This window comes from Antarctobacter sp. (assembly GCF_048262615.1).
Classification (GTDB): Bacteria; Pseudomonadota; Alphaproteobacteria; order Rhodobacterales; family Rhodobacteraceae; genus Antarctobacter.
Genome location: NZ_JBLXFB010000003.1, coordinates 109,636 through 164,760, shown reverse-complemented (window position 1 = coordinate 164,760; position 55,125 = coordinate 109,636). Strand labels below are relative to the sequence as shown.

The window sequence follows — 55,125 nt, the reverse complement described above, 5'->3', positions numbered from 1 at the left end:
GATCATGCCCGTCCAGCGGCCCGAGATAGGAAAACCCCAGTTCCTCGAACAGCGTCCCGCCCACGGTCATGCCTTTCAGCATCTCCTTGGCGCGGCGCGCGCCTTCGCGGAACGGTTCCGGCAGGAAGGACACCGCGCCCTTGGCGGCGGCCTTGAGATCCTGAAACGGCGCTTCGGCGTACAGACGGCTGAGGTAGGAGGACAGCGCCCCGGTGGGCGGCGCGATGCTCATCTCATTGTCGTTGAGGATCACGATCAACCGCTTGCCCAGATGGCCCGCGTTGTTCATCGCCTCGAATGCCATGCCCGCGCTCATCGCACCGTCGCCGATCACCGCGATGGCATCGCCGTGCCCGGTGTCACACAGACCCCCCAGATCGCGCGCCACGGCAAACCCAAGGGCGGCGCTGATCGAGGTGCTGGAATGCGCAGCCCCAAAGGGATCGTAAGGCGACTCAGACCGCTTGGTGAACCCCGACAGCCCGTCCTTCTGGCGCAAGGTGCGGATCCGGTCGCGCCGCCCGGTCAGGATCTTGTGCGGGTAACACTGATGACTGACGTCCCAGACGATCTTGTCGCGCGGGCTGTCAAAGATCGCATGCAGCGCCACCGTCAGTTCGATCACCCCAAGGCCCGCGCCAAGGTGGCCGCCGGTTTCGGATACGGCGGAAATTGTCTCTGCCCGCAGCTCTTCGGCAAGCTGCTCCAGCTCGGCATCGGAGAACTGTTTGAGGTCCGCCGGGGATGTCACCCGGTCGAGCAAGGGGGTCTGGGGCCGGTCGGTCATAGGGCAGCCTCCGTCTGATCAGGTCCGCCGCGCAATAACGAAGCGCGCCGCCTGCTGCAAGCCTGTCGCCTCTGCGCCATATACAGATAGGCAGTCGCACGCCTCTGTCACGAGGCTCTGTGCGCGGCGTTTCGCCCCGTCCAGACCCAGCAGGCTGACAAAGGTCGCCTTGCCCCGGTCCGCGTCCTTGCCCACCGCCTTGCCCATCTGCGCGGCGTCGCCCTCGACGTCCAGAATGTCATCGGCGATCTGAAAGGCAAGGCCAAGGCGCTGCGCATACCCCGTGAGCGGTGTCAGATCGGCGCGCGCCATCCGCGCACCCGCCTCCGCCGACCAGCAGATCAGCGCGCCTGTCTTGCCCGCTTGCAGGGCGGTGATCTGGTCCAGCGTCAGTGGCGCGTCCGCCTGTTCCGCCGCCATGTCCAGCGCCTGCCCCAATACCATGCCCCGCGCGCCAGAGGCCCGCGCAAGGCTGAGCGCCAGATCCGCCCGCACCAAAGCATCGTCATGACACTCGGCCCGCGCCACCAGTTCGAACCCAAGGGTTTGCAGCGCGTCCCCCGCCAATACGGCGGTCGCCTCATCCCACTTGCGATGCACCGTGGGCAAGCCACGCCGCAAATCGTCATCGTCCATGCACGGCAGATCGTCATGGACAAGGCTATAGGCATGGATCGCCTCGATGGCACAGGCGGGCCAGATCGCGCGGTCCAGGCCCACGCCATGCAAACGCGCGCCTTCCAGCACCAGATAGCCGCGCAGGCGCTTGCCACCCGCAACCGCATAACACATCGCCTGCGTCACCGGCAGATCTGGATAGCTGGCCAGCACCGTATCCAGATGCGCGGAAATCGCAGAGGCCGCCGCCGCCAGCCCGTCGTCAAACGGCATCAGAGCCCCTCGACAGGCTTCGTCCCCACAGGATTGCCGTCGCCGTCCAGCGTGATGGCGGCGACCTTTTCCTCGGCCTCTTTCAGCTTTTGCTCGCAGCGCTTTTTCAACTGCGCGCCGCGCTCATACAGGTCAATCGACTCTTCAAGCGCCACATCGCCACGCTCCAGCATGCCGACGACCTTTTCCAGTTCGCTCATGGCCTGCTCAAAACTCATCTCTTCGACCGGGGTCTCGCTCATTGGCCCGCCTCCATCAGGATTTCCACATGCGCCTTGCCGCTCGCGCTGAGCGCGCCAAGGTCATACCCCCCTTCGAGGCAGGACACCACGCGCCCGCCGCAGGTCTCTGCCGCCACATCGCACAAGGCGCGGGTGATCCAGCGGAAATCGTCCACGTTCCACGCCAGTTGCGCCAGCGGATCGTCCTGATGCGCGTCGAACCCGGCAGAGATGATCAGCAATTCGGGCTGAAAGGCACGGATGCGCGACAGCGCGGGCGTCCAGACGCTGCGCATCTCGGCGCCACCCGATCCGGGCGGCAGCGGCAGGTTGAGCACATTGTCATGCGCGCCACGGTCCTCGGCGCCCCCGGTGCCGGGCCAAAGCGGCATCTGGTGCGAGCCGATGAACAATGTGCGCGCCTCGTCCCACAGCAAGTCCTGCGTGCCATTGCCGTGATGCACGTCGAAATCGACCACCGCCACACGGCGCAGCCCATGCGCCTCCAGCGCGTGTTTCGCGGCAATGGCGACGTTGCCGAACAGGCAAAACCCCATCGGCGTTTCCGTTTCGGCATGGTGGCCCGGCGGGCGCATGGCGCAAAAGGCGTTGGCCACCCGTCCCGCCATCACCGCATCCACCGCCGCAACAGCCGCGCCAGCCCCGCGCACGGCGGCCCGAAAGGACCCCGACGACAGCCATGTATCCGCATCCAGCTGAACCTGGCCACTGTCGGGAATGGCCGCGCTGATCCGGTCAATATAACGCTGCGGGTGACACAGCCGCAGATGCGCCTCTGTGGCCTCCGGCGCGGTTTCCCGCACAAGGTCCAGCCCGGCCAATGCATGCAACAGATGTTCGACCCGCGCCACCCGTTCCGGATGGCCCTCGGGCGTCACGTGATCCAGCGCATCCGCATGGGTAAAGAGTGCCGTTGCCATCGTGCCCCCAGTTTCTTCTCTGTAAAAATACCCGAAAAGCGCCCGATCCCGCAGCGCCACCGTCCGACAAAAACGCGAAACGGCCCGCGCCGCAACCCGTCAATCCGGCCGTCAGTCGGGGGCCAGCATATATCCCGCACCGCGCACCGTTTGCAGGTAACGAGGCTGCTTCGGATCGGCCTCCATCTTGCGCCGCAGCCGGGTGATCTGCACGTCCACCGCGCGTTCCTGCGCCTGTCCCTTGTCGCGGCCCAGTTCCTCGACCAGGTTCGCCCGGCTCAGCGGTTCACCGGGGCGCGCGGAAAAGATCCGCATCAGCTGGCTCTCGGTTGCGGTCAAGCGGACCAGATCCTCGCCATGCCACATCTCGCCGCGTTCGATGTCATAGCGAATCTCACCCAATGTCAGCAGCTTGGGCACGCTGGATTCGGCGGTTGTCTCGGGCATCCGGCGCAGGATGGCGTTGATCCGCAGCAACAGTTCCTTGGGCTCGAAGGGTTTGGCAAGGTAGTCGTCCGCCCCCGCCTCCAGCCCCTTGATGCGGTCCTCTGTCTCGGACCGGGCGGTCAGCAACAGCACCGGCGTCTGCGAGGTCTCGCGAATGCCCTTGGTCAGGCTGACCCCGTCCTCTCCCGGCATCATCACATCCAGCACGATCATGTCGAAATCCAGGCCAGACAACAGCCGCCGCGCATGGGCGGCATCCCGCGCCGCGCTGACAAGGAATCCGTTCCGGATCAGGAACTTTTGCAGCAGCCCCCGAATCCGTTCATCGTCATCGACGATCAACAGATGGGCGTCATTCTCGCTCATCCCCGGCCCTCCCTCAGCCTGTGGTACTGCCTGCGCATCTCCGGGTCCATCATCGCCTCCAGCACGCGGCGAAAGCCCGCCACGGCCTCTGGTCCCGCATCCCGGTACGCGGCGCGCATCCGCATGCGTTGCGCATCCGACAGTTGCCGCTCCAGCACGTCACCCGCTTCGGTCAGGTACAGGTGCCGCTCGCGCTTGTCGACACGGCCCACGCGGCTCTCGACCAGACCGTCCTCGATCAATGTGCGCAGCACCCGGTTGAGAGACTGCTTCGTGACCCCGAGAATGTTCAGCAAATTGTTCACCGTCGTGCCCGGAGCGGTGTGGATGAAATGCAGCGCGCGGTGATGCGCCCGACCATAGCACAGCCCGTCCAGAATCCGGTCGGGATCAGCGGTAAAGCCCCGGTAGGCAAAGAACATTGCCTCTGCGCCCTGCCGCAACTGCTCATCGGTGAGGTAAAGCAGGGTCTCGCCCTGCGGTGTACGCCCCTCTGACATGTAACATTCACCCTCGTCTGGCCCGGAGGCACTTTAAGTCAGCCTTGTTGACATTCCAAGAGCGAACTGGTAGCGAGTCGCAGATTTGGCGCAACTTTATGTCCGTTTCGGACGCAAGCCGCGCAACAATCGCAAAAATCGACCCGCTGCACGTTAGGAGAAACAAGATGGCAGATGGAGCATATGACGATCGCGACGGCAAGATCTGGCTGGATGGCCAGATGGTGGACTGGCGGGCGGCCAATGTGCACGTACTGACCCACGGGCTGCACTATGCCAGCTCTGTCTTCGAAGGTGAGCGCTGCTACAATGGCAAGATTTTCCTGTCCCGCAAGCACTCTGAGCGACTGCATTTCTCGGCCCGCCAACTGGACTTTGAGATCCCCTATACCGTCGATGAGATCGAGGCTGCCAAAGTGGCCGTTCTGGCCGCCAACGGGCTGACCGATGCCTATGTGCGCGCGGTGGCGTGGCGTGGTGCCGGACCGGACATGGGGGTCGCCTCGGCCCGCAATCCGGTGCGTTTGGCCATCGCGACCTGGGCCTGGGGCAACTACTACGGCGACGCCAAGATGAAGGGGGCCAAGCTCGACATCTCCAAGTGGAAGCGCCCCTCGCCCGAGACGATTCCCGTGCATGCCAAGGCCGCCGGTCTGTACATGATCTGCACCACGTCCAAACACGCGGCAGAAGCCAAGGGTTGTTCCGACGCGTTGTTCATGGACTACCGCGGCTACGTGGCCGAGGCGACCGGGGCCAACATCTTTTTCGTCAAGGACGGCGAGGTCCATACGCCCAAGCCGGACTGCTTCCTCAACGGGCTGACCCGCCAGACGGTGATCGGGATGCTGGAGGACAAGCAGATCAAGGTGCATGAGCGTCACATCATGCCCGAAGAGATGGAGGGTTTTGAACAGTGCTGGCTGACCGGCACCGCCGCCGAGGTCACACCCGTGGGCCAGATCGGCGACTTCAACTTTGAGGTCGGCGCCCTGACGCGCAGCATCTCCGAAGACTATGAAAAGCTGGTCCGCAGCTGATTGATGTCTTGCATCCCGGCGGCAGGGTCCTGTGCCCTGCCGCTTTGCGCTGACATCGCCGGACCATCGGATCGCCGGGACCGGCACCCCACCTTGCTGAGATAAAGACCCGGTCCCTGCCCCGTGTCACAACATCCGAATGGGGCCGCGCCTTGTGCGCCCGGACCGGATTGCCAGGGCGCTTTGGTCAGGGATGATAAAGCATCGACCGCAACATGGCCGTGTTTGTCTGGATCACCGAATTCAGGTCGATCATGCGGGCAAGGCGTTGTTCGATTTCCTTCTGGCAGTCGTCGAGATGTTCGACAATTCCGGTCAACGCGGTGCCAGACCCCGACAGGCTGGCGCTTTCTATCTTGCACATCATCCGGGTCGAGCTAAGCCCGGTCACATAGCGTTTCATGTCCAATACGCTGCGGGCGAAACGCTTGGCCTCTGACTCGACCTTGTCGAGCGCGGTCACCGTCTCGTCCAGAAACCTTTTCCGGTGTTTTTCGACCTCGGCGACTTCGCCCGCGATGTCGATCCGGTCGGGATAATCGGCCCCGTTGCGCCCAAACCCCTCGATCATTTCCCGTTCGAGCTGGGTTGCAAAACTCAGGAACTGCCCGCGCAGGATGGCGTCCCGTATCCGGGCATAAACACAGGCCTCACCATCAGCAAAGGTGCGCACCCATGTCGACATTTCCTCAAGCATCTGGCTGTAGTTGACGGAAATCGCGCTGATTGGCCCGCCGGCGCTTTCCAGCCTTGAGGCGATGAGGCGCATATTCATGGGAACGGTGCGGATCGCGGTGAAGGATTCCGTCATTTCGGCGGTCTCGACGGCGACTTGTGTGACCGCCCGCGACATGTCCAGAAAACGGCGTTGCAGCGGGTCCATCGCCTGCCCCATGCCGCGCACCCGCGACTCGAACTCGGAGGCGAGGGCATGGCTTTGAAAGGAATCGTAGCCGGAGTATCCCTGCGCCTGCACCGCCTCTTCCAGGAGCCGGGCGCTGTCGCGCGGGCTGATGCTGTCTTTCTTTTCGCGCTCCAGCAGATTGGCATAGACCGTTGAAATCTGGCCAAAGAGATCGGATGTCGGTTTCAACCGGGTCGAAATATATCCCCCGTCCGCTGGCGAAACCAGCGCAAACACCCAGTAATAGCGCCCGGACTTGCAGCGGTTCTTGACGTAGGCACCGGTTGGCCTTCCCGCCTTGATCCGGTCCCAGAGCAGTTCAAAGACGCCTTTGGGCATGTCCGGATGGCGAACGATCTTGTGCGGCGCGCCGATCAACCCGTCCCATGGATACTCTGACACACGCTGAAAGGCGCCGTTCGCCGACTTGATCACGCCCCGTGCATCGGTGCGCGAATAGAACAGGTCCGCAAGCGGGTACTGTACCTCGGATGCGGCATAGGCGGTGTCTGCCGTGAAGGCGGGCATTTGCTCTGTCATAGGCCGCGTCCGCCGCAAGCCCGGAAGGCCGGAGCGGCCTGTCCCACATAGGCTGAACGCGGGTGTGTCACCCGCCGCGCCCTGCCGCTCATAACATCGACCGCAACATCGAGGTGTTGTTCTGGATCACCGCGTTCAGGTCCATCACCCGCGCCAGTCTTTCCTCGATTTCTTCCTGACAACTGTCCAGTTGCTCGACGATTCCGGTCAGGGCGGTTCCGGATTCGGACAGGCTCGCGCTTTCGATCTTGCACATCATGCGCGTCGAGCTGAGCCCGGTGACATAGCGTTTCATGTCCAGCACACTATGCGCGAACCGTCGCGCCTCCCGTTCGACGGCTGACAGGTTGTCGACCGTTTGCTGCGCGAACCGCCGTTCATGGTCGGTCAGTTGGGCAATTTCCTGTACGGCGTCCACCGCCTCCGGGTAAACATCGTCCGGGGCCTCAAAATTCAAGATCATCTCGCGTTCGGTTGCCGCGGCGAAGGCAAGGAACTGCCCCATCAGGACCGCACGCCGGATATGGGCAAAGACGCAGTCATCACCATCGACAAAGGTTTTCACCCATGTCGACATCTCTTCAAGCATCTGGCTGTAGTTGACCGAAATCGCGCTGATCGGCCCGCCGGCATTTTCCAGCCGCGAGGCAATGATGCGCATGTTCATCGGGACGGTGCGGATCGCCTTGAACGCCTCGGTCATGCGGTCGGCCTCATCCCAGACGTCGGAAATTGCGCGCGTCATGTCGACAAATCGCTTCAGCTTGGGATCGAGCGTGCGCCCCAACTGCCGCGAACGCGCTTCGAACTCGGTCGCCAGAGCGTGACTCTGAAAGGCGTCGTAGCTGACAAAGCTCTTGGATTCGATCCAGGCGCGCAGATCCTCGGCGGTTTCGGCAGGGCTGGCGCCCGCCGCTTCACGCCTGGACATGTCGGCATACATTTCCTCGACTTCGGACCGCAGCGGCGAGGTCGGTTTGATCCGGGTCGAGATAAAGCCATCCTCGGTCGGTGCGAACAGCGCAAAGACCCAATAGAATCTTCCGCAGGACCGGCGGTTCTTGACATAGGCGGCGGTCGGCTGTCCCGCCTTCAACCGTTCCCAAAGCAGATGGAACACGCCGCGCGGCATGTCAGGGTGGCGGATCAGCTTGTGCGGCGCGCCGATCAGCTTTTCCCAGTCGTGCCCGGCCACCCGTTGGAATACGTTATTCCCGGCCTGGATCACCCCGCGTTTGTCAGTGCGTGAATAAAACGCCTCTGCCAGTTGGAACTTGGCCTCAGAGTTTGACACCCCGGATGGAAATGCGGGATCGAGTTCGGACATGCGACGCCTCCTGTTTGGGGGCGACACTAGACCCAATTCCCTTTGCGAAGTCTAAACGCGAAAGGCGCGACACCGGGGTGCCGCGCCTGAATCTGCGGATAATGCTAATTTTAGCCGGGACTCAGCCCACGCATCTTTTCGGACCGCCGCCGCAACAGTTCAACCGTGGTCAAGAGCGCGATGGAGATGATCACCAGAATCGTCGCCACCGCCAGAATCGTCGGGCTGATCTGTTCGCGCAGGCCGGTGAACATCTGCCACGGCAGCGTTTGTTGCCGGGCCGAACCGACAAAGATCACCACCACCACCTCGTCGAAGGAGGTGATAAAGGCGAACAGCCCGCCCGAGATCACCCCCGGCAGGATCAGCGGCATCTGCACCCGAAAGAAGGTGGTGACCGGATCGGCCCCCATGTTCGCCGCCGCCCGAGTCAGCGACCGGTCAAAGCCGACCAGCGTCGCCGTCACGGTGATGATCACAAAGGGAATGCCAAGGGCGGCATGGGCCAGAACGACGCCCAGCAGCGTGCCTTGCAGACCGATCCGCGAGTAGAAGAAATACATCCCCGCCGCCGAGATGATCAGCGGCACGATCATCGGCGAAATCAGGATCGCCATGATCGCGCGGCGGAAGGGGACATGCTCTCCGGACAGGCCAATGGCCGCCAACGTCCCGAAGCTGACCGAAAGGATCGTCGCCAGCGGTGCGATGATCAGCGAGTTGCGCAGCGCCTGCTGCCATTCGCTAGAGGTAAAGAAATCGCGGTAATGCTTGAGGCTATAGCCCGCCGGGTCAAACCGCAGCATCTCTGGCGTGAAGGTAAAGAAGTCCTGCGCGTTGAAGGACAGCGGCATCACCACAAGGATCGGCGTGATCAGGAAGACAAAGATCGCCCCGCAAATCACCCGAAAGCCGTAGTGCCACATCACCTGCCCGGAGGTCAGGTAGGGCGGAAGCGGCACCCGGTAACGCCCCATGCCTACCCAATAGATGAACCAGCCGAAAAACCAGCCGAACAGCCCCCCGACCACCAACCCCGGCAAACCACCCAGCAGGAACCCGGCCACCGCCATGGCCGCGATCAGCGCCCATTTGGCGATTTTCTCAAGTCCGGGGTCCAGCACCTCGAGCAGGACAAAGGCAATCGCGGCAAGCAGCACGAAGCCGATGAGCACGCCAAGCAGGACAGACCCGTTGGCCGCGCCGACGAATACCCCTGCAAAGGCGCCAGCGGCCCCCGCAACCGGGGCCGCGAACTGGATCGGTCGTTTGACGGCTTGTGTCTCGACAGCCATGGTTCAGCTCCCCTGCTTCATCTGCGCCGCGTGCGCGCGTTCTGTGTCGGCGGTCGGGCGCGTCGCACGCCGCCGGTCGTTGGTCAGATACTGCGTTGCCGTAAAGACCATCCTCAGCCCCCCAGCTTGACGTTGTCGATGCCCACAATCCGGTCATAGGCCCAGTAGAGGATCAGGACCGCCGCCAGCAGGATCGACCCCAATGCCGCCGCGAGTCCCCAGTTGAGGCTGGACGAGATGTGATAGGCGATCCGGTTCGAGATGAACGTACCCGTCGTGCCGCCGACGATTTCGGGGGTGATGTAATAGCCGATGGCAAGGATGAAGACGAGGATCGACCCGGCACCGATGCCCGGCACCGATTGCGGGAAATAGACCCGCCAGAAGGCCGTCCAGTTCGTCGCGCCAAGGCTTTTGGCCGCGCGCACATAATAGGGCGGGATCGTCGACATCACCGAATACATCGGCAGGATCATGAAGGGCAGCAGGATATGCGTCATCGCGATAATCGTGCCCAACTGGTTGTTGATCATCACCAGACGCGCGTCATCACCCACCAGCCCGATCCAGACCAGCACATCGTTGATCACCCCTTGCTGTTGCAGCATGACTTTCCACGCGCTTGTGCGCACCAGAAGCGAGGTCCAGAACGGCAGCAGCACAAGGATCATCAACAGGTTGGCCGTGCGCATCGGCAGGTTCGACAGCAGATAGGCCACCGGATAGGCCAGCATGATGCAACTGAAGGTGATCATCAGCGACATGAACATGGTGCGCTTGAACAGCAGGCCATAGATGCGCTCTTTTTCGTCGCGCAGGGCCACGCCGTCGGGCGTCTTTTGCATGTCGACCGCGTTCAGGAAATACCCCGAGGTATAGGCCGAGCTATAGGCCTTGATCGTCTGCCAGAGGTCGACGTCCAGCCAATCCTTGTCGATCTGCTCGAACCCGTCCTTAAGCGCGATGGTCTCAAAATCGGGACTGTCGACAAGCGCATCGGCCGCTTTCAGCATCTCGGCGCGCGGGCCGGAATAGCTTGCGAAATCGCCGTCGCGCAGGTCTTCGTACAGACGGGTGTGCACGATGCTCCACGGTTCTTCCTTGAGCAGGCTTTTCTCGTCTTCCTCAATCGTGAACTCGGCAAAGGCGCGGTAGATCTCGGCGGTGCGCGGCAGCAGGTCGGCCACCCCGTCGCGCAATTCGAAGGCGGGCAGCGGGTCGCCCTTTTCCCAGCCTTCCATTGCCTTCAGCCAGTCGGGCGCGCCCATCAGTTCGGCCCAAGGCTCGCCCTCGTCCCAATCGCCGTCGAGGTCCTTGAACTGGTCCTGATAGACCTCGCCGATGTCGTCCAGACCACGGCCCGTCTTGCGGAACAGCGACGAACTGCCGGTCTTTTCATAGTTCAGGCGCGAGCCGACCCGCGAGTGCAGCTTGTTCTCGGCGGCAATGAAAAGATCGGTGTAGGCGGCATCGAAAACCGCGACGCCGGGCAGATCGCCGGTGGAGGCGTCCCAATCCTTGATCGCCGCGGCGGTCAGCGGCATGGTCCCGTGGACCGTGCCCTGCTGGCTGTCATCAACCGAACGGAACAGCATGTCCGCGATCGGCGCGATAAAGGTGATCAGCACAAACAGCAGCAGCGGCGCGATCAGCGCCAGGGCCCGCAGCTTTTGCGCCCGCAGCGCCCGTGCAAGGCTGCGCTTGAGCGGTGTGCCATCGGCGGCCAGCATCGGGCCCGAAGTGGTCTGGGTGGTCTCGGTCACGCGGCGCCCTCCACAAGAATAATTGTGCCTTCGGAAAAGTCGCGCCGGATTGCGGCGACCTCCTGATAGGCCGGATCATGATAGGCCGCGCGGGCGGCCTCGAAACTTGGATAGGCGATCACCACATGGCGTCCGCCCAGATCGCCCTCCAGCACCTCGGCCTGACCGCCGCGCACGACATAGCGCGCGCCGTAGCCGCGCATGATCGGCGTGTTGCCGGTCACGTAGGGGCGATAGGCCTCCGGGTCGTGCACCGTGACATGGGCAATCAGATAGCCCAGCGGCGTACCGCCTGCGGGGTCCGGCAGATCCTCGTCGTTGCCTTCGGCAACCATGATCGTGCTGCTGGCAGAGGCATGGCGGATCTTGGCGACCTCCTGATAGTCGGGGTCGTGATACGCGGCCTTTGCGGCCTCGAAACTGTCGAATTCAAAGACGATGTGGCGGTCCTCGGCGGCACCTTCGACAACCTCGGCCTGCCCGCCGCGAACCAGAAAACGCCCACCCAAACCCATCAGGAGCGGGGTGTCCTTGGCGACGTACTCTTTGTACGCCTCGGGATCGTTCACGGTGATGTGGCCGATGATATAGCCCTTTGGCATGTCGCGCCCCTGTCCCCTGTCCGTCTTGTTGGTTCGTGGCGGGTGCGACACCCGCCACGAACGGTCTCAGGCGGCGTGGCGGGGATCATCCCGCCACCCCAAATGCCTTATTGCGCCAGCCACGCCTGGAACTTGGCGTCCAGATCGTCGCGGTAATCAGCCCACCAGTTGTAGTTGTTCACAAAGGTGTTCTGCGCGTTGTTGGGATCGGTCGGCATGTGCGGCGCCATTTCGATGCCCAGTTCGGCATGGGTCGACACCAGCGGAGCCGAGCTTTCGCGGGCCGGACCGTAGGAGATGTACTTGGCCTGATCGGCAAGACGCTGGGTGTCGGTGGCGTACTTCACAAAGTCCAGCACGCGGGCCAGACGGTCCTCGGGCAGATCCTCGGGGATCACCCAGCCGTCAAGGTCGAACATCTGCCATTCCCAGGCCATGCCGATCGGCTGGTCCTGCTCGACGATGGCCGAGAACAGGCGACCGTTGTAGGCCGACGCCATGAAGACTTCGCCATCCGCCAGCAGCTGGATCGGCTCTGCGGAAGAGGACCACCAGATGGTCTCGTCCTTGATGGTGGCCAGCTTTGCCAGCGCGCGCTCTTGACCTTCTTCGGTCTCCAGCATGTCGTAGACGTCCGCGTAGTCCACGCCGTCACAGAGCAGCGCCCATTCCATGTTGGCGATCGGCTGTTTGTTCAGCGCGCGCTTGCCCGGATAGGTTTCCAGATCGAAGACGTCACAGGCGCCGGTCGGCGCTTCGGCACCTTCAGGCACCTGGTCGGTGCGGTAGCCGAAGGTGGTCGAGAACACGATCTGCGGGATAAAGCAGTCGGAGACGATCATGTCGCCGAAATCATCCGAGGCCGATGTGCCGTCAGGCGCGGACGCCAGCACTTCGTCGTGGTCGACTTCCATCGCCAGACCTTCGTCGCACAGGCGGATGGCATCGGCGGCCTCCACGTCGACAAGATCCCATGTGATGTTGCCGGCTTCGTTCATGGCGCGCAGCTTGGCCACCGCCTCGGACGAGCTTTCGTCCCAGGTTGCGGACACACCGGCGTTCGCGGCCAGATAGGGCTCGACATAGGCTTTCTGCTGCGACGCCTGATAGGCACCACCCCAGCTGACCAGTGTCATGTCCATCGCCATGTTGCCATGGCTTTCGGCAAAGACGCCGGTCGCAGCAACGGTCAGGGCCGAGGTCGCCAGCAGAGTCTTGGTGAGTTTCATGTTATACTCCCTTTGGTTACCCGTTTTGTCTGGAGGGCGGGTTACGGGCTTGTACACCGCCCCAAGATCACGCCCCGCGCGGTTGTTCCGGCGCGGGATGCGATGTTCAAGTTACCCGGCGTCCAGCGCCCGGCAATCTTCGGGCAGCCAGCCGATCTCGATCTGGCTGCCGGGCTGCAACCGCACCTGGTCCGGTGCGTTGCGGGTCTTGATGACAAAGTTGTCATTGCCCGCGACGCGCAGCCTGGTGCGAAAGATATCGCCCATGTAGATGAATTCCAGCACTTCGGCCTTCAGCGTGTGAACGCCTTCCTTCAGGCGGTCCTTGTTGAACTCGACCCGTTCCGGGCGGATCGAGACGCGCGTCCGCTCACCCACCTTGCTGACGTTCACCGGCGTCGCGTCCAGCACCTCGCCGTCGTTCAACTGCACAACGCAGGTATTGCCGCTGATTTCCTTGACCACGCCTTCCAGCGTGTTGTTCTCGCCGATGAACTGCGCGACAAAACTGTTCTGCGGCTTTTCATACAGCTCATCCGGCGGGGCCAGCTGCTGGATGCGGCCGTCGTTGAAGACGGCAACGCGGTCCGACATGGTCAGCGCCTCGGTCTGGTCGTGAGTCACGTAGACCACGGTGATGCCCAACTGGTGCGCCAGATTGGTGATCTCGAATTGCATGTGCTCGCGCAGCTGCTTGTCCAGCGCGCCCAGCGGCTCATCCATCAGCACCAGTTCAGGCTCAAAAACCAGCGCGCGCGCCAAAGCGATCCGCTGTTGCTGACCGCCGGACAACTGCGCGGGACGGCGACCGCCAAAGGCCCCCATCTGCACCATGTCCAGCGCGTGTTTGACCTTTTTCTCGCGCTCCGACTTGCCCAGCTTGCGGACTTCCAGCGGGAACGACAGGTTTTCGGCCACGGTCATGTGCGGAAACAGCGCGTAGTTCTGAAACACCATGCCGATGCCGCGCTTGTGCGGCGGGATGTTGTTGATCGACACGCCGTCCAGCTTGATCTCGCCGTAGGTTGCGGTCTCGAAGCCCGCCAGCATCATCAGGCAGGTGGTCTTGCCCGACCCGGACGGTCCAAGCATGGTCAGGAACTCACCCTTGGGCATACTGAGATTGAGATCTTTTACGACCAGCGTTTCGCCGTCATAGCTTTTCTGCACGCGCTCAAAGGCAACGAATGCGTCGCCACTTGCTCCATCGGCCACGTCAGACTCCCTGTCTGTTATGTCGCGGATTTTTTCCGCTGTCTTAACGCCAGACTAAAGCGTGTGACGGGATGGGTTGCAAGTAAATCGCTGGATTCAGCGTATCCCATGCGCAAATCCGGTCGTTTCGGTCAGAAAATCAGCGTCATACGGGTCGCGTGGCCTCTGAATTGCGGCGATTCGGGAAGACTGGCGGCGGGTTGTTTGCCTGGTGTGCCAGCGCCCTGGGCACGATCAGCCGGGTGTCGCGGGATATCCGCGCCGCAATCCGTTTCAGATGGTCGGGCCGGAACGCCACACAGCCCTCGGTCGGGACGCCCGGACGCCGCCAACGGTGCAGGAAAATCGCCGATCCCCGCCCCCGTTCCGCCCGTGGCCAGTTCCAGTCGGTCAGGATCACCAGATCGTACAGCCGGTCGCCGCGCCGCAGCCGCTCATGGCTCCAGCCATAGGGTGCGCGCACCATGAGGTTATAATCCTCGTGGGCCGGATCGTCCGACCACAGGTCTGACGGCCCGATCGGCACCGCCCAATCTGCGGGCCGCGCGATCCGGTCCGGGCGATAAAGCAAGCCGACGATCCGGTGCACCCCCGCCGGGGTCGCCCCGTCGCCTTCGCGTTTGTCGGTGGTCACAGCCCCCTTGCCGATCACGCAGGGCCACTGACGGCCCGCAAACCGCAATCCCACGGGCGTCAGCACCATATCGTTGACAGACGCGGCCCGCATTCAGGCCGCTTCGGCCCGTGAGATGCGGCCCATCACGTCGGCGGCGATCTCGAAGGACCGCAGGCGGGCGGCGTGGTCATGGATCTGGCCGGTCAGGATCACCTCATCCGGCCGAAACTGTGCGATCAGGGCGCGCATCTGCGCCTCGACCTGCGCCGGATCCCCCACCGCGCTGATCCGCAGCGCCTCGTCCAAGGCGGGCATCGCACCGGCGGGCACCACCGTCGACAGGTCGTCCACCGGCGCGGGCAACTTGCCCGGCTGTCCCGTCCGCAGCCGGTAAAACGCCTGCTGCATGGTGGTGCGCAACCGCCGCGCCTCGGGCTCAGTGTCCGCCGCAAAGACGTTGACCGCCATCATCGCATGCGGTTTGTCCAGCGTCTCCGAGGGTTTGAAATACCGCCGGTACACCTCCAGCGCCTGTTCCAGCATCTGCGGCGCGAAATGCGAGGCAAAGGCATAGGGCAGCCCCAGCAAAGCCGCCACCTGCGCCCCGTGCAGCGACGACCCGAGAATCCACAAAGGCACCTGTGTCCCCTCCCCCGGCAGCGCCCTGACCGGGCGGCCTTCCTCACGCGGGCCCAGCATCGCGCGCAGGTCCGCCACCTCGTTGTGAAATTGCTCGGACCGTTCGGGATGGACGCCCAGCGCCCGCATGACCGCGTGATCGCCCCCCGGCGCACGGCCCAGCCCAAGGTCGATCCGATCCGGATACAGCGTCGCCAGCGTGCCAAAGGCCTCTGCCACCGCCAGCGGCGCGTGGTTCGGCAACATGATACCACCCGCCCCCACCCGCATCCGCGAGGTCAGCCCGGCCACATGGCCGATCAGAACCGCCGTCGCCGCCGAGGCGATCCCCGGCATGTTGTGATGTTCCGCCATCCAGTACCGGTGAAAGCCCCAGCTTTCGGCATGGCGCGCCAGATCGCCGGTGTTGCGCAGGGCGTCGGCGACGGTGGCCCCTTCGGGAACAGGCGACAGGTCAAGCAGGGAATAATGCATGGGACAGGCTCCTTTGACCGCAAAGCTATGCACGGCAGCCGCGCGAACAAGACCCCGCGCCCGTCATAGCAGGTGCCCGGACTTCGCCGCCTTCACCGCCAGATACCGGCTGTTGAACGGCGTCTCGCCGACTTTCAGCGGCACCCGCTCCGGCACCGCGATCCCGCAACTTTCCATCATCCGCATCTTGGCCGGGTTGTTGGTCATCAACCGGACAGCGGAAAACCCCAGCTTGCCAAGGATCTGCGCGCCCAGCCGGAAATCCCGTTCGTCATCCTCGAACCCCAGCCGGTGATTGGCCTCGACCGTGTCGAACCCCTGATCCTGCAAGGCATAGGCGCGCATCTTGTTGGCAAGGCCAATGCCACGCCCCTCCTGTTGCAGGTACAGCAGCACGCCGGCCCCCTCCTGCCCCATCTGCATCAGCGCCGCGTTCAACTGCGGTCCGCAATCGCATTTGAGCGAACCCAGCAGGTCGCCGGTGAAACAGGCCGAATGCAGCCGCGCCAGAACCGGCGCGCCGCGGTCGGGGCGGCCAATCTCGATGGCATAGTGTTCCTCGGACCCGTCCTTGGGGCGGTAGATGTGCAGCCGCGCCTTTTCTGCCGCGCGCAGGGGCACACGGGCCGAAACGACGTGATCCAGTTCAGGCAAGGCATCCAGCAGCGGCGCGGCCTCTGCCGCGTCGATCAGCAACAGCCCCTCTGCCGTCGCCGTCTGCGCCGACACCGCGACCACCAGCGCGGCGGGCAACAGGCGCGCGCCCTTGCACAGTTGCAACGCCAGCCGGTGCAGCGCCGCCGATCCGCCGCGCCGCGTCTGCAACGGCCCTTTCATCGGGTTCGCCAGATCGTCCGCCGGGTCCGCCAGATCCTGCACCCACGACAGCCGCGCCTCTTCGGGGACGACAACCCGCGCCACGCCCAAGTCATAGGCGCGCGCCTTCAGCGTCGCCGCGCGCCGGTCGGTCAGGGCAAGGTCCAGCGGTCCCAGCGCCCGCAGCGCGCACAGCCGCGCCTCTGACAGCGTTTCCGCCGAGGCGACCAGCACCGTCTCACCGCCGCCCGTCAGCCCGACAGGGACGCCCATCCGCAGGTCCGCCCGCGCCCGCGCAAGTGTTTCATTCAGGTCCGGCCTCAGTCCCACCAATGCACCCTCCGGCTGGCCAACTCCCCGGCTTTCTGTAACATTTCGCCCCCACGCACACGAGCACGTGAGACGCTTGCAGCAAAGCTTGCCGGAGGCGCACTCTGATCACAAATGCCTGAAAACGCAACACGGAGGCCCGAAGCCATGGCGCAACTGCGAAACATCCTGTTGGTCGATGACGAAGAAGACCTGCGCGAGGCATTGGCCGAGCAGTTGATCATGACCGAGGACTTTGAGGTTTTCGAGGCTGACAGCGGCACGACGGCCATGTCCCGCGTCAAGGAACAGATCTACGACCTGATCATTCTGGATGTCGGCCTGCCCGATACCGACGGACGCGAACTCTGCCGCCTGATGCGCAAACAGGGGGTCAAATCGCCGATCCTGATGCTGACCGGCCATGACAGCGACGCCGACACGATCCTTGGCCTTGATGCCGGTGCCAATGACTATGTGACCAAACCGTTCAAGTTTCCGGTCCTGCTGGCCCGCATCCGCGCCCAGTTGCGGCAACACGAACAGTCAGAGGATGCGGTTTTCACCGTCGGTCCCTACACCTTCAAGCCCGCGATGAAGATGCTGGTGACCGAAGAGGACCGCAAGATCCGCCTGACCGAGAAGGAAACCAACATCCTCAAGTTCCTCTACCGCTCGACAGAGGGCGTGGTGCCGCGCGACACGCTGCTGCATGAGGTCTGGGGCTACAACGCCGGTGTGACCACCCACACGCTGGAAACCCACATCTACCGCCTGCGCCAGAAGATAGAGCCCGACCCCTCGAACGCGCGCCTGCTGGTCACCGAATCCGGCGGCTACAGATTGGTCAGTTGAACCGACCTCATCCTTAGGTCGGACTGGGCAGCGTCTCTTTGCTGCGGTACGGTTGGTCTCATGCCGCCTTGACCGAAATCAAAGTAGCATCGCCCGGTCATCTTATAGATCGATGGTAACAGTTCCCGTGGCATGTGCGGGTCATCGCATGCACCTCCCTGTTGGACCTGGCCGGGCTTAGCGCCCGGCCTTTTTTTGTCCGGCATCCAGGGGGCCGCTGCGGCGCATGTCGCGGCCCCCGGACGTCGCCCAAAGGAAGTGGGCCCCGGCATCCCGTGCCAGGGCCCCGGAACGTTCCGTGAGTGTCGAAGGGCCGCGTTCCGGCAGGTCTGTCTATCCCCGAACCCAATGTGCCGGATAAGGGTAAATGATCGGTCAACGTTCCCCGTTTTCCGGGCCGGGAAACGCCCCGTTGCCGCGATCTACCGGGGGTCCGCCTGTCTCGGGGCCGCGCCCGCCACCGGGTCCAGATCGGCCTCTTCGCGCAGGTTGTCGCGCAGGATCATCACGTCGTCGCGCAGGCGCACCGCCTCGTCCATGCTCAGGCCGGTCTGGTCCAGAAAACAGCGCGACACCTCGGCGCTTTGCGCCTGCAAGGCGCTGCCCTCATCTGTCAGCCGGATGCGCACCTGCCGCTCGTCCGCCGGATCGCGGCGGCGGGTCAGCATGCCCTTCGCCTCCAGCCGTTTGACCAGTGGTGTCAAGGTGTTCGATGCCAGTTGCATCTGTATGGCAAGTGATCCCAGCGTCCTGTCATCCTCGGACCAGAGCGCCGACAGCACAAGGTATTGCGGATAGGTCAATCCCAGCGGGTCAAGCAGCGGCTTATAAGCCTGCTGCATGGCGTGCCCGGCAGAGTACAGCGCAAAGCAAAGCATTTCGGAAGGTGAGAGTGTCTTTGTCATTCGACCTGAATAAGTCGTGCACGAAATAATCGCAAGCGTTGACAACACCCGTGGCGACGACTTATCTCGTGCTGGAAATAATCCAACACGAAAGGACTCCCTCATGAGCGTGGACACCAAATACTGGACCGAAGCCTGGGCCACCGGTGGCGGCCGCAACGGCACCGCAGGTCTGGCCTCGGGGATGCTGACCGTGACCATGACCAGCCCGACAGAGCTGGGCGGATCGGGCAAGGGCCACAACCCCGAAGAGCTGTTCGCCACCGGCTACTCCGCCTGTTTCCTCGGCGCGATGCGCTTTGCCGCGCAGAGCGAGAAACTGGGCGATGTCCCCGAAGACGCAAAAGTTGCCGCACATGTGGGCCTCGGCCCGCGCGACGACGGTGGCTTTGGCCTCAAGGTCAAACTGTCGGTTTCGCTGCCGGGTGTCGACCGCGCCGTGGCGGAAAAAATCGTCGAGCGCGGGCATTTCATCTGCCCCTATTCGAACGCGACGCAGGGCAATATCTCGGTCGAAACCGAACTGCTCTGATCCCACCGGGATGCGGGGGGCTCAGGCCTCCCGCGCCTCGATGAACTGGCGCACCGCGTCCTGCACGTGGCGAAACCGATCGCCGCCCAGATGTTTGCCGCCGTACCAACGTGTGACCACGACAATCGTGTCGCGCAGATCCTCGCGCTCCAGCATCCGCAGGATCACCATGCCTGCCCCGCTCTCGCCATCGTCGTTCTTCAGCGGACCGTCCGCCGTCAGGCAGGCCCATGTGTTATGCGTGGCCTTGGCGAATTTCTTGCGCCGCTTCAATTCTTTGAGAAACGCCGCCGCCTCATCCGGCGCGCGGCAGGGCCCGCCCGACACCGCGTAGCGCGACCCTCGGTCGCTGATGATCCCGTCCAGTATCAACATGGGATCGCCCTAGATCCGTCGGACACCGAAGGCAAGATCGGTGTCCTATTCCTGCTCATCCGCCTGACCGCCCCCGGACCAGTCGCTGCCCAGCGCGGTCGGGGTTTCCTCGCTGATCGCCTCCAGCCGGGTCATGACCTGATCCTGCTCCACCGCCAGCCCCGCCGCGACCTCGCGCAGGGCGATTTCGGCGGCGGATCGCAGGTCTGCGGGCAGATCCTCGCGCCAGACCGTCCAGACCGGATAGGGAAAGCTTGGCGCGTCGGGCACCAGAAACAGCTCTCCCCTGTCCAGATGCCGCGCGACATAGCGGGCGGGCAGATAGCCCGCCAAGCCGCGCTGGCGGATGTACTCGGCGCTCATCGCGCCCAATGACAGGGTCAGGCCCGGATTGGTCAGGTCCGGCAGGTGCAGCGCATGGGCCTGCACAAACTCCGGCCCCCAGTCGACAAAGGCATAGCGCCCGGCCAGATCCATGTCCGGGTTCGGCCATGACGCGACCAGCACCAGTTGCTCATCCATCAGCTTTTCGACCGCCAGCCCCGGACGCAGATGCGGCGTGTACAGCAGCCCCATCTGGATCACCCCTTCGATCAGGTATCGCGTCAGCCGGTCGGGCATTCCCAGTTCCGCGCGCAGGTTCACATCCGGCCGCATCGCCCGAAACCGGTCGAGCCAGCCAAACCCCAGCCGCGCCCAGAGCGAATACTGCGCGCCCACCGAAAGGCTGGTGGTAAAGCCCTCGGGCACCGCAATCTGCTGGCGCGCCTCCTCCCATGTGCGCAGCAGCGACAGCGCGTAGCTCTCAAAATGCCGCCCCGCGTCGGTCAATTCCGCCCCCGCCTTGGAGCGTGTGAACAGCGCCCGCCCCAAGGAGGCCTCCAGCCGCGCGATGCGCAGACTGACCGCCGACTGGGTGACAAACAAGCGATCCGACGCGCCGGCAAAGGACCCGTTGGCGGCCACCTCCAGAAAGGTGCGGATCAGGGCGATGTCCATTTCCTATCCTCAAGTAAATCTCGTTTTAAGCCTAATTCTTATTCGTTTTTCTTGAGTGTCGAAAGGGCGTATTTCAAATCTCACAGGGAGGCGGTCGGGCCAGACTGCCTTGGCGGGATCATCCCCCCCGACAAGAGGCCCGACCAACCTGCCGCCAGCCGCCCGCGAAAAGGAGCGACCATGACACAGATGAACCCTCGCGGTCTGACCGCAACCGCCGCCGCACTTGCCCTGATGCTGATGGGCGGCTGTTCCGCCGAACGCGCCTTTGACAACACCGTCGATGCCTCTCTGTTCGTGGGCAAAACCGCCGTCAAAGCCACCGCCGGGGCAACCAAACTGGCGGTCAAGGGCACCCGATCGGTTGTGCGCGGCGCAAGCGATGAAATGTAACCTCCCGCTTTGACACGAAAAAAGCCCCGGACCGTCGGTCCGGGGCTTTCTGTCTTGGTCATAAAGACGTGGGGCGCGATCAGCCCTCTGCGTCTTCTTTCGCGTCTTTGGCGACTTCTTCGCCGGTCTCTTGGTCGACCATCTTCATCGCCAGACGCACCTTGCCACGGTCGTCAAAGCCCAGCAGCTTGACGTACACTTCCTGGCCTTCCTTCAGAACGTCCGAAGGATGGTTCAGGCGGCGGTTTTCGATCTGGCTGACATGCACCAGACCGTCGCGCTTGCCAAAGAAGTTCACAAAGGCACCAAAGTCGACGATCTTGACGACCGTGCCTTTGTAGACCTTGCCCTCTTCCGGCTCTGCCACGATCGAATAGATCATGTCATAGGCCTTTTTGATGGACTCACCGTCCGGCGAGGCGATCTTGATGATGCCTTCGTCGTTGATGTCGACCTTTGCGCCCGACACTTCGACGATCTCGCGGATCACCTTGCCGCCCGAGCCGATCACTTCACGGATCTTGTCGGTCGGGATCTGCATGGTCTCGATGCGCGGCGCGTGAACGCTGAATTCACCCGCGGTCGTGATCGCCTTGGACATCTCGTTCAGGATGTGCAGACGGCCCGCCTTGGCCTGTGCCAGCGCGGCTTTCATGATCTCGGGTGTGATGCCCGCAACCTTGATGTCCATCTGCAACGAGGTGATGCCGTTTTCCGTCCCGGCCACCTTGAAGTCCATGTCGCCAAGGTGGTCTTCGTCACCAAGGATGTCGGACAGGATGCCGTAAGAGCCATCCTCTTCCAGCACCAGACCCATGGCCACACCGGCCACCGGTGCCTTCAGCGGAACGCCCGCGTCCATCATCGACAGCGAGCCGCCGCAGACCGACGCCATCGAGGAGGAGCCGTTGGATTCCGTGATCTCGGACACAACGCGGATGGTGTAGGGGAAATCCGTCGCCGCCGGCAGCACCGCCTGCAACGCACGCCATGCCAGCTTGCCGTGACCGATCTCACGACGGCCGGGGCCACCGACACGGCCAACTTCGCCAACCGAATACGGCGGGAAGTTATAGTGCAGCAGGAAGTTGGAGCGATAGTTGCCGTGCAGCGCATCGATGATCTGCTCATCGTCGCCGGTGCCCAGCGTGGTCACGACCAGCGCCTGTGTTTCACCACGGGTGAACAGCGACGACCCGTGGGTCCGCGGCAGCAGGCCGGTTTCCGACACAATCGGGCGGATTTCGTCCAGCGCACGGCCGTCGATACGGCGGCCGTTCTTGACCACGTCGCCGCGCAGAACCACTGACTCCAGCTTTTTCATCGCCGAGCCAAGGTTCGGATCGGCAAGCTGCTCTTCGTTCAGGCCCGACTTGATCTCTTCTTTCAGAGCGGAAACCGCCGTCACGCGCTCTTGCTTGTCAGAGATGGCATAGGCGGCGCGCATCTTCTCTTCGCCAGCGGCCTTGACCACGTCGTACAGCGCCGAATAGTCGGGAGCCTGGAAATCGAACGGCTCCTTGGCGGCTTCTTCGGCCAGTTCGATGATCGTGTCGATCACCGGCTGGATGCTTTCATGCGCGAACAGAACCGCGCCCAGCATCTCATCCTCGGTCAGTTCATAGGCCTCGGATTCGACCATCATGACCGCGTCTTTGGTGCCCGCGACAACCAGATCGAGCCGCTGCTCGGGGTTGTTGCGCAGGCGGTCCATGTCGTCGACGGTCGGGTTCAGGACGTATTCACCGTCTTCGAAGCCAACGCGCGCGCCGGCGATCGGGCCACGGAACGGCGCACCGGAAATGGTCAGCGCGGCGGAGGCGGCGATCATCGCGACGATATCGGGATCGTTGACAAGGTCGTGGCTCAGCACGGTGCACATGACCAGCACTTCGTTTTTGAAGCCGGGCACAAACAGCGGGCGGATCGGACGGTCGATCAGGCGCGCGGTCAGGGTTTCCTTTTCGGTGGGCCGGGCCTCACGCTTGAAGAAACCACCCGGCACCTTGCCCGCCGCGTAGTATTTTTCCTGATAGTGAACGGTCAGGGGAAAAAAGTCCTGCCCTTCTTTCTGGTGCTTGGCAAACGTCACGTTGGCCATGACCGATGTCTCGCCCAGGGTGGCGATCACGGTGCCATCAGCCTGACGGGCAACCTTGCCCGTTTCCAGTGTGAGCGTTTCTTCGCCCCACTGTAGCGTCTTCTTCACTTCTTTGAACATCAAAAATCCTCTGGGAGGCACTCCCGAGCCCCTTGGCACGGGTCCTCCGATTGACTGGCGGCCCCATTGCCGCCGACCCCTTCATCATCCCATGCGCCGGGTCAGTGCGTCACGTCTCAGATGCGAGGCCCATACATCAGACGGCGACCTTTGTGAAGCCGTTCAATAGACCCGCGCCCGCCATCGCCCGGCATTCGCCCTTTGACGCCAACGGCTTTTGCCGAACGGCGCTTTTGCCGATCCGTGCCGCCGATCTTCGTTTGCCGACACCCTGCGGCGTGCTAAACGCCGCGCAGTCGTTTTAGCCAAAGTGTATCTATGACCCTGCTTCAGATCGCCTCCCTTCTCATTGTCCTTGCCGGGGTGTTCGGCACCATCAACTACTTTTTCTTTCGCCTGCCCTCGGCCATCGGCATCCTCGTGGTGGCGCTGCTGGCCTCGATGGCGGCACTGGGTCTGGATCTTGTGCTGCCCACCCTCGGGATCGCCGAGACCCTGCGCGGCGTGGTGACCGGCATCGATTTCTCCGATGCGCTGCTGGAGGGGATGCTGGGGCTGCTGCTGTTTGCCGGGGCGCTGCATGTCAAGCTGTCGGACCTGCGCGCGGTCTGGCCCACCGTCCTGCTGATGGCCACCATCGGTGTCGCCCTGTCCACCGCCGTGATCGGCTTCGGTTTTCACTGGCTGACCGGCGCACCGATCCTGATTGCGCTGGTCTTCGGCGCGCTGATCTCTCCCACCGATCCGGTCGCCGTCATGGGCGTTCTGAAACAGGCCAACCTACGCAAGTCACTGGAAACACAGGTCGCGGGCGAAAGCCTGTTCAATGACGGCGTGGGTTATGTCGTGTTTCTTGTCCTTGTCGGTCTTGCCTTTCCGGCGCTGTCGCATGGCGATGCGCATGGCAGCCCGGCGATGGACGCGGCCAAGCTGTTTGCCCAGGAGGCACTGGGCGGCGCGGTCCTCGGGATCGTGCTGGGCTGGCTGACCTTTCGCGTCATGCGCCACATCGACGACTACGCGCTGGAGGTGCTGCTGACCCTCGCGCTGGCCTTTGGCGGGTATGAACTGGCGATCTTCCTGCATGTCTCGGCCCCCATCGCGGCGGTTTGCGCGGGTCTGCTGATCGGCGACATCGGCGCCAAACACGGCATGTCCGAAGAAACCCGCGAATACGTCGAAAAGTTCTGGGTGCTGATCGACGAAATCCTGAACGCGGTGCTGTTCATGTTGATCGGGGTCGAGATATTCGCCGTCGCGCTTGAGGTCGACATGCTGGTCACCGGCGTGCTGTGCATCGCGCTGGCGCTGTGCGGGCGGCTGGTGGCGGTAGTGGTGCCGATCCTGATGCTGAAACCTTTCCGCAGCTTTGCGCCCGGTGTCATGCCGATCATGACATGGGGCGGGTTGAAAGGCGGTATTTCGGTCGCGCTGGCCCTGTCGTTGCCCGATGGTGAGTGGAAACCGCTGATCCTGACCGTGACCTATGTGATCGTCGTCTTTTCGATCATCGTGCAGGGGCTGACGGTCGGGCGGCTGGCCAACCGGGTCGGGCGCGAGCCGGATCTGGTTTAACGCACCGTTAACCACGGTGCCGCAGACTTCGCCTATGACCGAGGTGCTGCCAAGATATCCCGACCGCTGGCTGGATCAGGTGTTTTCCGCACAGGCGGTGGCGAAACGCGGCGTGATCCGCCGCTCTGTTGTCTGGGTGGAACACGAGATCGGGCGCGATCGTTTCATCGCGGAGGTGCGCCTGCGCGGCTTTCACCTGCTCGAAGGCGGGGGGCAGTTCATCGTGATCTGCTGCCGGGGTCCGGTGCGAAAGCTGGTCTGACCCCCGACGGTGACACGAATTTTCGTCGAAAATTCGCCCCTCCCCCGGCGACAAACGGCCCCCGCAAACGAGAAACGCCCGCCTCCTTGCGGAGACGGGCGCCTGTCCCTCGGTCGGGGTGCGTCGCGCTTAGCGGCGGATGCCCAGGCTGGCGATCAGCGTCTTGTAGCGCGCTTCGTCCTTGGCCTTGAGGTAGTCCAGCAGCTTGCGGCGCTGTGCAACCATCATCAGAAGGCCACGACGCGAGTGGTTGTCCTTCTTGTGGGTCTTGAAGTGTTCGGTCAGCGTGGTGATACGCGAGGTCAGGATGGCCACCTGCACTTCGGGCGAACCGGTGTCGCCTTCCTTGGTGGCGTATTCCTTCATCAGGCGGGTTTTTTCTTCCGCAGTAATCGACATCGGGGTCTCCTTTTCGGATCAAAGGGTTATGGCACAAGCCGGGATGTCGTCCAGCAGGGCCCGTGGAGAGGTCCGCAGATGCGGATGCGCGCAGGTACGTGATTCCCCGCCGCTTGGCAAGGCCGCAGCGTCTCAGCCCGTCAGCCCAAGGGCGGCGGCCTCGCTTTCGCCCACCAGAACGATGGCGGACAGCGGCGGCGCCTCGACGGTGGGCAGGCTTGCCAGAACGGTGTCACCCAGCCGGATCTCGGTTGTCTCCGGATCATCGTCACTGACCCGCAATTCAAGCTCCGGCTCCGGCCCCGGCGTACTGTCGTCGAAGACAATCATCAACCGGTCCTGTGCGGCGTCATAGGTCAACTGCTCAACCGGCATCGGCCCAGCATCGGGCTCGCCCCCGCCGGGCAAAGCAGGCGTCAGGCTGTCCTCCGCCTCCGGCACAAGAAACCCATGCAGCTTGAGCACCTCGACTGCTGTCTGCGCCGCATCTGCCTGCTCCGCCAAAGCCAAGGCCCCGCCCGCCTCCGGCGGTGCGGTCTCCAGCATGTTGATCAACCCCATCCGATCAAACAGCGACCGTCCGCCCGCCAGATCGCCATCGTCACGCGGCGGCCAACCCCCATCCTGTGCGGGGTCCTCATCAGGAAAACCTGAGACAGCATCAAAATCCTCGCCATCGTCCGGCGCAGGCTCGTCCATATCGTCGCCCATGCTGACAATAGCAACAGACCCCAGCGCCATGAGCCCCATGAACCCGGCCAGTAAATACATCGGTGCAGCCCCGTTTCCCGCCCACCGATGGCCATGCACAGAAGGCCCGTGCCGCCCCGTAGGTCGCCGCCGAGTGTCGCATCACCCGGTTAAACAGTGCTTACTCGGTGACCTCGACCTTGATCTCCTTGATCAGGGCGGTGGCCAGATCGCCAAGGATCGGGATAAATTCGATCTGGCTGAGCACCAGCACCGCCACCGACACCAGCGCCGTGGCCCCGACCGCCGTGCCAAGACCCAGCATCAGACCCCGGAAGAACTGAAACATCATCAGCCGCGCCACGTTGTTGTGGATCCGCACATAGCGATGACCGTTCAGCCGCGCGACCTCATCGGCCAGCCGCGCAACCTCTTGGCGCAAATCGTCGTCGTCGGGTTCAGGCGGCATAGCGCATCTCCTTGGGCCAGGGTTCCGGCATGACCGCATATGAGACATAAAGCGGATGGCGCGGATGTCCCGCCTTGGTCAGGCCAAGGTGGCGGACATCGCCGGTCAGCAACGGCGCGATGCGCGCCCCGGCCCCCTGCAACGCGCCATGCACGCCCCAGGCCGCCAGCGTCAGATCCGCCGCCCCCGACCAATCCGTCAGCAGGGCCGCGTTCTCCGGCCCTTCGGGATCGGCCGCGCGGCGCAGGTCTTCGGGCCGGGTGGCGCGATAGGCAAATAGGTTGGCGATCCGCATCGCCCCATAGCCCAGCGCCCGCGTGCGCCGTTGACACCGCTCGATGGTCGGATCGTTTGCCGCCTCGCTTGCGGTCGAGGGGTTCAGCATCACGAACATCACCTCGCCCGCCGCCGCGTCCCAGACCCGGCGCAACCCGTAACGATAGGTTTCGCAAGGCGAATACCACGCCGTGCTGCGCTGCCCGTCCTGTTCTGCATGCCGTTCAATCATGCCGCCAAGCTGCCCCGCCCGCGCGGGACGTTCAAGGGCGATTGACATTTCCCGGCCCCTGTCGCCCCCTGCCCGCATCCAGACGGAGCATGTCATGAACATCCAGATGATCGAGGCCGCCGCCACCCGCGCGCAGGGCGTGACCCGCCGCACGCCGCTGCTGTCCGCGCAGGCGCTGGACGCCATCGCCGGGCGGCGCGTGCTGGTGAAAGCCGAATGCCTGCAACACACCGGCAGCTTCAAGTTTCGCGGCGCATGGTCGGCGCTGACCGCCCTGCCAGAGGCGCAGCGCGCCAAAGGCGTGATCGCCTTTTCCTCGGGCAACCATGCGCAGGGCGTGGCGCTTGCGGCGCAACGGCTGGGCGTGCCTGCGGTCATCCTGATGCCCTCGGACGCCCCCGCCGCCAAGATCGACGGCACCCGGTCCTACGGCGCAGAGGTCGTGTTGTATGATCGAGGCCGCCAAAGCCGCGAAGAGATCGGCGCGGCACTCGCCGCCGACCGCGACCTGACGCTGGTCAGGCCCTATGACGATCCGCAGGTCATCGCGGGGCAAGGCACCTGCGGGCTGGAGATCGCCGAACAGGCCGCCCAAGAGGGCGTGACAGAGGCCGATGTTCTGGTCTGCTGCGGCGGTGGCGGGCTGACCGCCGGGATCGCCCTTGCGCTGGAGGCGCGCGCCCCCGGCCTGCGCCCGCGTCCTGCCGAACCGGCGGGCTTTGACGACACCGCGCGGTCCCTGCGCTCTGGCCAGCGCGAGACCAATGCCGCCGAGGCGGGCGGGCTGTGCGACGCGATCCTGACACCCAGCCCCGGAGAGATCACCTTTCCCATCAACGCGCGGCTCTGCGGGCCGGGCATCGTGGTCACGGAGGACGAGGTGCTACAGACCATGGCCCTCGCGGCCCGCCACCTCAAGGTCATCGCCGAACCGGGCGGCGCCGCCGCCCTTGCCGCCGCGCTGTTCCACGGCGCAGAGATCGACGGCGACGCGGTGATCTGCACCCTCTCCGGCGGCAACCTTGATCCCGCCATGCTGGTGCGTGCGCTGTCGGTCTGAGCGGGTCCGGTATACCTCCGCCCCCAAGACACGGCAAAGCTGCTACACTCGCGCCACATGCCGTTATGGGAACCCCACATGGAACGCCTCGCCACGCTCACCGCTGTTGCCCTGCTTTGCGCCGTCCCCGCCACCGCGCAGGAGCTGGTCGGCTTTGACCTCGACTCGTTCGGGCGCACCGTCCTGTCGCGCAAGCAATTCGCCGGAGACATGATCCCCGAGGTTGCCGCCGGAGCCTATAACAACGAATTCATCTCGACCTATTCGGCCAAGTCGATCTTTGCCAGCATCGGCCGCTCGGTCGGGCGGCTGGACGTGGCCACCGACAACGGCGTCTTTCCCTGCACCGCCTTTCTGGTCGCCGACGACCTGATCATGACCAACAACCACTGCGTTCCGGGCATTGTCGACAACGACAAGGCCAACGCGACCTCGATCATCGGGGTGCGCTTTGTCATGGGCTACACGCAGGAGGGCGTGACCGAGGGCACCACCTCGTTCCTCGTCGACCCCGCCCCGGTCGAGACCTCCAAACCGCTGGACTACACCGTGCTGCGCATTCTGGGCGAGAGTCCGGGGCGGGAATTCGGCACCCTGCAACTGGCCTCGGCAACGCCCGTCGACAATGACCCCTACTGGATCATCGGCCACCCGATGGGCGAGGCGCAGCGCATCAGCCGCGAGAAATGCCGCGCCAATGCGCCCGCCCTGTCGGACGGACAGCTTTTGCACACCTGCGACACGCTGCCCGGCAACTCCGGCTCACCGGTGATCGACGCCACCACCCGTCAGGTCATCGGGCTGCACCACGCGGGCTCGGCGCGCAACAGCATCAACTACGCCATCCCGATGGCGCAGATCCTTGCCAACAGCACCGTGCTGACCGCCGCCACCGGCCCCGCGCCCGCCCCCGAAAGCCCCGAAAGCCGCGCCTTTTCCCGCCTGTCCGACGCGCTGGACCTTGCCGATGACGATGCCCGCCGCGCCGCGCTCGAATCCCTCGTGGCCGAGGCTCCTGACACCGCCGCCGCCCGCACCGCCAGCCGCCTGATCGCCGCGATGCAACCGCCGCCGCCACCCGCCCCCAGCCTCGCCGACCGGATGGCCGCCGACGCCGATGTGCAGGCCTGTGACCGCCTTGCGGGCGACCGCTTTCACCCCGACCGCGCCAGCGGCCTGATGCTGGCCGAGGGCATCGTGTTCGAAGACATCGACCCCGAACCCGCCATCGCCGCCTGCCTCAGCGCGCTGGACGCCTTTCCCGACCACCCGCGCATGGCCGCCTTTCTGGGTGAGGCTTTCAGCGCGGCGGACCGGATGGACGACGCCTTTGCCGCCTACCGCACCGCCGCCCTTGCCGGGGACGCGATCGGGCAGGCCGGGCTGGGGATTTCCTATCTCTGGGGGCTGGGCACCGACACCGACCCGGCGCAGGCCCGCGACTGGCTGGAAAAATCCGCCGCCCAAGGCCACCCCATCGCCAAGACCGCTCTGGGCGTGATCTACCAATACGGACAGGGCGTCACCGCCGACCCGGACCGCGCGCTGACATTCTACCAGCAGGGGGCCGACGCGGGCTATCACGGCGCGCAGGACCAGTTGGGCGATCTCTACCTTGCGGGCGACATTGTCGCGCAGTCCGACAAGACCGCCGCCGAATGGTTCGGAAAATCCGCCGCACAGGGCAACGCGGGGGCGCAATTCAACCTTGGCCAGCTTTACGCCACAGGGCGCGGCGTCCAGAAATCCGAGGCCACCGCCGCCCGCCTGTTCCGCGCCGCCGCCGATCAGGATAACCCTGACGCCCAAATGGCGCTTGGCAATCTCTACGTGCGCGGCCTCGGCGTGACCCAATCCGACACCGAGGCGGCCCGCTGGTTCAAGAGCGCGGCGGCCAACGACCACGCCGGCGGGCTGTTCGGCCTTGCATGGCTGACCGAACAGGGCCGGGGCGTGTCCCGCGACCCGGCAGAGGCCGCGCGCCTGCACATCGCCGCGTTGAAGGCGGGCAGCGACTGGCCGATCACCCGCGACAGCGCCGACTGGCCGCGCGACACCGCCCGCGCGCTGCAACAGGCGCTGGCCGCCGAAGGCGTCTATTCCGGCGCAAGCGATGGCCGCATCGGCAAACTGACCCAGGACGCCATGCGCCGCCTGTTGCCGCAATGACCCGACCGACATTCCCTTACCCGCAGTCCGGCCTTTTGTGCTAGGCTGCGGGCCAGTCTTTCAAAGGCGGAATTCTTCACATGTCATTCAAAAAATCCCTGTGCGCCGCCCTGCTCATCGCCTCGCCCGCCCTGTCGCAGGATCTGATCGGCTTTGACCTGTCGTCCTTTGGCAAGACCGTCCTGTCGAACACGCAGGCGGCGGGCGGCGATGTCATGCTTGAGGCCGCCTTTGGCGCCTACAACAACGAATTCATCGCGACCTATTCGCCCAAGTCGGTCTTTGCCAAGATGGGCCGCGCCGTGGGGCGGCTGGACGTGGCCACCGACGCGGGCGTCTTTCCCTGCACCGCGTTCCTTGTCGCCGATGACCTGTTGATGACCAACCACCACTGCGTGCCGGGCATCCTTGACCACGAACGCGCCGGGGCCACCGCCATCGTCGGCGTGCAATTCGTCGCCGGTTATCTGCTGGAAGGCATCGAGGAAGGCAGCGAGCGGTTTCTGGTCAACCCGGTCCCGGTCGAGACCAGCAAGACGCTGGATTACACCCTGCTGCGCATCTTGGGGTCCAAGCCCGGCAGGCAATACGGCACTTTGGCGCTGGCGGGGGTCGACCCGGACGACAATGCGCCGTTCTGGATCATCGGCCACCCGATGGGAGAGGCGCAGCGCATCAGCCGCGAGAAATGCCGCGCCAACGCGCCCGCCCTGTCCAAGGACCGCGTGCTGCACACCTGCGACACGCTGCCCGGCAACTCCGGCTCTCCGGTGATCGACGCGGGCACCCAGCAGGTGATCGCGCTGCACCACGCAGGCTCTGCCCGCAACAGCATCAACTACGCGGTGCCGATGACCGCGATCCTGCGCAACAGCACCGTGTTGAAATCCGCCACCCCCATCGTCGCCCCGGCCCCGGCCAAACCGGACCGTGACACGCAGGCCGACCGCGCGCTGGCGCGGCTGTTCGGGTTGCAGGACGACACCGCGCTTGCCGCCGGTCTGAACCGGCTGATCGCCGATTTCCCCGGCACCCCGGCGGCGCGCAGCGCCCAAGCGCGTCTGGACGGGCTGCAACGCAGCCAACAGGCCGCCAGCGACCGCGCGCAACAGGCCAAGGCCAATGAGGCCCTGCTGGCGGCGCTGGTCCTGACCGACGCAGACGCCCAGCGCCGCGCGCTGGAGGCGATGTTGCGCACCTATGGCGACACCCCCGCCGCCGCCGCCGCCCGCGCGACGCTGGCAACGCTGCAACGGCCCAAAACGGCTGTGCCCGTCGTCCAGACCAAGCCTGTGGCTCAACCCAAACCCGTTACCAAAACCCCCGACACCGCCCGCTTTCCCGAGGGAACGGTTCTGAAAATCCCATCGCTTGCCGTCCGAAACGGCCCCAGAGCCTCTGCCACCACCATCTCCACTGTTTTCGGTCAAGTCACCTTGGGTACCTATGTCGGCGAGGGCTGGTACCGGGTCGCAGGGTCATCGGGGCGATTTGTTCTGGTGCCGGAGGAGGCCAAGCCGTTCCCCAAGACCGCGCCGACGCCTGCCGTGACGGCCAAGACATCCGACGCCCTGCCGCCACCGTCAAAAACCACCACCGCGGCGATGATCGAAACGACAACCATCGCCGCCAGACGCTATGCGCCGGGCTCTGTCCTCAAGTCTTACGGCCATTCGATTTATGACACGCCATCGACCAAGGCACGCGTCGTGAACAGATCAACCGGGTCGACCGTTCTGGGCGAGCATGTGTTTGAGAACTGGTACAAGGTTCAGGGCCGGACGAAAGAATACGTGCAGGTCAGGTCAGGACTGAAAATCCTCGTGTCCGCAACAGCGGATGCGGCGACCCCGCCGTCAAAAGCCGCCACCGCGCCGATGATCGAAACGACAACCATCGCCGCCAGACGCTATGCGCCGGGTTCTGTCCTCATGGCTTACGGCCATTCGATTTATGACTCGCCATCGACCAAGGCACGCGTCGTGAACAGATCAACCGGGTCGACCGTTCTGGGCGAGCATGTCTTTGAGAACTGGTACAAGGTTCAGGGCCGGACGAAAGAATACGTGCAGGTCAGATCCGGGCTAAAAATCCTCGTGTCCGCGAAAACCGAGCCGCCTTCCAGACCCAAGACCGTCACGGCCAGGACCTACACCCCCGGCACCGTCGTCCAGATCGGCAGCCGTCCGGTCCGCAACAAGCCGATCTCCTACGAGCCGGCGGTGTCCACCGTGCATGATCGCGTAAAGATCGGCAGCCATGTCATGGGCGACTGGTACACGATCTTCGGCGACAGCAAGAAGTTCGTGCACCTGCCGCCGGGGCTCACGATCCTCAGCGGCGGCAATTGACCAAACCGGCCTAGTCCAGCACCCGCGCCTCATCCTGCAACATCACCGGGATGCCGTCGCGGATCGGATAGGCCAGCCCCGCCGCCTTGCTGATCAACTCCTGCTTTTCCGCGTCATAGCGCAGCCCGGTCTGCGTCACCGGGCAAATCAGCGCCTCCAGCATCCGGCGGTCGAATTCGGGTGTCATTGGATCAGATCCTCTTCTCCGCCCCGCAGGGTGTATTCGATCAGCGTCACCAGCGTCTCGCGCCGGGTGCTCAGCGACGGCGCCTCCAGCAGCGCCTGCTTGTCCTCGGGGTTGAACTCCAGCAGCATCGACAGCGAGTTCAGCAGCAACTCGTCATCCGCCTCCTGCAAGGTATCCCAATCCGCCGACAGTTCCTTGGAGGTGAAATAGCGGTTCAGCAGGTCCATGAACAGACCACGGTCAAAGCTGTCGTCGTGCTCTGCCCCCTGCTGGTCCCGCTCGAACCCGTCCCAGCTTACCTCGCAGCGGCGATAGGGCGCAAAGCCGTCGACCTCCTTCAGGACACGATACCGCGACAGCCCGGTCAGCGTGATCATGTACCGCCCGTCCTCGGTCTCTGAGAACTGCGTCACCCGGCCCGCGCAGCCGATCCGGTGCAACCCGTTCTCTTCGCGGCCCGGCACAACGTGCGGCTGCACCATGCCGATCAGCCGCGCCTCTGTCTTGAGGCAATCATCCAGCATCGCAAGGTAACGCGGTTCGAAGATGTGCAAGGGCAGACGCGCCCGCGGCAGCAGCAATGCGCCGGGCAGGGGAAAGACCGGGATCAGCCCCGGCAGATCTTTGAACCGTTTCATAGCAGACAAGGTAGACTGCCCATCCGGTCAGGCAAATATCATCGAGCTCAGTTTCCGCCGTCCGTTCAGGACCACCGGATCATTTGGCTTGAGCGCCTCGAAAATGGTGAACAACTGCGTCTTGGCGGCCCCGTCGTTCCACTCACGATCGCGGCGGAACATGTCCAGCAACTGACCCACCGCACCCTCGGCGTCACCTGCCGCATACAGGGCCTGCGCCAGATCGAACCGCGCCTGCATGTCCTCCGGGTCGGCCTCGACCTTGGCGGTCAATTCCGCCAACGGACCGGCATCCGCCGCCTGCCGCGCAAGCTGTAGCTGCGCATGGGCCGCCTCCAGCTCCGGTGCGGTGGAAATCTCTGCCGGAGCGCCGTTCAGGATCGCCTCGGCCTGATCCAGATCGTCCATGGCAATATGCGCCCGCACCAGCCCGGCGTAGGCCCCGGCATGGGCCGGTTCCTCACCCAGAATGGCCGCAAAGGTCTGCGCCGCGTCCACCGCCGCGCCCTGCTCCAGCATCTCTTCGGCCGCCGCCACCGCGTCGTCCAGCCCGCCAGAGGCATCCCCGCCAGAGGCCTGCACCACACGCTCGACAAAGGCCTTGATCTCGGATTGCGGCTGCGCGCCCTGAAAGCCGTCAACCGGCTGACCCTTGTAAAAGGCATAGACCGTCGGGATCGACTGGATCTGCAACTGACCGGCGATGTTCTGCGCCTGATCGACGTTGACCTTGACCATGCGCACGGCACCTTTGGCCGCCTTCACCGCGTCCTCCAGCATCGGGCCCAGCGTCTTGCAGGGGCCGCACCACGGCGCCCAGAAATCGACGATAACCGGCGTCTCCATCGAGCCGTCCACGACCTCGGCCATGAACTCCGCTTCCGAGACATCCTTGACCAAATTGTCCGCAGCCTGTTGGCCGCCACCCAGTTCCAGCATCTCGCCCCCCATGAGGTTCAGTGTCCGCGTCACGCCGTAAATGGCGCAGGGGGGGCAAGGATGCAAGGGGAGGCCGCCAGCGGCCCGCCAGGAGCGGCACTGGCCCGACACGGGTGTTCCGGAGCCAAAACGCAACTTGAAATTGATATTTTTCGAATTCGCGTGTAGCCTTGGGTCATTCCAGTTCTTGCCTGTGCCGCGTTTCGCGGCCTGTTTTTATAGTCCTTTTTGACGTCAAAGGAGATTCAAGGTGACCGATTTCGCCGAATACAGCCGTGCCGCGGCGCGCCATACCCACATTGTCGATGCCGTCATGACGCAAAGCCTGCCCATTCTGATGCGCTGGCCCCACCCGAACCCCCTGTGCGATTTTCTATGCCGACCGCAGCCGCAGCCGCAGCCGCTGCCGGTCAAGGCCAAGGCCAAGGTCGCGACCCGACCCTCGGGCTGGCAGCGCGGCGAAACCGCCCTGCGCCTTGCGGTGGCCGATCCGGTTCTGCCCCGGTCGGTCAGGTCGGACATGGCCGAGGTGATCGGCGGCCTTGTCACCTTGCGGGACGCGCTGCCGCGCCTCGAAGAAGACATCGCCCCCTATCTTGAAGAATTCGATGCCCATCGGGCAGAGGTCACAAGCCTCTCGGATATCGCCGACAGCCTGCGCGTGCTGCGCCGCAAACTGCGCGGCAAACCGGACAATGCCGCTGGCGTCGATGTGGCCCTTGCGATGCTTGAGGACGGCGCGGGCACGATCTACGACCCGCGGCACCCCTATTACCAAACCCTCGGCATGCTGGACCGGGTCGGTCCGGCCAGTTCCCCCACCGACCCCTCCAACCCCGACGACGTTCCCGACGTTCAGGCCAAGGGCTTCCTCGATTCAATCGGGGACGCTCTGTCTTCGGCAGCCGATTATGTGCTCGACACCGCGTGGGAGGACGCCAAGGGCGCGGTGGTTGGCGCAGGCGCAGGCGCGCTGGGGGCATGGGCCACCGGCGGCGGCTCTGCGGTGGGCGGAGCGGTCGTCGGGGCGGCGGCCAAGTCCGGCGCCAAGGTTGTCGACGACGTCGAGGATTCCGTTAAGGGCAAAGGCAAGGGCAAGGGGAAATAACGCGGGGCGCGGGGCGGCCCGCCGCCCTCACCGGTCGCGCCCCTGCCATTCCGGTCCCTTGCGGTCAAAGAAGTCTTCGGTGTCGCCCCATTCGGTGCGCCGCCGCAGGGCCTCTTCGTCGACCACCTCGGGTCGCAGGACATAATCGGAGGTGTCCGGCCCGTTGATGATCTTGGCCAGCCGCATATGCATGAAGCCGCGCAGCACCCGGTTCATCCGGTGTTGATATCCCGGACCCATCGCCTTGAAGAACTTCACCACATCCGCGTCGAACGCCACGGTGCAGCGGGTGCGTCTGGTGTCGCGGCGGTCCTTGTCTTCCCAGATCTCGTGCCAGTCGCGCGGACAGCCCTTGCGGTCCCACATGAAGTCCAGCAGGTCCCGTTCGACCATCTCCATGGCGTCGATGCCATACATCCAGTTCAGCCGTTCGCGCTTGGTCATGTCGGTGGCAGCTTGGCGCATATCCTTGCCCTCTTGCGGGTTTCGATCTGCCGCCATGCTGTCCGCAAACGGTTAACAGAGCCCATGCGCAGCGTGCGCACGGGATGTGCATGCTCTGTGCATGCGCTGTGCATGGCGGTTTTTACAGGTCGAAGCTGGCAAAAACCGGCGCGTGGTCAGAGGGCTGTTCCCAGCCCCGCGCGGCGCGCAGAACCCGGCTGGAATGGGAGGCGTTGACGATATCCGGGGTGGCCCAGACATGGTCCAGCCGCCGCCCCTTGTTGGCCGCGTCCCAATCCCGCGCGCGGTAGGACCACCAGCTGTACAGCTTGCCCACGGGCAAGTCCTTGCGGGTGACATCCACCCACCCCCCCGCATCTTGTGCCTGTTCCAGCGCCTCGACCTCGATGGGCGTGTGAGAGACCACCTTCAGCATCTTCTTGTGATCCCAGACGTCGTCTTCCAGCGGGGCGATGTTCAGATCGCCCACAAGGATCGCCTTTTCGGGCCGTTCCGCCGCAAACCAGTCACGCATTTCGGTCAGGTAATCCAGTTTTTGCCCGAACTTCACATTCTTGTCCCGGTCCGGCACATCACCCCCTGCGGGGACGTAAAAATTGTGGATTGTCAGACCGTTACCCAGACGCGCCGCGACGTGGCGCGCGTGGCCCAGGTTGGCGAAATCCTTGTCCCCAACATCCTCAAGCGGCAGTTTGGACAGGATCGCCACCCCGTTATACCCCTTCTCGCCCCGCGCCACCATGTGGGTGTACCCCAGCGCCGCAAAGACCTCATGCGGGATCTTGTCCACCGGCGATTTGCACTCCTGCAAGCACAGGACGTCGGGCGCTTCTTCGGTCAACAGCTTCTCGACCAAACCCGCCCGCAAGCGGACAGAGTTGATGTTCCATGTGGCAAGGGTGAAGGGCATGTGGGATCTCCGGATCATTTGGCGCGAGACTGCCAAGCCCAACCGCCACGCGCAACCGGGTTTGGGTGAGGCGATTTTTCGACGAAAAATCGCCCCTAGATGATCTCGTCCTCGTCATATAGCGGCGGCGCTTCAAGATCGTCCTCGAACCGCTCCGCCGCCGCCTCGGCCCGTGCCATCTCGCGGGGTTCGGCGATGTGAAACAGCGCATCGCCCTCATTGACCACGGGCAGGTCGGACCGGCCGATCACAATGCCCGTCACCTCTGCGACAACTTCGGCCTCGCGTTCGCCAAACGGATCAGAGACGACGCCAAGCACCTGACCTTTCTCGACAAAATCGCCTCGCCGCTTCAGCGTGCGGAGCAGGCCACCCGACGGTGCGCGCATCCACGACGACCGTTCGCAATAGACCGAAGCACCGCGCGCGCGTGGCACACCGCGCCCGGTGATCATCCCCAGTTTGGCCATGACCCGCAGAATGCCCGCAACCCCGGTCCGCGCGGCGTGTTCGTCAAACCGCAGCCCTTCGCCGGCTTCGAACAGCAGCACGTCGACCCCCGCCTGCGACGCGGCCAGCCGCAGCGACCCGTCGCGCGTCTTCGATGTCATGGTCACCGGCGCGGCAAAGACCTCTCCCAGTTCGCGCAGCCGCGCGTTGCCGGGGGTCAAACGGATCTGCGGCAGGTTCGTGCGGCCCACCGCCGCCGAATGCAGATCAATGCCGACGTCGCAACGCATCACGATCTCGCTCAGGAAGAGATGCGCCAGACGCGCCGCCAAAGAGCCCGCGGGCGAGCCCGGAAAACAGCGGTTCAGGTCGCGCCGGTCCGGCAGATACCGCGATCTGTTGATGAACCCGAAGGAGTTGACGATCGGCACCGCCACCAGCGTCCCCGACATCCGCGCCAGCGGCGCCGCCCGCAGCAGGCGGCGCACGATCTCGGCCCCGATGACCTCATCGCCGTGCACGCCCGCCGAGACGAACATCACCGTGCCGGGCCGCTTGGCGTGTATGACATGGGCCGACAGCGTAACCGGCGAGTGATCCGACAGCACCGAAACCGGCAGATCTACCGTCCGCCGACTGCCCGCCGCGATGGATTCGTCGCCAAGGATGAAGGGTTCTCTCATGACCGTACCTCCTGCTGTTCGGGATAAGGCGCGCGGCAGTATCTTGGCAAGCGTCCCCGCACATGACAGCGGGCGCCCCGATGGGACGCCCGCACGACCGATCCGGTTTGGATCAGGCCGGGTTCTTGGCGTAGCGCAGGTACGGCAGCTTGATATCCAGATCGCCGTATTTTTCCGCCGCGGCGTCATTGTCCAGCGACAAGGCCACGATCACGTCCTGCCCGACTTCCCAGTTTGCCGGCGTCGCCAGCGGCTGTTCGTAGGTCCGCTGAAGACCGTCCAATGCGCGCAGCACCTCGGCAAAGTTGCGGCCAACGGACATCGGATAGGTCATCATCAACTGCACTTTCTTGTTCGGTGCGATGATGAACACGGACCGCACCGTTGCGCTGTCCGCCGGGGTGCGCCCCTCGGGCAGGTAGGCCTCGGCGGGCAGCATATCCAGTGCCTTGGCCACGGTCAGGTCTTCATCCGCGATGATCGGAAAGCCCGCCGCGCTGCCTGCGGTCTTTTCGATATCGCCTTTCCATTTCTTGTGCTCTTCGACACCGTCGACGGAAATGCCCATCACCTTGGTGCCGCGCTTTTCCCATTCGGCGGCAAGCTGAGCGACCGCGCCGAATTCGGTGGTGCAGACCGGGGTGAAATCCTTGGGGTGCGAAAACAGGATTGCCCAGCTGTCGCCGATCCAGTCGTGCAGCACGACCTCCCCCAGATCGGTGGTCACGGTGAGGTTGGGGATCACATCGTTGATACGCAGTGCCATGGTCAGATATCCTTTCCTGTCCGAAAAACTCGGGTTTGGCTTACGGAGCTTAGATATATTCTGAGTTCAATATGTAAAGCCCCGCCTTGCACCCCAACCGGCGGGGTGACAGAGTGCCGCAAAATCGGCTGCCGCCCTGTAGGTAGGTTCCACGGGTCAGCCTGTCGATAGGTTATCAACGCAGGAGTAGAGCGATGATCGAGAAACGCCAATTCTATATCAATGGCGCCTGGGTAGAGCCGCTGGCCGGCACGGCGCATGAAGTCATCGACCCGTCGACCGAAGAGGCCTGCGCGGTGATTTCACTGGGCGGCGAGGCCGACACCAACGCCGCCGTGGCCGCCGCCAAGGCCGCCTTGCCCGGCTGGATGGCCACCCCGGTCGAGGACCGCATCGCCGCGCTGGAACGGGTCTATGCCGCCTACAAGGCGCGCGCCGAGGATCTTGGCCCGGCGATCAGCATGGAGATGGGCGCGCCCATCGACATGGCCAAGACCCAGCAGGTGGGTGCCGGTCTGTGGCACCTCAAGAACTTCATCACTGCCGCCAAGGCCTTTCCGTGGGAGGCACCGCTGGGCGATCATGCCCCCAACGACCGGATCATCCATGAGGCTGTGGGCGTTTGCGCGCTGATCACGCCGTGGAACTGGCCGATGAACCAGATCACGCTCAAGGTCGGCGCGGCGCTGGTGGCGGGCAACACGATGGTTCTGAAACCCTCGGAGGAAAGCCCGCTGGACGCGATGATCTTTGCCGAGATCATGCACGCCGCCGACCTGCCGCCGGGTGTCTTCAACCTTGTGAACGGGGATGGTGCGGGCGTGGGCAGCCAGCTGTCGTCGCATTCGGACGTGGATATGGTCAGCTTCACCGGCTCGACCCGCGCCGGGCGGCTGATCTCGATTGCTGCGGCTGACACGCTGAAACGCGTGCATCTGGAACTGGGCGGCAAGGGCGCGAACCTTGTGTTTGCCGACGCGGACGAAAAGGCGGTCAAGCGCGGTGTCCTTCACATGATGAACAACACCGGGCAAAGCTGTAACGCGCCCAGCCGGATGGTGGTCGAGGCGGCGCGCTATGAGGCCGCCGTCGAAGAGGCCGCCGCCGTTGCCGCCAAGGTCACCGTCGGCCCGGCCTCTGAGGAAGGCCGCCACATCGGTCCCGTGGTGAACGGCAGCCAGTGGGAAAAGATTCAGGCGCTGATCGAAAAGGGCATCGCCGAAGGGGCGCGTCTGGTGGCGGGTGGTCCGGGGCGGCCCGAGGGCTTCAACAAGGGGTTCTATGTGCGGCCCACCGTCTTTGCGGACGTGACTAATGACATGACCATCGCGCAGGAGGAAATCTTTGGCCCCGTCCTGTCGATCCTGAAGTTCGAGTCCGAGGAAGAGGCGGTTCAGATCGCCAACGACACCCCCTATGGCCTGACCAATTACGTTCAGAGTTCCGACCCCGCGCGGACCAAGCGGCTGGCGCGGCAGCTTCGGTCCGGCATGGTGGAGGTCAACGGCGAGAGCCGCGGCGCGGGCGCGCCCTTTGGGGGCATGAAAATGTCGGGCAATGGCCGCGAGGGCGGCAGCTGGGGCATTCATGACTTTGTCGAGGTGAAATCGGTCTCTGGCTGGGCCGCCGAGTAAGGCCCCAATCTCAGGGCTGTCCACGCGTGGACAGCCCTACGGGTCAGCAATATCAATGACTTACAGAGGCGTTTTAACGAACGCTTAGGAAACCGGGCCTTGTGAGGGGCCCGGTTTTTTGCTTGTCCGCCCCCCCGGTGGCAGAACGACGGCCCTGAAAACGCACCCGATCTGACGCCACGCAATCGACGGGTTTTGAGCCCCCCCGAGCGTCCGAAACAGCGCCCGAAACTGCGGCCCTGCGAGCGCGGCAGACCCATCGCCGCATCCAGTCAAACGAATTCCGGCCCGGACGGGTGGCCCAACCGAAGGTCAGCTTTTGGCCGCTGAAAGGCGGGACGCACCGGCCACGTGATCCGCAAGCTTACCCAGCGTTTGCCCGCCAAATTCAACCGCCCCGAACCCGATGACAATCGCGCGGCGTTCCGGTGTCGGGTGCAATTGGCGCAGGGTGACAACGGTCTTCCCGTTGCCTTGCTCATCAAAGGTCACAAGCAGCCGGAAAGCATCAGGATCGTCCGGCACGTCCTTGCCATGACGCGCCTCGATCAGGTTGGGACAATCGACGCGAAGGAAATCCATGCGATTGGAAAATCGCGTGCCGTCAGGGGCCACCATGTCGAACCGCCAAACCCCGCCGGTCCGGATATCCGCCTCATGCGTCTCTATCCGAAACCCGTCGGGTCCAAACCACTGCACAATCTGCGCCGGGTCGGCCCAGGCCTGAAAGGCCGTTTCGCGATCAGCGTTGACGACGCGGGCAAGGACAATTTCCCGCTGCAAGAGCGAAGGCTCCCACGCCGGGGCCACGTCCGTGAAACCTCTTGTCATGCGATTTCTCCTTTACGCGCCGTTCAATCACGCGTCGACAAGCGTTTTGGCATAGTCTTCGAGTTGCGTGACCACGGTGCCCCAGCCGTCAAAGAACCCCATATCCTCATGGGTTTTCCGCGCCTCGGGGGACCGGTGTCGCGCCGTGGCCGTGTAGGTGGTGCCGCCGTTTCCATCGTCTTCGAATTCGACGATTGCGGTCATGAAGGGGTCTGCGGCGGGCTTCCATCCTTCGCTGTAGGCATCGGTAAAGACCAGCCGCCTGCCCTCGACCACTTCGAGAAAGACGCCGGTGTTCGCCATCACATTGCCCTCGACATTGAAGGTCGTATTGAATTTTCCGCCGACACGCAGATCAATTTCGCAATCCTCGACAACGTGCGGTTTGGGCACAAAGAACTGCTTGATGTGTTTTGGGGTGGTCCAGCATTCCCACAGCACGGATCGCGGCGCTTGGATCGTGCGGGTGAAAGTCAGGTCAGTTTCAGGGTCCAGAATCATTTTCGACGCTCTTTCGCTAGGGCGGTTACGTAGTCATCAAATCGGTCGAGCCGTCCTTCCCAAATGGTCCGTTGTTCCGTCAGCCAGTCCCTGGCCGGAAGAAAGGCATCGGGGGAAAGCGCGCAGATGCGGGTGCGGCCTTGTTTCTGCGATGTGATCAGCTTGGCCGCTTCCAGCTTTTTCAGGTGCTCCATGAAGGACGGCAAGGCCATATCGTGCGGCTCTGCCAGTTCGCTGACCGAGGCCTCGCCCCGCGCCAGACGTTGCAGGATCATGCGGCGCGTCGGATCCCCGAGGGCGGAGAAACAGAGGTCGAGGTTTGGGTCAAGCTTAGACATATGCCTAAGTAACACATCAAGCGCGGTTGATCAACAACGTTTAGGGCTATGCCTAAGTGATGTGCCGGGCTGAAGCCCGGCCTACGGGTGTTGGTCAGAACGGCGGCGGGGCGCGGAATTTCATGCCTTTGCCGCTTTCGGGGTGGTTCACCCGCAGTTCCTCGGCGTGCAGCATCATGCGCGGGTATTGGTCAGCGGTTTCAGGTGCGTAGAGCGTATCGCCAAGGATCGGATGGCCCAGCGCCAGCGTATGCACCCGCAACTGGTGGCTGCGCCCGGTGTGCGGGAACAGCCGCACGCGGGTTTCCGTGTCCGAGGCTTTCAGCACCTTCCACAGAGTCAATGACGGCTTGCCGGTTTCATGGCAGACCATCTGCCGGGGCCGGTTGGGCCAGTCGACAATCAGCGGCAGGTCCACCTCTCCGGTCGCGGGCTGTAACCGCCCTTGCAGACGCGCCAGATAGGTCTTTTTCGTCTTGCGGGTTTCGAACTGAAGGTTGAGGTGCCGCTGCGCATGCGGTGTCAGGGCAAAGACCATCACGCCCGAGGTGTCGCGGTCCAGCCGGTGCACCAGCCGCGCCGTGGGAAAGGCCCGTTCAAGGCGGTGCAGCAGGCAATCGTGCAAGTCTTCGGTCTTGCCCGGCACGGACAACAGCCCGGCGGGTTTGTCGACAAGCAACAGGTCGCTGTCCTCATACAGGACAGGGATCTCGCCGGTGGGGGGATTGTAGTCGGATGCCATGCCCCCATGTGGCAAGCACGGACGCCGCGCGCAACCCCTGCCCCGCCGTTCTGCCCGGCGCGGCAGGGGCGGGGGGCTAGACCTTGACCCGCTCGGATTTGGGATCATAGAGCGGTTTGAGCGCGGGGGTGGCGGGCACGCGGGTGCCGGCGACGTCGATCTCGTAGGTCGAGGCAAGGACGTCCTGCGCGCTTTCGCCTTTGCAGGGGACATAGCCAAGGCCGATCGCCCCGCCCAGCGTGTGGCCATAGGCGCCGGAGCTGAGGTAGCCGACAATCTGGCCGTCGCGCAGGATCGGCTCATTGTGATAGACCAGCGGTTCGGGGTCTTGCAGCAGGAATTGCACCAGACGTTTGTCCAGCCCGGCGTCCTTTTTCGCCAGCACCGCGTCGCGGCCGATGAAGTCTGGCTTGGCGGTCTTGACGGCGAAGCCCAGCCCCGCCTCCAGCACGTGATCCTCGCAGGTGATGTCATGGCCGAAGTGGCGAAAGGCCTTTTCGGCGCGGCAAGAGTCCATGACGTGCATGCCGCAGAGTGTCAGGCCAAACTCCTGTCCTGCGGTGTGGATCGTGTCAAAGACATGCCCCGCCATGTCGGCGCTGACATAGACCTCCCAGCCCAGTTCACCGACATAGGTGACGCGGTGGACACGGGCCTGCCCCATGCCGATGTGGATGTGCTGGGCGGTGCCAAAGGGGTTGGTGGCATTGGTGAAATCGTCGGGTGAGACCGCTTGCAGGAGGGCGCGGGCCTGTGGCCCCATCACCGCCAGCACGCCTTCGCCCGCCGTGACATCGGTGATGACCACATTGCGGTCACCCAGATGGCGGCGCAGCCATGTTTCATCGGCGCGGCGCGTGGCGGCGGGGGTGACAACCAGATAGGCGGATTCCGACAGGCGGGTGACGGTGACGTCGGCCTCGATCCCGCCTTTGGCGTTCAGGAACTGGGTGTAGACGATCTTGCCCACCGGCACCGACATGTCGCCGCCGCAAACGTGGTTGAGGAAGGCCTCGGCATCGCGGCCTTCGACCCGCAGTTTGCCGAAGGAGGACATGTCGTACATGCCGACGGTTTCGCGAATGGCGCGATGTTCCTCGGCCGAATTGTCGAACCAGTTCTGGCGGCCCCAGGAGTAGCGGTATGCGCGTTCCTGCCCGTCGCGGGCAAACCAGTTGGCGCGCTCCCAGCCGCCGAGTTCGCCGAAGACCGCGCCGTTTTGGGCCAGACGGTCGTGAAAAGGCGAGCGGCGCAGGCCGCGTGCGGTCTCTTTCTGCCGGTAGGGGTAGTGGTCGGCATAGAGCAGGCCCAGCGTTTCCGAGACGCGCGCGGCGAGGTAGCTGGTGTTGGTCTGGAAGCCCTGCGCGCGGGCGATGTCGACATCCCCCAGATCAAAGGGTTTCTCGCCGTCGTTCATCCATTGCGCCAGCGCCATGCCCGCGCCGCCCGCCGACTGAATCCCGATGGAGTTGAAGCCCGCCGCCACCCAGACGTTATCCCGCCCCGGACACAGACCCATGTAATAGGCGTTGTCGGGGGTGAAGGATTCCGGCCCGTTGAAGAAGGTGTGAATGCCCGCCTGCCCCAGCATCGGCATGCGGTTGACGGCCTGTTCGAGGATCGGCTCGAAGTGGTCGAAATCTTCCGGCAGCTGGTCGAATTCGAAGTCGTGCGGGATGCCGTTCAGCGCCCAGGGTTTGGCGCCCGGCTCAAACGCGCCCAGCATCAGCTTGCCCGCGTCTTCCTTGTAATAGGCGCATTCGTCGGGCACGCGCAGCACCGGCAGTTGGGTCAGCCCGGCGATGGGCTCGGACACGATGTAGAAGTGTTCGCAGGCTTGCAGCGGCACATCGGTGCCCAGCATCCGGCCCACCTCGCGGCCCCACATGCCGGCGCAGTTGACCACGTGATCGGCGGCGATGGTGCCCGAGGTGCCGTCCTCTGCCTGCCAGTGCACCTGTGTGATGCGCTCTCCGACGGTGGTGACGCCGGTGGCCTTGGTGCGTTCGGCCACGGTCGCGCCGCGCATCCGTGCGCCCTTGGCCATGGCCAGCGCGATATTGGCCGGGTCGCCCTGCCCGTCCTTGGGCAGGAAGACGCCGCCCAGAACGCCGTCGGTGTTGAGGTGGGGATATTTCGCAGAAATATCGTCTCTGCCGATCTCGTCGATCTCGACCCCGAAGGCGCGCGCCATGGCGGCCTGCCTGCGCAGTTCCTCGTGCCGTTCGGCGGTCAGCGCCACGGTGATCGAGCCGACCCGCCTGAACCCGGTGGCCACGCCGGTTTCCGCCTCCAGCGTGCCGTAGAGTTCCTGACTGTATTTGGCGAGGCGCGTCATGTTGGCGGTGGCGCGCAACTGGGCGATGAGACCCGCGGCGTGCCATGTGGTGCCGGAGGTCAGTTGCTTGCGCTCCAGCAGGACAACATCGGTCCAGCCGAATTTCGTCAGGTGATAGGCGACGGAGCAGCCGATGACGCCGCCGCCGATGATGACGGCGCGGGCCTTGGTGGGAAGGGACATGGCGGGGTCTCCGGTCTTGAGCGTCAGAGCGCCCTGCGGGCGCGGAAGGGGGTATTTTCACAGAGAAGAAACATCAGGTGATCCGATGCCCGGCGGCGCGCAGGCGGCGGGCGATTTCGGCGATATGGGCGGGGCCGGTTTCGCAGCAGCCGCCGACGATACTGGCGCCCGCGTCGATCCATGTCATCGCGTGGTCGGCATAGATCGCCGGGCCGAGATCGCGGCGCGCGTGCAGCGATTCCGCGGTGGAGCCGCCGTCGAGAAAGGCCTTGGTGATCATGGTGAAGGCATTGGCGTAGGCCCCCATCGGCACACCGGCACCGGACAGCGCCTCCAGCGCGGCGGGCATCGCCTCTGGCGCGGAGCAATTGGCCAGCACGGCGTCGGCCCCTGACGCGATGCGCGCCGCCTCGGCCAGCGGTTCGCCCGAGCGCAGGCGGCTGCCGTCCTCGTCATCGACGGTGAACGCCAGCCAGACCGGTTTGTCGGTGAGGCGGCCCGCCGCGAGGCAGGCGCGTGCGGCGTCGAGCGAGGCGATGGTTTCGAACAGCAGCAGGTCGACAGCGGGGGCCAGCAGGCCCGCGACCTCGGCGTAAAGCGGGGTGGCGGTGACATAATCCGGGTGCAGGTCGGCCCGGTAGCTGGCCCCCAGCGGGCCGATGGACCCGGCGATCCGGCCGCGCGCGCGCACGGCGTCGGCCTCTGCAAGGGCGGCGCGGTGCAGCGCCTCGAACCTGTGCTGCATGTCGGGGATCGCCGCGCCGGAGGCGGCGTAGTGATTGGTGGCTCCGCCGCGCAGCCGGTCGCGGTGGATAGCGTAGCTGTTGGTGGTGGCCACCGTTGCGCCCGCGTCGGCGTAATCGCGGTGCACCTCACCCACCAGACCGGGGTGGTCGATCATGACCTGTGTCGACCAGAGCGGGCTGGCCGGTTGACCGGAGCGGCGGATCAGTTCCTGTCCCATGCCGCCGTCGAGCAGAGTGATATGTGTCACAGGTTGACCTCCCTTGCCAGATCGCGGCTGCCCAGCAGCAGCGCCGCGCCGATCATCAGCCCGCCCGACACGCGGTTCAGCCTCCGGCCCGACAGCCGCAGCGGCCCCGACAGGAGGCGGGTGGCGGCAAAGCCCCAGAGGATCAGGATCACGCCGTCGACCAGCAGGTAGGTGCCCCCCAGCAGCACAAGTTGCGGGACAACCGGCGTGGCCGGGTCGATGAATTGCGGGAAAAGCGCGCCGAAAAACACCACCGCGTAGGGGTTGGCGGCGGAGGTGAGAAAGCCCTGCCGGAACAGCCCCCGGCGGCGCGCCAGCGGGGCGGCGCCAGGGCGGTCTGTTGCGGGCGCGCGCAGGATCAGGCCGAGGCCGATCCAGACCAGATAGGCCACGCCCGCCCATTTCACCCAGACCAGCGCACCGGCCGAGGCCGCGATCACCGCGACCAGACCAAAGGCCGCGGCGGTCATTTGCAGGACGTTTGCACTCAGATCGCCCGCCACGGTCCACAGGCTGCGCCGCAGCCCGTGCCGCAGGCTGTTGGACATGATCAGCAGCTGGCTGGTGTCGGGGGGCGTGGCGAAAAACGCCGCAAGGACCGCGAGGTAGATCAGGTAGCTTTCGAGTGTCACGCCTTCAGCCTTTCGTTCTGCGGATCCCACAGCGGTTGATCCGCCTTCACCACGGCGCGGCGTCTTTCCCCGTAGATGTCGATCTCCAGTTCGGTGCCGGGCGTGGCCAGATCGCGGCGGATCATGCCCAGCGCGATGGAGGCGTCGATGCGGTGGCCCCAGCCGCCGGAGGTGGTTTCCCCGACGATCTCACCGTCGTGCCAGACCGTCGACATATAGGGCGCGTCCGCCGCGCCCGCCTCCACCACCATCGTGACAAAGCGTTTCTTTGGTCCTTGCTGTTTCTCGGCCATCAGCGCCGCTTGGCCGGGGAAGGCCTGCGGCTTGTCGAGTTTCACAAAGCGCTCCAGCCCGCCCTCAAGCATCGAGTAATCGGTGGAGAGGTCGCCTTTCCACGCGCGATAGCCTTTTTCGAGGCGCAGGGAATTGAGCGCATACATGCCAAAGGGTTTCAGCCCCTGCGTCTGCCCGGCGGCCATGATCGCATCATAGACCCGCGGGGTATCCGCAATCTTGGAGTGGACCTCCCAGCCCAGCTCTCCGGCGAAACTCACCCGCACCAGTTGCACCCATGTGCCGTCCAGTTGCGCCGATTGATGGGTCAGCCAGGGTTGGGTCAGGTCGGCCTCTGTCAGGGTTGCCAGAATGTCGCGGGATTTCGGGCCGGTCAGGATCTGGCAGGCGAAGTCGCGCGTCACATCCGTGAGGGTGAATCCCGCACCGGCAGGCGCGTGCCGTTGCAGCCATTCAAGGTCATGCCATTGCGCCGCCGCCGCGGTGATCAGGAAAAAGTCATCCTCGTCCAGTCGCATGGCGGACATTTCGGTCACGATGCGGCCCCGGTCATCGGCGAAATACAACAGGCCGATGCGCCCGACCTTGGGGATGCCGCCGGTACACAGGCCGCGCAGGAATTCCGCCGCGCCCTCCCCTTGCAGGCGGTAGCGCGAAAACCCCGGCAGATCGAGGAGGCCGGCGGCGTCGCGCACCGCGTGGCATTCCTCGCGGATGCGGGGCTGCCACGGGCCATTGCGGTCCCATGTGTGGGTTGCCGCCTCGGAGGTGTCGTCGCCCGGTTGCGCGTACCAGTTCGCCCGCTCCCAGCCGTTGTAGGCCCCCATGACGCCGCCTTGGGCAAGGATGCGGTCATGCACCGGCGACAGCTTGCGGTTGCGGGCGGCGGGCCATTCGTGGTGCGGGAAGTGCATGGCGTATTCGTGGCCGTAGACCTCTATCGCCTTGTCGATGCAGTACTGTGGGTCGGTGTAATCGGTGTAGCGGCGCGGATCGACGGCCCACATGTCCCATTCGGTCTGGCCCTCGGTGACCCATTCGGCCAGCACCTTGCCCGCGCCGCCCGCCTGGGTGATGCCAAAGGTAAAGACACAGGCCTCAAAGGCGTCGGGCACACCCGGCATCGGGCCGATCAGCGGCAGGCCGTCGGGGGCATAGGGGATCGGGCCGTTGATGTTGCGGCCCACGCCGCCCTCGCCCAGCAGCGGCACACGGGCCATGGCGTCCTCGATGTGCCATTCCAGCCGCTCCAGATCGTCGGGGTAAAGCTGAAAGCTGAAATCCTCGGGCATGGGGTCGTCCGGCGTGACCCAGTGCGCCTTGCAGTTGCGCTCATAGGGGCCAAGGTTGAGGCCGTTCTTTTCCTGCCGCAGGTAATAGCTGCTGTCGACGTCGCGCAGGAGCGGAAGCTTGCCGTTCTCAGCCGACCACTCCTTCAGCGCCGGGATTTCCTCGGTCAGGAAATACTGGTGGGACATGACGGCCATCGGCACGGTACGCCCGCCGTAGGGCTTGAACCACTCGCCGACCCGCTGGGCGTAATATCCGGCGGCATTGACCACCTTTTCGCAGCGGATGTCACCCTTGTCGGTGTGCACGATCCAGCCGTCGCTGTCGCGGCTGACGCCGGTGGCCGGGCAGAACCGTTCAATCCGCGCCCCGGCCATGCGCGCGCCCTTGGCCAGCGCCTGCGTCAGTTGCGCCGGGTCGATGTCGCCGTCGTCGGGATCATACAGCGCGCCCGTCAGATCATGAGTTTCAAGGAACGGATAGCGCGCCTTGAGATCCGAGACCGCCAGCATCTCCAGATCGAGCCCCTGATAGCGCCCCATGGAACAGGCGCGTTCGAATTCCTGCATGCGCTCTCTGGAATGACCCAGACGGATCGACCCGGTGACATGGTAATTCATCGGGTAGTCGACCTCATCGGCCAGCCTGCGATACAGATCCAGCGAATAGCGCTGCATGTTCATCACCGCCCAGGACGTGCTGAACGAGGGGCAGTTGCCCGCCGCGTGCCAGGTGGATCCGGCCGTCAGCTCGTTCTTTTCCAGCACGACCACATCCCACCCGGCTTTTGCGATGTGATAGGCACAAGAGGCCCCCACCGCGCCACCGCCGATAATGACCACGCGGGCCTGCGTCGGAAACTCGGACATGATCGCCCCTCCTGTCAGCTGCTCTGCGGAACGTCGTCCGCGATGTCATAATAATCGCCCTTGTCGGCGGTGAAGATGTGCTTTTGCAGCCGCAGCCCCGTGGGCGCGTCCAGCGCCCCAAGGGCAAAGCTGATCGTGTCCTCGGCATGGGCGTGCCAGAACAGAAAGCTGCCGCAGGTCGGGCAAAATCCGCGCTGCGCCTGCGCGGAACTGTCATACCAGCGCACCGGGCCGGCGATGGTCAGCGCGGGTTTGGGCACATGGGCAGAGGCCCAGAGATGACCGGACTGGCGGCGGCACTGACCGCAATGGCAGACGCTGGCCCCCTGCGGGCGCGCGTCGGTCTGAAAGGTAATGGCGCCACAGAGGCACTGGCCCTTGGTCATGTTGCTAGCTCCGAACCGGGGTCGAGGATGCGCCAAGCGCACTCCCGTAGAGGATGAAACAGGCGGCGAGGACGCGGCGGATGGCGGTGTTGGCAATGACCGACAGCTCCCGCCGCCCCAGCCACGCCCCCAGCGCGGTGTAACCCGCGTAGCTGAGACAGGTGATCGACAGCGCCGTCGGCACGATCACCCACATCTGCTGCCCGACAGGGACATCCGGCATGACGAACTGCGAAACGGCCGCCAGATAAACCGCGACGGACTTCGGATTGGCCGCGGCGATGGCGAAGGCGCGACCGTAGATATGGACCGAGGACGGCGCGATCTCGATCGCCCGCGCGGCGCGCATCCAGTTGCGCACGCCCAGCCAGATCAACAAGCCCGCACCCATCAGCTTGGCCACGAAAAACGCGGTCGGCGAGGCGGCGATCAGCGCGCTGACCCCCAGCGCCGACAGCGCAAGGAACAGCGCCGCCTGCGTCAGCATCGCCGCCACCCCCCAGAGCGCGCGGGCAAAGCCGAAATTCATCCCGTTCTGGATGCAATTGACCGCGTTCGGGCCGGGCGAAGTCACGAACACCACCCAGAACAGCGCAAAGAGGGTCCAGCCATCGAAACTCATGGTCCGGCCTCCTGCAAGACGCGACCTGTTGCTTCTTCTCTGTCCAAATCCCCCCGCCGGAGGCGTTCCGACATGGCCGCCCGCACCCCGTCTGACGCTGTGGACAGAACCGCCATGTCAGTACACCGGCGGGGCGATGACCCAGATCGCCAGCGCCGCCTCGTCATAGGGGTTGGACCAGCGAAACGGCTCGCCGCGAATGCGAAAGCTGTCGCCGGGAAAAATTGTGAATTGGTCCTCCCCGATGGTCAGGTCCAGTTTGCCGGACATCAGATAGCCCACCTCTTGCGTGGGCCGGGTGACGGTTTCACCGATCTCCGAGCGGGCCTCGAAGGTGGAATGCACCATCTCGAACGCATCGGTCAGGTCCGGCGACAGCAGTTCCTCGACCAGCCCCGTCACCCGCGACCCGATGGGGCGGCGGGTGCCCTGCCGCACGATCCGGCCCGCCTCTGGCCCCGCGACCGCCCCGTGCCGCGCCAGCATCGAGACCGAGACATCCAGCGCCTCGGCCAGATGCCGCAGATCGGTGATCGACGCCTCGGAGAGATCGCGTTCCACCTGGCTCAGCCAGCCGACCGAGCGGCCCAGCCGGTCGGCAAGCTGTTGCAGCGTCAGCCCACGGGTGCGGCGGAGCGCGCGCAGGTCGGCACCAAGCGTCGTGGGCAGGGGATGCGGGTGTGACATGTTCCGAGTCGTGAAAAATTGCGCCTGAATTTCACGTTGCCATGGGCGTGTGAAATTTCAAAGCTTTTTTTCACGGGCTCAGACGGCGTCGTGAAACGCCGCATCCAGAATGGCTTGCAGGGCCGTGGCATCCTCTGGGGTGAAGGCATCGGGCTGATTGCTGTCGATGTCGAACACTCCGATCAACCTGCCCGCGCCGTCGCGCACCGGCAGCACCAGTTCCGACCGCGTGGAACTGGCGCAGGCGATATGACCGGGAAAGGCATCCACATCCGCGACCAGTTGCGCCTCACCGGTGCGGGCACATGCGCCGCAGACGCCGCGCGAAAACGGGATCACAAGGCAGCCGTGGCCACCCTGATACGGCCCGATCTTGAGCAGTTCCAGCGCGACCACCCGGTAGAAGCCGGTCCAGTCAAAGCGGTCGTCGGCGTGGTGGACCTCGCAGGTCACGGTCGCCATCAGCGCCACGGCGTCGGTTTCGCCCGCGGTGAGGGCGGCGATGGTTTTTGTGAGCGTAGAGTAGTCAACAGACATGATGCGCCTTTGTGCGAGGACAGGACCGGGGGCGCGGCCCCCGGACCCCCGGGATATTTCAGGACAGAAGAAACGCGAAGATCAGATCCGCTCGATGGCGATGGCCGTCCCCTCGCCGCCGCCGATGCAGATCGCCGCCACGCCGCGCTTGAGCCCGCGCTTTTCCAGAGCGTTCAGCAGCGTGACGATGATCCGCGCGCCCGACGCCCCGATGGGGTGGCCCAGCGCGCAGGCACCGCCGTTCACGTTCACGATGTCGCGCGGCAGGCCCATTTCCTTCATGAAGGCCATGGGGACCACGGCGAAGGCCTCGTTCACCTCCCAGAGGTCCACATCGCCGGTCTTCCAGCCGATCCGCTGGAGCAGTTTGCGGGCGGCGGGCACCGGGGCTGTCGGGAACAGCGAAGGGGCCTGTGCGTGGCTGGCATGGCCAAGGATCTTGGCGCGCGGCGTTGCGCCCACGGCAATCGCCGCATCCAGCGTCGACAGCACCAGTGCGGCGGCCCCGTCCGAGATCGACGAGGAATTGGCGGGCGTCACCGTGCCGTCCTTGCGGAAGGCTGGTTTCAGCATCGGGATCTTTTCGGGGCGCGCCTTGCCCGGCTGTTCGTCGCGGGTGATGACCTCTTCGCCGTGGCGCATGTGCAGCGTGACCGCCGTGATCTCATCGTCGAAGGCCCCCGAGCGTTCCGCATCCAGCGCATTCGACAGCGAGGCCAGCGCGTATTGGTCCTGCGCCTCGCGGGTGAACTGGAACGCCTCGGCGCAGTCTTCGGCGAAGGTGCCCATCAGGCGGCCCTTGTCATAGGCGTCTTCCAGCCCGTCGAGGAACATGTGGTCCACCACCTGACCGTGGCCGATGCGCGCGCCGCCGCGCATCTTGGGCAGCATGTAGGGCGCCTGGGTCATCGATTCCATGCCACCCGCGACGATGGTCTGCGCCTCGCCCAGCGCCAGCCGGTCCCAGGCGAACATCGCCGCCTTCATGCCCGATCCGCACATCTTGTTGAGGGTGGTGGCGGGCACCTCTTCGCCGAGACCCGCCGCAAAGCCCGCCTGACGCGCCGGGGCCTGTCCCTGACCGGCGCCCAGAACGCAGCCCATCAACAGCTCATCGACCACGGGCCCGCCGGCCTGCGCCAACGCCGCGCGGATCGCCGCGCCGCCCAGCACGCTGGCGGGTTGTTCGGCAAACACGCCCTGAAATCCGCCCATCGGTGTCCGGGCCGCCCCGGTGATCACGACAGTCTGCATGTGCAAGTCTCCCTTTGTCGGGATCTGCATACAGAATGGTAAGGATTGCCGTCTAGTCTTGAGCGGACACGAGACAAAGAGGACGGCATGCAACTGACCACGCATCTTCAGGACGGTGTCGATATCATCACCGTAGACGCCACCCGAATCGACGCCGCAGTCGCGATCCAGTTCAAGGATCGCATGCGCGAGGTTCTGGGCACGGACAAACCGCGATACGTGCTGGACCTGCAACAGGTGGAATTCATCGATTCCAGCGGTCTGGGCGCGATCGTCGCCGGGATGAAGCTGTTGCCAAAGGGCGGCACACTGGAACTGGCCGGCTTGCGCCCCGCCGTCGACAAGGTGTTTCGCATGACCCGGATGGATTCGATCTTTGCCATCCACCAATCCGTCCAAGACGCCGCCAGTATCTGACCCCCGGACCGGAGCGACAGTTCATGCAAGCGGAGCGGCTGGAAGACGGCGCCTTTCTGATTTCCTGCCGGATGGACAGTACCCCGGACGATGTCCAGACCACGCTGCTCGACATCAACGACCTGCTTCAGGGTGAGGACATCGCGCCACCACCCGACTGCAACTGGGAGCTGGTGGTCGCGGAGGTGCTGAACAACATCGTTGAACATGCCTATCAGGACCGGGCGGGCGGGGACATCCTGCTCAAGCTCCGGTTCGGGCACGACCGCCTGACCGTCGAGTTCACCGATTTCGGCCTGCCGATGCCCAGCGGCACGCCCCCCGAGGGCGCGCCGGCCAATCTGGATGTGCCGGTCGAGGACCTGCCGGAGGGCGGCTTTGGCTGGTTCCTGATCCGCTCGCTCAGCGAGAACCTGAGCTATTGCCACGACGGCACGCGCAACCATCTCACCTTGGCAATTCCGCTGTCCCCCGATCTGCCGCAATAACCACGCCACGACGCGTGGGCCATCTGGCGCACAGAGAGGGTAGCGCCAGCGCCGCACTCACTGTTCGCCAAATGGCCCCGCCCCCGCCTCAATCCCGCCTGTATCTGCCGACAGTCTTGGCCCTGTAGCTGCATATGGCTTCACTCGGCGCCGCGCGTTTTCAGCCCCCACCCAGTGCGCGGCGCCGAGGCTACTTTCCCCCAATTCTAGTTGGTTCGTTTGCATCGCTGGCACCGCCCTGTGCCGCCATGAGATTACCCGCAGCGCACCACATTTCCGCCCCGATCGAGTCGCATACCAAAAGGGTAGCTGCATATGGCTTCCCTCGGCGTCGCGCGTTTTCAGCCCCCACCCAGTGCGCGGCGTCGAGGACTTTAACCTCCCCTCCCCAGATTGACCTTGCGCGGCGCGCTTCTATGCTCACCCGGCAAAACGAGGGAGCCTGACAGCACATGCGCGATTTTCACAAACCCGGCCGATCCGCCGTCATGGCCCTGAACGGGATCTGCGCCACGTCTCATCCGCTGGCCGCGCGGGCCGCCGTCGATATCCTGCAACGCGGCGGCAACGCCATGGACGCGGCGCTGGCCGGGGCGGTGATCCTTGGACAGGCGGAACCGGCGATGACCGGGCTGGGCGGCGATTGTTTCGCGCTGGTCTCGCCCGCAGGCGGCGATGAGGTCATCGCGGTGAACGGGTCCGGGCGCGCGCCCGCCGCTGCCAGCGCCGCGGCGCTGCGGGCGGCCGGGCACAGCGCCGTTCCGCCCACCAGCGCCTTTGCGGTCACGATCCCCGGCGCGGTCGATGCCTTTTGCACCATGTCCGAAAAATGGGGGCGGCTGGGTCTGGCGGACTGCGTCGCGCCCGCGATCCGCTATATGGATGAGGGCGTGCCGGTCGCGCCGCGCGTGGCGTTTGACTGGATGGAAAGCTCGGACCAGTTGCAGGGCGCGGCGCAGAGGCATTACCTGAACGACGGGGCCGTGCCACGTGTCGGCGACATCTTTCGCCTGCCGGGCAACGCCGAGGTTTTGCGCCGCATCGCCGCGCAGGGGCGGGACGGATTCTACACCGGCGAGGTGGCCGAAGACATGTGCGCCGCGCTCAACGCGGCGGGCGGGGCGCATACGCTGGAGGACTTCGCGGCGACGGCCTGCACCATCACGCCGCCACTGTCGGGCAGCTACAAGGGGCGCGCGTTGCTGGAGACCCCGCCCAACGGTCAGGGGGTGACGGCGCATCTGCTGCTGAACATCC

The 55,125-nt window shown here is 64.6% G+C and carries 58 protein-coding genes (2 of these 58 cut by a window edge); 14 read left to right on the top strand and 44 right to left on the bottom strand.

The window, feature by feature from the left end; all coding sequences use genetic code 11:
* The 6 genes from dxs to ACN0S5_RS04525 all read right to left on the bottom strand — a co-directional run.
* Positions 1-787: the start of a 1-deoxy-D-xylulose-5-phosphate synthase gene (gene dxs / locus ACN0S5_RS04550; protein WP_417206371.1), read on the bottom strand. 1,139 nt of this gene lie to the left of the window's left edge; 787 of the gene's 1,926 nt are visible here — the first part of the coding sequence; the start codon lies at positions 785-787; the stop codon falls past the left edge of the window.
* 18 nt (positions 788-805) lie between these two features.
* The gene (locus tag ACN0S5_RS04545; protein WP_417206369.1) at positions 806-1,678 is read right to left on the bottom strand and encodes a polyprenyl synthetase family protein; all 873 of its coding nucleotides are present in this window, start codon (positions 1,676-1,678) and stop codon (positions 806-808) included.
* Positions 1,678-1,920 (bottom strand): exodeoxyribonuclease VII small subunit, encoded by a 243-nt coding sequence (locus tag ACN0S5_RS04540; RefSeq protein ID WP_417206367.1) that lies wholly within the window; start codon positions 1,918-1,920, stop codon positions 1,678-1,680. Before ACN0S5_RS04540 ends, ACN0S5_RS04545 begins: the two co-directional genes overlap by 1 nt.
* Entirely contained in the window at positions 1,917-2,840 is a 924-nt protein-coding gene (locus ACN0S5_RS04535) for a histone deacetylase family protein (protein ID WP_417206366.1), read from the bottom strand. Before ACN0S5_RS04535 ends, ACN0S5_RS04540 begins: the two co-directional genes overlap by 4 nt.
* Positions 2,841-2,951: 111 nt before the next feature.
* A complete protein-coding gene (locus ACN0S5_RS04530) occupies positions 2,952-3,653 on the bottom strand; it encodes a response regulator (RefSeq protein ID WP_417206364.1) in 702 nt (233 codons plus the stop codon).
* On the bottom strand, positions 3,650-4,153 hold the full coding sequence (locus ACN0S5_RS04525; protein ID WP_417206362.1) for a MarR family winged helix-turn-helix transcriptional regulator: 504 nt from the start codon (positions 4,151-4,153) through the stop codon (positions 3,650-3,652). The genes ACN0S5_RS04530 and ACN0S5_RS04525 overlap by 4 nt, the downstream gene beginning before the upstream one ends.
* 167 nt (positions 4,154-4,320) lie before the next feature.
* Between ACN0S5_RS04525 and ACN0S5_RS04520 the strand changes: the two genes are divergently transcribed.
* A complete protein-coding gene (locus tag ACN0S5_RS04520; RefSeq protein ID WP_417206360.1) occupies positions 4,321-5,193 on the top strand; it encodes a branched-chain amino acid aminotransferase in 873 nt (290 codons plus the stop codon).
* A gap of 187 nt (positions 5,194-5,380) precedes the next feature.
* Here the strand turns inward: ACN0S5_RS04520 and ACN0S5_RS04515 are convergent, their stop codons facing one another.
* The 10 genes from ACN0S5_RS04515 to ribA all read right to left on the bottom strand — a co-directional run bounded on the left by ACN0S5_RS04515 (position 5,381) and on the right by ribA (position 16,943).
* The gene (locus ACN0S5_RS04515; protein ID WP_417206358.1) at positions 5,381-6,637 is read right to left on the bottom strand and encodes a PAS domain-containing protein; all 1,257 of its coding nucleotides are present in this window, start codon (positions 6,635-6,637) and stop codon (positions 5,381-5,383) included.
* An 88-nt stretch (positions 6,638-6,725) separates the two neighbouring features.
* Positions 6,726-7,964, bottom strand: coding sequence for a PAS domain-containing protein (locus ACN0S5_RS04510; protein ID WP_417206356.1), 1,239 nt, complete (start codon positions 7,962-7,964; stop codon positions 6,726-6,728).
* A 110-nt stretch (positions 7,965-8,074) separates the two neighbouring features.
* Positions 8,075-9,259 (bottom strand): ABC transporter permease, encoded by a 1,185-nt coding sequence (locus ACN0S5_RS04505; RefSeq protein ID WP_417206354.1) that lies wholly within the window; start codon positions 9,257-9,259, stop codon positions 8,075-8,077.
* A 113-nt stretch (positions 9,260-9,372) separates the two neighbouring features.
* Positions 9,373-11,022, bottom strand: coding sequence for an ABC transporter permease (locus ACN0S5_RS04500; RefSeq protein WP_417206351.1), 1,650 nt, complete (start codon positions 11,020-11,022; stop codon positions 9,373-9,375).
* Positions 11,019-11,624, bottom strand: coding sequence for a DUF1330 domain-containing protein (locus ACN0S5_RS04495; RefSeq protein WP_417206349.1), 606 nt, complete (start codon positions 11,622-11,624; stop codon positions 11,019-11,021). Before ACN0S5_RS04495 ends, ACN0S5_RS04500 begins: the two co-directional genes overlap by 4 nt.
* A gap of 107 nt (positions 11,625-11,731) precedes the next feature.
* On the bottom strand, positions 11,732-12,853 hold the full coding sequence (locus ACN0S5_RS04490) for an extracellular solute-binding protein (RefSeq protein ID WP_417206347.1): 1,122 nt from the start codon (positions 12,851-12,853) through the stop codon (positions 11,732-11,734).
* Positions 12,854-12,964: 111 nt separating this feature from the next.
* The gene (locus tag ACN0S5_RS04485) at positions 12,965-14,068 is read right to left on the bottom strand and encodes an ABC transporter ATP-binding protein (protein WP_417206345.1); all 1,104 of its coding nucleotides are present in this window, start codon (positions 14,066-14,068) and stop codon (positions 12,965-12,967) included.
* 145 nt (positions 14,069-14,213) lie between these two features.
* Entirely contained in the window at positions 14,214-14,795 is a 582-nt protein-coding gene (locus ACN0S5_RS04480; RefSeq protein ID WP_417206343.1) for a L,D-transpeptidase family protein, read from the bottom strand.
* Positions 14,796-15,797, bottom strand: a complete 1,002-nt coding sequence (locus ACN0S5_RS04475; protein ID WP_417206341.1) for an LLM class flavin-dependent oxidoreductase — start codon at positions 15,795-15,797, stop codon at positions 14,796-14,798.
* 63 nt (positions 15,798-15,860) lie between these two features.
* Entirely contained in the window at positions 15,861-16,943 is a 1,083-nt protein-coding gene (gene ribA, locus ACN0S5_RS04470) for a GTP cyclohydrolase II (RefSeq protein WP_417206339.1), read from the bottom strand.
* Between the two features lie 147 nt (positions 16,944-17,090).
* Between ribA and ACN0S5_RS04465 the strand changes: the two genes are divergently transcribed.
* Entirely contained in the window at positions 17,091-17,777 is a 687-nt protein-coding gene (locus ACN0S5_RS04465) for a response regulator transcription factor (protein ID WP_323770556.1), read from the top strand.
* A gap of 422 nt (positions 17,778-18,199) precedes the next feature.
* Here the strand turns inward: ACN0S5_RS04465 and ACN0S5_RS04460 are convergent, their stop codons facing one another.
* Entirely contained in the window at positions 18,200-18,682 is a 483-nt protein-coding gene (locus tag ACN0S5_RS04460; protein ID WP_417206337.1) for a MarR family winged helix-turn-helix transcriptional regulator, read from the bottom strand.
* Between the two features lie 103 nt (positions 18,683-18,785).
* Between ACN0S5_RS04460 and ACN0S5_RS04455 the strand changes: the two genes are divergently transcribed.
* The gene (locus ACN0S5_RS04455; RefSeq protein ID WP_417206335.1) at positions 18,786-19,214 is read left to right on the top strand and encodes an organic hydroperoxide resistance protein; all 429 of its coding nucleotides are present in this window, start codon (positions 18,786-18,788) and stop codon (positions 19,212-19,214) included.
* A 21-nt stretch (positions 19,215-19,235) separates the two neighbouring features.
* Here ACN0S5_RS04455 and ACN0S5_RS04450 read toward each other — a convergent pair whose 3' ends face one another.
* Both ACN0S5_RS04450 and ACN0S5_RS04445 read right to left on the bottom strand, forming a co-directional pair.
* The gene (locus ACN0S5_RS04450) at positions 19,236-19,589 is read right to left on the bottom strand and encodes a YigZ family protein (protein ID WP_417206333.1); all 354 of its coding nucleotides are present in this window, start codon (positions 19,587-19,589) and stop codon (positions 19,236-19,238) included.
* A gap of 45 nt (positions 19,590-19,634) precedes the next feature.
* Positions 19,635-20,588 (bottom strand): LysR family transcriptional regulator, encoded by a 954-nt coding sequence (locus ACN0S5_RS04445; RefSeq protein ID WP_417206331.1) that lies wholly within the window; start codon positions 20,586-20,588, stop codon positions 19,635-19,637.
* A 180-nt stretch (positions 20,589-20,768) separates the two neighbouring features.
* Between ACN0S5_RS04445 and ACN0S5_RS04440 the strand changes: the two genes are divergently transcribed.
* Positions 20,769-20,981 (top strand): hypothetical protein, encoded by a 213-nt coding sequence (locus ACN0S5_RS04440; protein WP_417206329.1) that lies wholly within the window; start codon positions 20,769-20,771, stop codon positions 20,979-20,981.
* A gap of 79 nt (positions 20,982-21,060) precedes the next feature.
* Here the strand turns inward: ACN0S5_RS04440 and pnp are convergent, their stop codons facing one another.
* Complete coding sequence (gene pnp / locus ACN0S5_RS04435) at positions 21,061-23,202, bottom strand: polyribonucleotide nucleotidyltransferase (RefSeq protein ID WP_417206327.1); 2,142 nt, start codon at positions 23,200-23,202, stop codon at positions 21,061-21,063.
* A 318-nt stretch (positions 23,203-23,520) separates the two neighbouring features.
* Here pnp and ACN0S5_RS04430 point away from each other — a divergent pair, with 318 nt between their 5' ends.
* Together ACN0S5_RS04430 and ACN0S5_RS04425 are read left to right on the top strand one after the other, a co-directional pair.
* Positions 23,521-24,777, top strand: coding sequence for a cation:proton antiporter (locus tag ACN0S5_RS04430; RefSeq protein ID WP_417206325.1), 1,257 nt, complete (start codon positions 23,521-23,523; stop codon positions 24,775-24,777).
* A 34-nt stretch (positions 24,778-24,811) separates the two neighbouring features.
* Complete coding sequence (locus ACN0S5_RS04425) at positions 24,812-25,039, top strand: N-(5'-phosphoribosyl)anthranilate isomerase (RefSeq protein ID WP_417206323.1); 228 nt, start codon at positions 24,812-24,814, stop codon at positions 25,037-25,039.
* Between the two features lie 129 nt (positions 25,040-25,168).
* Here the strand turns inward: ACN0S5_RS04425 and rpsO are convergent, their stop codons facing one another.
* From rpsO to ACN0S5_RS04405, 4 genes are all read right to left on the bottom strand, one after another.
* A complete protein-coding gene (rpsO, locus tag ACN0S5_RS04420; RefSeq protein ID WP_323770567.1) occupies positions 25,169-25,438 on the bottom strand; it encodes a 30S ribosomal protein S15 in 270 nt (89 codons plus the stop codon).
* Positions 25,439-25,570: 132 nt separating this feature from the next.
* Positions 25,571-26,209, bottom strand: a complete 639-nt coding sequence (locus tag ACN0S5_RS04415; RefSeq protein ID WP_417206321.1) for a hypothetical protein — start codon at positions 26,207-26,209, stop codon at positions 25,571-25,573.
* Positions 26,210-26,309: 100 nt separating this feature from the next.
* Complete coding sequence (locus tag ACN0S5_RS04410) at positions 26,310-26,597, bottom strand: DUF5665 domain-containing protein (RefSeq protein WP_417206319.1); 288 nt, start codon at positions 26,595-26,597, stop codon at positions 26,310-26,312.
* Positions 26,587-27,105, bottom strand: coding sequence for a DUF1643 domain-containing protein (locus ACN0S5_RS04405; protein WP_417206668.1), 519 nt, complete (start codon positions 27,103-27,105; stop codon positions 26,587-26,589). Before ACN0S5_RS04405 ends, ACN0S5_RS04410 begins: the two co-directional genes overlap by 11 nt.
* Before the next feature lie 94 nt (positions 27,106-27,199).
* Between ACN0S5_RS04405 and ACN0S5_RS04400 the strand changes: the two genes are divergently transcribed.
* The 3 genes from ACN0S5_RS04400 (at position 27,200) to ACN0S5_RS04390 (ending at position 32,685) form a co-directional block, all read left to right on the top strand.
* Positions 27,200-28,165, top strand: coding sequence for a threonine ammonia-lyase (locus ACN0S5_RS04400; RefSeq protein ID WP_417206317.1), 966 nt, complete (start codon positions 27,200-27,202; stop codon positions 28,163-28,165).
* Positions 28,166-28,243: 78 nt separating this feature from the next.
* On the top strand, positions 28,244-30,334 hold the full coding sequence (locus tag ACN0S5_RS04395) for a trypsin-like peptidase domain-containing protein (RefSeq protein WP_417206315.1): 2,091 nt from the start codon (positions 28,244-28,246) through the stop codon (positions 30,332-30,334).
* An 80-nt stretch (positions 30,335-30,414) separates the two neighbouring features.
* Positions 30,415-32,685, top strand: a complete 2,271-nt coding sequence (locus tag ACN0S5_RS04390; RefSeq protein WP_417206313.1) for a trypsin-like peptidase domain-containing protein — start codon at positions 30,415-30,417, stop codon at positions 32,683-32,685.
* Positions 32,686-32,695: 10 nt separating this feature from the next.
* Here ACN0S5_RS04390 and ACN0S5_RS04385 read toward each other — a convergent pair whose 3' ends face one another.
* The 3 genes from ACN0S5_RS04385 to trxA are packed head-to-tail and all read right to left on the bottom strand — an operon-like array spanning position 32,696 to position 34,449.
* Positions 32,696-32,872 (bottom strand): Trm112 family protein, encoded by a 177-nt coding sequence (locus ACN0S5_RS04385; protein ID WP_417206312.1) that lies wholly within the window; start codon positions 32,870-32,872, stop codon positions 32,696-32,698.
* A complete protein-coding gene (locus tag ACN0S5_RS04380) occupies positions 32,869-33,510 on the bottom strand; it encodes an LON peptidase substrate-binding domain-containing protein (RefSeq protein WP_417206310.1) in 642 nt (213 codons plus the stop codon). The genes ACN0S5_RS04385 and ACN0S5_RS04380 overlap by 4 nt, the downstream gene beginning before the upstream one ends.
* Positions 33,511-33,537: 27 nt before the next feature.
* Entirely contained in the window at positions 33,538-34,449 is a 912-nt protein-coding gene (gene trxA / locus ACN0S5_RS04375) for a thioredoxin (RefSeq protein ID WP_417206666.1), read from the bottom strand.
* A 250-nt stretch (positions 34,450-34,699) separates the two neighbouring features.
* Between trxA and ACN0S5_RS04370 the strand changes: the two genes are divergently transcribed.
* Complete coding sequence (locus ACN0S5_RS04370) at positions 34,700-35,557, top strand: hypothetical protein (protein WP_417206309.1); 858 nt, start codon at positions 34,700-34,702, stop codon at positions 35,555-35,557.
* Between the two features lie 27 nt (positions 35,558-35,584).
* Here the strand turns inward: ACN0S5_RS04370 and ACN0S5_RS04365 are convergent, their stop codons facing one another.
* From ACN0S5_RS04365 to ACN0S5_RS04350, 4 genes are all read right to left on the bottom strand, one after another.
* Positions 35,585-36,022 (bottom strand): BrnA antitoxin family protein, encoded by a 438-nt coding sequence (locus tag ACN0S5_RS04365; protein WP_417206307.1) that lies wholly within the window; start codon positions 36,020-36,022, stop codon positions 35,585-35,587.
* A 121-nt stretch (positions 36,023-36,143) separates the two neighbouring features.
* Positions 36,144-36,932 carry an exodeoxyribonuclease III gene (locus tag ACN0S5_RS04360; RefSeq protein WP_417206305.1) on the bottom strand — a complete coding sequence of 263 codons (789 nt, stop codon included), beginning with the start codon at positions 36,930-36,932 and terminating at the stop codon, positions 36,144-36,146.
* Between the two features lie 95 nt (positions 36,933-37,027).
* The gene (locus ACN0S5_RS04355) at positions 37,028-38,065 is read right to left on the bottom strand and encodes a succinylglutamate desuccinylase/aspartoacylase family protein (protein WP_417206303.1); all 1,038 of its coding nucleotides are present in this window, start codon (positions 38,063-38,065) and stop codon (positions 37,028-37,030) included.
* A gap of 112 nt (positions 38,066-38,177) precedes the next feature.
* Positions 38,178-38,831, bottom strand: coding sequence for a peroxiredoxin (locus ACN0S5_RS04350; RefSeq protein ID WP_417206301.1), 654 nt, complete (start codon positions 38,829-38,831; stop codon positions 38,178-38,180).
* Between the two features lie 194 nt (positions 38,832-39,025).
* On the opposite strand from ACN0S5_RS04350, the gene ACN0S5_RS04345 reads away from it, so the two are divergent.
* Positions 39,026-40,465: an aldehyde dehydrogenase family protein gene (locus ACN0S5_RS04345; RefSeq protein WP_417206300.1), complete on the top strand. Its 1,440-nt coding sequence runs from the start codon at positions 39,026-39,028 to the stop codon at positions 40,463-40,465.
* Between the two features lie 312 nt (positions 40,466-40,777).
* Here the strand turns inward: ACN0S5_RS04345 and ACN0S5_RS04340 are convergent, their stop codons facing one another.
* From ACN0S5_RS04340 to ACN0S5_RS04280, 13 genes are all read right to left on the bottom strand, one after another.
* Positions 40,778-41,296, bottom strand: a complete 519-nt coding sequence (locus tag ACN0S5_RS04340; RefSeq protein ID WP_417206298.1) for an SRPBCC family protein — start codon at positions 41,294-41,296, stop codon at positions 40,778-40,780.
* A gap of 27 nt (positions 41,297-41,323) precedes the next feature.
* Positions 41,324-41,797, bottom strand: coding sequence for an SRPBCC family protein (locus ACN0S5_RS04335; RefSeq protein ID WP_417206296.1), 474 nt, complete (start codon positions 41,795-41,797; stop codon positions 41,324-41,326).
* Entirely contained in the window at positions 41,794-42,135 is a 342-nt protein-coding gene (locus tag ACN0S5_RS04330; RefSeq protein ID WP_417206294.1) for an ArsR/SmtB family transcription factor, read from the bottom strand. Before ACN0S5_RS04330 ends, ACN0S5_RS04335 begins: the two co-directional genes overlap by 4 nt.
* Positions 42,136-42,229: 94 nt before the next feature.
* The gene (locus ACN0S5_RS04325; protein ID WP_417206293.1) at positions 42,230-42,877 is read right to left on the bottom strand and encodes an RluA family pseudouridine synthase; all 648 of its coding nucleotides are present in this window, start codon (positions 42,875-42,877) and stop codon (positions 42,230-42,232) included.
* Between the two features lie 76 nt (positions 42,878-42,953).
* Positions 42,954-45,398: a GcvT family protein gene (locus ACN0S5_RS04320; RefSeq protein ID WP_417206291.1), complete on the bottom strand. Its 2,445-nt coding sequence runs from the start codon at positions 45,396-45,398 to the stop codon at positions 42,954-42,956.
* A gap of 73 nt (positions 45,399-45,471) precedes the next feature.
* Complete coding sequence (locus ACN0S5_RS04315) at positions 45,472-46,392, bottom strand: homocysteine S-methyltransferase family protein (RefSeq protein WP_417206289.1); 921 nt, start codon at positions 46,390-46,392, stop codon at positions 45,472-45,474.
* Positions 46,389-47,024, bottom strand: coding sequence for a LysE family translocator (locus ACN0S5_RS04310; RefSeq protein ID WP_417206288.1), 636 nt, complete (start codon positions 47,022-47,024; stop codon positions 46,389-46,391). Before ACN0S5_RS04310 ends, ACN0S5_RS04315 begins: the two co-directional genes overlap by 4 nt.
* Positions 47,021-49,477, bottom strand: a complete 2,457-nt coding sequence (locus ACN0S5_RS04305; RefSeq protein ID WP_417206286.1) for a GcvT family protein — start codon at positions 49,475-49,477, stop codon at positions 47,021-47,023. Before ACN0S5_RS04305 ends, ACN0S5_RS04310 begins: the two co-directional genes overlap by 4 nt.
* Before the next feature lie 14 nt (positions 49,478-49,491).
* Entirely contained in the window at positions 49,492-49,863 is a 372-nt protein-coding gene (locus ACN0S5_RS04300) for a GFA family protein (protein ID WP_417206284.1), read from the bottom strand.
* A gap of 4 nt (positions 49,864-49,867) precedes the next feature.
* A complete protein-coding gene (locus ACN0S5_RS04295) occupies positions 49,868-50,485 on the bottom strand; it encodes a LysE family translocator (RefSeq protein ID WP_417206283.1) in 618 nt (205 codons plus the stop codon).
* 117 nt (positions 50,486-50,602) lie between these two features.
* Entirely contained in the window at positions 50,603-51,172 is a 570-nt protein-coding gene (locus ACN0S5_RS04290; RefSeq protein WP_417206281.1) for a helix-turn-helix domain-containing protein, read from the bottom strand.
* A 78-nt stretch (positions 51,173-51,250) separates the two neighbouring features.
* Positions 51,251-51,709 carry a GAF domain-containing protein gene (locus ACN0S5_RS04285; RefSeq protein ID WP_417206279.1) on the bottom strand — a complete coding sequence of 153 codons (459 nt, stop codon included), beginning with the start codon at positions 51,707-51,709 and terminating at the stop codon, positions 51,251-51,253.
* Between the two features lie 81 nt (positions 51,710-51,790).
* On the bottom strand, positions 51,791-52,963 hold the full coding sequence (locus ACN0S5_RS04280; protein WP_417206277.1) for an acetyl-CoA C-acyltransferase: 1,173 nt from the start codon (positions 52,961-52,963) through the stop codon (positions 51,791-51,793).
* Between the two features lie 87 nt (positions 52,964-53,050).
* Here ACN0S5_RS04280 and ACN0S5_RS04275 point away from each other — a divergent pair, with 87 nt between their 5' ends.
* The 3 genes from ACN0S5_RS04275 to ACN0S5_RS04265 all read left to right on the top strand — a co-directional run.
* A complete protein-coding gene (locus ACN0S5_RS04275; protein ID WP_417206276.1) occupies positions 53,051-53,380 on the top strand; it encodes an STAS domain-containing protein in 330 nt (109 codons plus the stop codon).
* A 23-nt stretch (positions 53,381-53,403) separates the two neighbouring features.
* Positions 53,404-53,868 (top strand): ATP-binding protein, encoded by a 465-nt coding sequence (locus ACN0S5_RS04270; protein WP_417206274.1) that lies wholly within the window; start codon positions 53,404-53,406, stop codon positions 53,866-53,868.
* A 452-nt stretch (positions 53,869-54,320) separates the two neighbouring features.
* Positions 54,321-55,125 carry the 5' portion of a gamma-glutamyltransferase family protein gene (locus ACN0S5_RS04265; RefSeq protein WP_417206272.1) on the top strand. Its footprint extends 773 nt past the window's final position, so the window shows 805 of its 1,578 coding nt (coding positions 1-805); it begins with the start codon at positions 54,321-54,323; its stop codon lies off the right edge, out of view.

Coding starts and splice junctions, on each gene's coding strand:
- ACN0S5_RS04415 (WP_417206321.1), bottom strand. CDS start 26,209: ATGTATTTACTGGCCGGGTTCATGGGGCTCATGGCGCTGGGGTCTGTT.
- ACN0S5_RS04275 (WP_417206276.1), top strand. CDS start 53,051: ATGCAACTGACCACGCATCTTCAGGACGGTGTCGATATCATCACCGTA.
- ACN0S5_RS04430 (WP_417206325.1), top strand. CDS start 23,521: ATGACCCTGCTTCAGATCGCCTCCCTTCTCATTGTCCTTGCCGGGGTG.
- ACN0S5_RS04305 (WP_417206286.1), bottom strand. CDS start 49,477: ATGTCCGAGTTTCCGACGCAGGCCCGCGTGGTCATTATCGGCGGTGGC.
- ACN0S5_RS04475 (WP_417206341.1), bottom strand. CDS start 15,797: ATGCATTATTCCCTGCTTGACCTGTCGCCTGTTCCCGAAGGGGCCACC.
- ACN0S5_RS04350 (WP_417206301.1), bottom strand. CDS start 38,831: ATGGCACTGCGTATCAACGATGTGATCCCCAACCTCACCGTGACCACC.
- ACN0S5_RS04355 (WP_417206303.1), bottom strand. CDS start 38,065: ATGAGAGAACCCTTCATCCTTGGCGACGAATCCATCGCGGCGGGCAGT.
- ACN0S5_RS04285 (WP_417206279.1), bottom strand. CDS start 51,709: ATGTCTGTTGACTACTCTACGCTCACAAAAACCATCGCCGCCCTCACC.
- rpsO (WP_323770567.1), bottom strand. CDS start 25,438: ATGTCGATTACTGCGGAAGAAAAAACCCGCCTGATGAAGGAATACGCC.
- ACN0S5_RS04490 (WP_417206347.1), bottom strand. CDS start 12,853: ATGAAACTCACCAAGACTCTGCTGGCGACCTCGGCCCTGACCGTTGCT.
- ACN0S5_RS04395 (WP_417206315.1), top strand. CDS start 28,244: ATGGAACGCCTCGCCACGCTCACCGCTGTTGCCCTGCTTTGCGCCGTC.
- ACN0S5_RS04380 (WP_417206310.1), bottom strand. CDS start 33,510: ATGAAACGGTTCAAAGATCTGCCGGGGCTGATCCCGGTCTTTCCCCTG.
- ACN0S5_RS04465 (WP_323770556.1), top strand. CDS start 17,091: ATGGCGCAACTGCGAAACATCCTGTTGGTCGATGACGAAGAAGACCTG.
- ACN0S5_RS04385 (WP_417206312.1), bottom strand. CDS start 32,872: ATGACACCCGAATTCGACCGCCGGATGCTGGAGGCGCTGATTTGCCCG.
- ACN0S5_RS04455 (WP_417206335.1), top strand. CDS start 18,786: ATGAGCGTGGACACCAAATACTGGACCGAAGCCTGGGCCACCGGTGGC.
- ACN0S5_RS04480 (WP_417206343.1), bottom strand. CDS start 14,795: ATGCGGGCCGCGTCTGTCAACGATATGGTGCTGACGCCCGTGGGATTG.
- ACN0S5_RS04335 (WP_417206296.1), bottom strand. CDS start 41,797: ATGATTCTGGACCCTGAAACTGACCTGACTTTCACCCGCACGATCCAA.
- ACN0S5_RS04515 (WP_417206358.1), bottom strand. CDS start 6,637: ATGACAGAGCAAATGCCCGCCTTCACGGCAGACACCGCCTATGCCGCA.
- ACN0S5_RS04460 (WP_417206337.1), bottom strand. CDS start 18,682: ATGACAAAGACACTCTCACCTTCCGAAATGCTTTGCTTTGCGCTGTAC.
- trxA (WP_417206666.1), bottom strand. CDS start 34,449: ATGCTGGAACTGGGTGGCGGCCAACAGGCTGCGGACAATTTGGTCAAG.
- ACN0S5_RS04300 (WP_417206284.1), bottom strand. CDS start 49,863: ATGACCAAGGGCCAGTGCCTCTGTGGCGCCATTACCTTTCAGACCGAC.
- ACN0S5_RS04290 (WP_417206281.1), bottom strand. CDS start 51,172: ATGTCACACCCGCATCCCCTGCCCACGACGCTTGGTGCCGACCTGCGC.
- ACN0S5_RS04450 (WP_417206333.1), bottom strand. CDS start 19,589: ATGTTGATACTGGACGGGATCATCAGCGACCGAGGGTCGCGCTACGCG.
- ACN0S5_RS04405 (WP_417206668.1), bottom strand. CDS start 27,105: ATGATTGAACGGCATGCAGAACAGGACGGGCAGCGCAGCACGGCGTGG.
- ACN0S5_RS04540 (WP_417206367.1), bottom strand. CDS start 1,920: ATGAGCGAGACCCCGGTCGAAGAGATGAGTTTTGAGCAGGCCATGAGC.
- ACN0S5_RS04495 (WP_417206349.1), bottom strand. CDS start 11,624: ATGCCAAAGGGCTATATCATCGGCCACATCACCGTGAACGATCCCGAG.
- ACN0S5_RS04365 (WP_417206307.1), bottom strand. CDS start 36,022: ATGCGCCAAGCTGCCACCGACATGACCAAGCGCGAACGGCTGAACTGG.
- ACN0S5_RS04445 (WP_417206331.1), bottom strand. CDS start 20,588: ATGGACATCGCCCTGATCCGCACCTTTCTGGAGGTGGCCGCCAACGGG.
- ACN0S5_RS04425 (WP_417206323.1), top strand. CDS start 24,812: ATGACCGAGGTGCTGCCAAGATATCCCGACCGCTGGCTGGATCAGGTG.
- ACN0S5_RS04390 (WP_417206313.1), top strand. CDS start 30,415: ATGTCATTCAAAAAATCCCTGTGCGCCGCCCTGCTCATCGCCTCGCCC.
- ACN0S5_RS04400 (WP_417206317.1), top strand. CDS start 27,200: ATGAACATCCAGATGATCGAGGCCGCCGCCACCCGCGCGCAGGGCGTG.
- ACN0S5_RS04535 (WP_417206366.1), bottom strand. CDS start 2,840: ATGGCAACGGCACTCTTTACCCATGCGGATGCGCTGGATCACGTGACG.
- ACN0S5_RS04505 (WP_417206354.1), bottom strand. CDS start 9,259: ATGGCTGTCGAGACACAAGCCGTCAAACGACCGATCCAGTTCGCGGCC.
- ACN0S5_RS04270 (WP_417206274.1), top strand. CDS start 53,404: ATGCAAGCGGAGCGGCTGGAAGACGGCGCCTTTCTGATTTCCTGCCGG.
- ACN0S5_RS04545 (WP_417206369.1), bottom strand. CDS start 1,678: ATGCCGTTTGACGACGGGCTGGCGGCGGCGGCCTCTGCGATTTCCGCG.
- ACN0S5_RS04525 (WP_417206362.1), bottom strand. CDS start 4,153: ATGTCAGAGGGGCGTACACCGCAGGGCGAGACCCTGCTTTACCTCACC.
- ACN0S5_RS04295 (WP_417206283.1), bottom strand. CDS start 50,485: ATGAGTTTCGATGGCTGGACCCTCTTTGCGCTGTTCTGGGTGGTGTTC.
- pnp (WP_417206327.1), bottom strand. CDS start 23,202: ATGTTCAAAGAAGTGAAGAAGACGCTACAGTGGGGCGAAGAAACGCTC.
- ACN0S5_RS04520 (WP_417206360.1), top strand. CDS start 4,321: ATGGCAGATGGAGCATATGACGATCGCGACGGCAAGATCTGGCTGGAT.
- ACN0S5_RS04320 (WP_417206291.1), bottom strand. CDS start 45,398: ATGTCCCTTCCCACCAAGGCCCGCGCCGTCATCATCGGCGGCGGCGTC.
- ACN0S5_RS04530 (WP_417206364.1), bottom strand. CDS start 3,653: ATGAGCGAGAATGACGCCCATCTGTTGATCGTCGATGACGATGAACGG.
- ACN0S5_RS04280 (WP_417206277.1), bottom strand. CDS start 52,963: ATGCAGACTGTCGTGATCACCGGGGCGGCCCGGACACCGATGGGCGGA.
- ACN0S5_RS04440 (WP_417206329.1), top strand. CDS start 20,769: ATGACACAGATGAACCCTCGCGGTCTGACCGCAACCGCCGCCGCACTT.
- ACN0S5_RS04360 (WP_417206305.1), bottom strand. CDS start 36,932: ATGCCCTTCACCCTTGCCACATGGAACATCAACTCTGTCCGCTTGCGG.
- ACN0S5_RS04410 (WP_417206319.1), bottom strand. CDS start 26,597: ATGCCGCCTGAACCCGACGACGACGATTTGCGCCAAGAGGTTGCGCGG.
- ACN0S5_RS04325 (WP_417206293.1), bottom strand. CDS start 42,877: ATGGCATCCGACTACAATCCCCCCACCGGCGAGATCCCTGTCCTGTAT.
- ACN0S5_RS04345 (WP_417206300.1), top strand. CDS start 39,026: ATGATCGAGAAACGCCAATTCTATATCAATGGCGCCTGGGTAGAGCCG.
- ACN0S5_RS04340 (WP_417206298.1), bottom strand. CDS start 41,296: ATGACAAGAGGTTTCACGGACGTGGCCCCGGCGTGGGAGCCTTCGCTC.
- ACN0S5_RS04510 (WP_417206356.1), bottom strand. CDS start 7,964: ATGTCCGAACTCGATCCCGCATTTCCATCCGGGGTGTCAAACTCTGAG.
- ACN0S5_RS04330 (WP_417206294.1), bottom strand. CDS start 42,135: ATGTCTAAGCTTGACCCAAACCTCGACCTCTGTTTCTCCGCCCTCGGG.